Origin of the sequence: Mesorhizobium qingshengii (genome assembly GCF_027563465.1) — a bacterium.
Taxonomy (GTDB): Bacteria; Pseudomonadota; Alphaproteobacteria; order Rhizobiales; family Rhizobiaceae; genus Mesorhizobium; species Mesorhizobium qingshengii_A.
In genome coordinates this window covers 1-56,830 of the sequence record NZ_JAPFQA010000014.1, presented here as the reverse complement: position 1 = coordinate 56,830, position 56,830 = coordinate 1, and the positions used below count along the sequence as shown (strand labels likewise).

Here is a 56,830-nt window from a genome sequence, read left to right as displayed (position 1 = left end):
TGGCCTTCATCAGCACATTCAAAAAGGGCGAACTCTCCGTCGACAAGGGCGCCACGGTGCTGGTGGAGGGCAGCCATAGCGCCCATCTCTACACCGTGCTGTCCGGCTGGGCGTTCCGCTACAAGTTGTTGCGGGACGGTCGCCGCCAGATCCTCAACTACCTCATGCCCGGCGATCTGATAGGCCTGCAAGGCAGTGTGATGGGCGAGATGCAGCATTCCGTCGAAGCCCTGTCGCCAATGCTGCTTTGCGTTTTCGAACGCGAGCATCTCCACGAGCTCTACCGCAATCACCCCGGGCTGGCCTACGACATCACCTGGATCGCATCGCGCGAAGAGCGAATGCTGGACGAGAATCTGCTCAGCATCGGCCGCCGCAGCGCGATCGAGCGCGCCGCCTATCTCATCGCCTTCATAGGCAGCCGGGCCAAGGTCGTGGGACTGAACGGCAAGCAATCCATTCAGCTACCCGTCACCCAGCAACACATTGCCGATACGCTCGGCCTGTCGCTGGTCCACACCAACAAGACGATCCGCAAGCTGATGGATCGCAAGCTGGTCGTCTGGCGTGACGGCGGTTGCGAGGTCATCGACAATGAGGGACTCAAGAGGCTCGCCGGCTGGGATGGGCTGGGCGAGGCGCGCCGGCCGCTGATCTGACGAAGCGCCTTTTTTGCCAATTTACCAAGGGGCGAGCGCATCAGGTGCGCGCGCCCGCGTTTTCGGGTAGTTTGTCCCGGTCTCGGAACCTTGAGACGTGCGGTGCGTTTGAAATCAAGCAATCACAAGGAGTTAAGCAATGGCAGCTACCGCAGGGAAGACCGCAGGCGAAGGCCGGGCGAGTGCGGATCTCGAAGCCGATATCAGGCAGTTGAAGGCCGATATCGACAAGCTCACCAAGCAGTTGGCCAAGACCAGCGAGCACGGCTATGGCACTGCCCGCCGCGCGGCCACCGAAGGGGTCGAGCAATTGCGTGCCCAGGGCGAAGCCGCCTTTGACAGCCTGCGCAGCAACGCCAAGGACATCGAGGCACAGATGATGGCAAGCGTGCGCGAAAAGCCGGTAACGTCACTGGCAATCGCCGCCGGCGTCGGCTTCCTCTTCGCGCTTCTTGCGCGTCGCTAGTGCCGCCGATGGGACTGCTGGTATCCCTGATCTCGGGTTTCGCCTCGGGTGAAACCGCAGCCGCCATGCGCCGCGCGCGCACGGCGGCCGTCATCTATGTGCTGGCCACGCTGGCGGCGCTCTGCGGTCTCGGCTTTCTGGTCGGCGCGGCCTATATCTGGGCGGCGGCCCGCTACGGATCGCTGGCGGCAGCACTTGGCTTCGGCGCCGGCTTTCTGGTCATCGCCGGGCTGATCCTGTTGATCCATCGGTTGATGTCTGGCGCCAGCGCCCGCCGCGAGGCGAGACGACGCAACGCCGACATGAAGATGATCGGCATCACAGCCGCGCTCGCCGTGCTGCCGACGCTGCTCAAGGGAAAAGCCGGTCTCGGCCTCATTCTGGGACCGGCGGCGGCGCTCGTGGCCTACGCCATCTACCGCGAAAACGTGAAACCCGATGATCCGGATGAAGGCGAACGGAGATAAAGCCGTCAGGTCTTTCGCTGGCCGCGATATCTTCCGAAAACCGGTTTCCACTTTTCGGGATGAAGGTCTGTCATTTCGACAGATCTTCCAACGGCATGGATATTTCGGCAAACACGCCTTCCGGCCGGAACTCGTGCGTCACCTCGCTCGAGATGACCTTGGCAAGGCTGCGGCGGATGAGGATCGAGCCGAAGCCGTGTCGCTCGGGTGGGGCGACCTCGGGGCCGCCGCTTTCGCGCCACGTCAGCACAAGGCGCCTGTCACCCTTCCTGCCTTGCGTCTTCCAGTCCAGGTCAACCTTGCCGGACGCCACCGACAGGGAGCCATATTGCAGCGCATTGCTGGCCAGTTCATGCAGGATCAGGCCAAGTCCGACGGCCTGGTCGGGCGATAGCAACAGGTCGGCGCCGGAGATCGTCATGCGGGGCTGCTCGGCGGTGTCGAAAGGCTTCACCTCGATCTGGACCAGTTCGCGGATGCCGATGCCGCGCCACTCGCGGTCGGACAGGAGATTGTGGGCGATGCCGAGGGCCTGAAGCCGGGCGCCGAAGGCCTCGAGGAATTCGCTCGGTTGGCGGGCATGGCGCACGGTCTGCGTCGCCAGCGCCTGGACGGTCGCCAGCGTGTTCTTGACGCGGTGGTTGAGCTCACGCAGCAGCAGCCGTTGCCGCTCGTCGCCAAGCCTGCGCTCGGTGATGTCATAGTTGACGCCGAAGATCAGCGTCGGTTTGCCGTCGCCGTCGCGCTCGATGACACGGCCGCGCGTGGCGAGCCACCGCGGTGGATGAAAGCCCTTCACCCGGTATTCGCCGAAATAGTCGTCGCTGCCGGTCAAGGCATCGCGAAAGCGGGTTTCGGTCTGGTAGACGTCGCGGGGGTCGATGGCGGTGAGGATGTCGCGCGCCCGCAGCCGGTTCGAGCGCGGCAGGTTGAAAAGCTCCGACAGCAAGGTGTCACATTCGATGACGTCGCCGCGGATGTCCCATGCCCAGCTGGCCAGCGACGCCGCATCGAGCGCGATGGCTCGCCGTTTCTCCTCGCGCGCCAGCGCCGCCTCGGCGATGGCGCCGCTGCGGGTCGCATCCTTCAAGGTGAACAGGCTGCCAGCGAGGCCGGCGAGCGCCTTCAACTGGTCCAACTTCGCGCGGGATGGAAAGGCATGCGGCTTGCGGTCGAGCACGCACAGCGTGCCGATCCGGACGCCAGCCACGATCATCGGCGCGCCCGCGTAGAAGCGGACATGATGCTTGCCGGTGACCAGCGGGTTGGCCTTGAAACGTGGATCGATCGTTGCATCCGCCACCACCATCGGCTCGTCGCCAGCGGCGATGGCATGGGCGCAGAAGGAGATGTCGGTCGCGGTTTCAGTCTCGTCCAGGCCGATGCAGGACTTGAACCATTGCCGCTTGATGTCGACGAGCGTGACCAAGGCGATAGGTGCCCGCATCACCGCGGCGGCAAGGCTGCCTATGCGGTCGAAATCCGGGTCGGCCGCCGTGTCCAGCATCCGCAGTCCGTGCAACACGGCCAGCCGGTCCTCGTCCTTTACCGCGCGCGCAATTTCGTCCGGCAAACCCGGCACTGTTTCCGTCCTGCTATTCACCCCAGTCCCCAATGCCCCGTCTGGGTCTTCGCCGCAGCCTCGCCGGCCGCCAGCCCCGCGCCGGCCCGGAACCATCGTAGCGAGGAACCGTTACCCGACCATGCTGTTTTGCCGGACGCGCCGGCTGGCGCGAAACGATCCGAGGGCCAACCATGATCAAGATTATTCCTGAGGACAAAGCCCGCCAGGGAGGTTGGGGCCGACACGGCCTGCGCGTCCTGATCGCAGCATTGCTGCTGGCCTTCGTTGCGTGGGGCGGTGCCGAGATTTATGGCGAGTTGATCAAGAAGGACACGACCCAGCAGGGCAATGCTCCCAGCGACTAGGGTGTCGGCTGCGATGGGTTCGGATCGCATCAGGCAGCCTTTGCCTCGGCAATGCTGGCCGGCACCAGGACATTCAATGCGCTAGGCTGGATCTCGATCGTCGTCTCACGGTCCAGCCTGACCAGTTCACCGTCCATGACGGCGCGGAATTTTCTGATGCCCGAATGGATCTTCAGGACTGTTCGGTCAGCCTGATGGATTTCGACATGCTCGTTGTCGCGCCATTTGCCGCGCGCCACGTTGAACAGGAATTTGACCAGTTCGGCGCGCTGCCGCGCCACCGTGACATAGATGCCAAGCACGCCACCCGCCGGGTTGTCGGCGTAAGGCAAGTGACCTTCGCCGAACAGATTGTTGGTGACGCCGATGCCGGTTATGCGGGCCGTCATCTCGGCTTCGCCGATGCGGAGCGTCACGTTCATCGCCGGCGGGTTGTTGATCGTCGCCCAGGCTGCCTTGGCCGAAGCGCTGATCTTGCCCAGGCGCGAACCGAATTCCATCCCCTGGCGCAGTTGCACCATCCTGGCATGCATGCCGATCGAGAACTGGTGGACGAAGGGCTGGCCGTTGGCCGTGGCCATGTCAACCGCGATGATTTCGCCGTCGGCAAAAGATTTCAGCGCGGCATCGAGGGATTGCGGAATGCCCAGGCCGCGCGCGAACAGGTTCATGGTGCCGGCCGGCAATATGGCAAGCGCCTTCTTCTTGCCCATCAGCCGGGCGGCTGCCGCAGAAATGGTTCCGTCTCCGCCACCGGCGAGCACGACATCGACGGAGCGGCGCGAAGCAGCATTGTCGAGCGCTTCGACCACGTTCTCGCCGGTAACAATATCAATGGCGAGAGAGTGGCCTGCCGTCTCCAGGGTCTGGTGCATCCTGTCGGAGAAAGCGGCAAGGTCGGTGGTGCGCAAGGTGCCGCCGTCCCGGTTCAGCACCGCTGCAAATTTCATGCCCCACTCCGCTTTTGTCAGCCCAATTCGGGCCGGGACACGCCCAGCCGCGGGCTGAAACGCGGCGAAGGAGGAAAAGTTCCGAGGAGCACGCGCAATTCGGCGGCGTGTATTTTGACCGGCGTGCAACCGGCGCGCGTTCCCGTGACGAAACCGGCAGCGTTTTTTGTCGGAACAACAGCATGGTCACGACGTTGTGAACCCGTACAAGATGCCGCGTCCGATCTCCCCAGCGACAGTTCAACCGGGCGCGGCGTGCACGAAATCACGCACGAGGAGAGACTATCATGACCCGCAATCTCTTAGCCACGACAGCACTCATAGCGCTGGTCGCGACCGGGGCCCATGCGCAGAGTGCGACAACCCCGGCGCCCGCGCAGACCCCTGCCGTTCAGGAGCCGGCCGCCGCACCAGTACCGCGCGCCGAAGGCAGCATCGTCACCAACATCATCGGCGAGTCCGTCTACAACGGCACCGGCGATGACGCAGAGAACATCGGCAAGGTCAGCGACGTCGTCTTCGACAAGGATGGGATGGCGAAATCCGTCGTCATCGGCGTCGGCGGCTTTCTGGGTGTGGGAGCGAAGAATGTCGCTTTCGACTATGACAAGTTGCAGTGGGCCGAGAAGAACGGTGACCGCTGGCTGGTCGCCCAGACGACCAAGGATGAGTTGACGGCGCAGCCCGAATTCGACAGCAAGCCATATGGCCCGGCGCCTGCGCCAGCGGCGTCGACCGACGCAACGGCTCCGGCGGCGCCAGCGACAACGGACACCGCACAGAAGCCCGTCGACATGAATGCCGCCACGGCCGAGCCCGTGAAGCGTGCGGATGGCAATCTGGCCACCAACATCATCGGCGAAACCGTCTACAACGGCGCAGGCGATGACGCGCAGAATATCGGCAGCGTCAACGACATCGTGCTGACGAAGGAAGGCAAGGCGCAATCGCTGGTCATAGGGGTCGGCGGCTTCCTTGGCCTCGGCGCCAAGAACGTCGCCTATGATTTTGGCAAAGCTCAATGGGCCGAGAAGAAAGGCGACCGTTGGCTGGTGGCACAGACCACCAAGGAAGAATTGCAGGCGCAGCCGGACTTCAACCGCAAGGCCTATGATCCGGTGCCGACAACGACGGCGTCCAATGAGCCGGCAGCAACCGCACCGGCCGCTGTACCCGCCGACAAGACGGCTGAGGCTCCGGCGACCCCTGATGCCTCGGCTCCCGACCAGACGCGGACGGCGGCGATCGACAAGTCGACCTTGACCGAGATGCCTGTTGGTGAGATTCGCGGCGATGACCTGAAGGGCACGACTGTCTATGGCGCCAATGATGCCAAGGTCGGCGAGATCGGTGATGTCGTACTGACGCCCGACAAGAAGACCGATGCGGTGATCGTCGATGTCGGTGGCTTCCTCGGTATCGGCGAGAAGGAGGTCGCGGTCGGCATCGATAACCTCAAATTCATGACCGACAAGGACGGCAACAAGTACCTCTATACGACCTTCACCAAGGAACAACTGGAGGCTCAGGCCGCCTACGACAAGGGCAGCTATGCGCAGCAGCGCGACCAGCAGCGCTTGATCGTGCGGTAACTGATTTCAGCCGATGAAAAAGCCCACGCCGGCAAAGGCGTGGGCTTTTTCACATGAGGGGATGCGACAGGCCGGCAACAGAGCCGGCAACCCCATGTTCGGTCAGTTCGGCGAGCGCCAGCGACTGGTCGAGATGTTCGGCCCGCCAGGCAAGCAGCCGCTCGGCAAATTCCAGCCGCACGGCGAGATGCGCGGGGTCGGCGGCGAGATTGTTCAGTTCACCTGCGTCTCTTTCCAGATCGAACAGCAGCGGCGGAAGGCCGCCGCCGAAATGCACATACTTGAACTTTTCGGTGCGGACGACGGCGAGATTGCACTGGCGCGATGCGATGCCGAAGTGCCGCTCGGCCTCGCCTTCGGCGACCGAGCGGAAATCGAACTCCCAGTGCGCGGCGTCGCGCCAGCCTTCCGGTTTCTCGCCATCGATGAACGGCCTCAGCGAGTGTCCGTCGAGGTGCGGCGCGGGTTCCTCGCCGAGCAGGTCGAGCAATGTCGGCACTATATCCACCGCTTCGGTGAAGCGATCGATGCTGGCGCCGCCGGCATTGCCCTGGCGCGGGTCGCGGACGATCAGCGGAATGTGGTAGCTGCCGTCGAAATAACCGCCCTTGCCGAGCATGAAATGGTCGCCCATCATCTCGGCATGGTCGGAGGTCAGCACGATGATGGTGTCGTCCCACGCGCCTGCGGCCTTGACCGCCTGCCAGATGCAGCCGAGCTGCGCGTCCATTTCGGAGATCATGCCGTAATAGATCGCGCGGATGCGGCGAAAGTCGTCGTCGCTCCAATCGTGCACCTTGCCCGCGACACCAGGCCGGAATTTCGTCCGCTTCTGCAGGCTGAGGTCATAGGCGAGATAGGGATGGCTCTCCGCCTCTGCCTGCCAACTTGCCGCACGCCGGAAGGCGGGACCGCCGGCTGGATCATAGAGGGTGTTGTATGGCTCCGGCACGATGAAGGGCGGGTGCGGGCTGATGAAGGAAAGATGGGCGAACCATGGCGCATCCCGCTCCTGCTCGCCGAGCCAGCGCGAGAATTCGCCGGTCAGGAAGGCAGCCGGCGTCTCGTCCCTGGAGTAGACTGGCGGTGCATTGCTGACGCTGGCGTCGGCCTTGCCGGCGTCGTCCACAGGGCGATGGATGTCGGGCGATCCGGCGCTGGCATCGATGCCCCGCTGCTTCAGCCAGGACAGCCACTGCTTCTGATGCTCGGGCAGCAACTGGCGCACCGTGAATCCAGGCAGCACGCCTTCATAGCTTTGCAGCCGTGGGTCGCCCGGCGCCAGCAGGCGCGGATCGAGCGACACATCGGTGTAGCCGAACAGGGTCGGATCATAGCCGAGGCTCCGGGCATGCAGCGCGATGTTGCCGTGGCGGGCATCGAGCGGCGTGCCGTTGCGGCAGACGCGATTGTTCATCTGGTAGAGGCCGGTGTAGAGGCAGGCGCGGGCCGGCGAGCAGGGCGCCGCGCCACCATAGTGCCGCTTGAACAGCACACCCTCCGCGGCCAGCGCGTCGGCATTCGGCGTCTTCACAACCGGATGGCCTGCAACCGACAGGCAATCGCCGCGCCATTGGTCGCATGTGATCAGGAGAACATTCGGGCGTCTGCCTTTTCCAGTCACTCGCGATACCCTTATCCCTTGCATGGTCGAACGCCGCTCATGGAACCGAATTCCGGCGTCGGCGCAAGCCTGGACCTGTTATTCGATTGGTGAACAAAATCATGTTTACTGTTCACTTTCCAAGCACAGTCCATTCTGTGTTTGCCGCCTTTGCCGCAAGCTGTCGTGTTCTCATATTGACGTGGACAGCGGCGAGGGCCGCATAAGCACCAAGGGAAGGAGCAAGACAATGCTCGACCAGATCAAGGGCCTGCATCACGTGACCTCGATGGCCAGGGATGCGCGCCAGAACAACGAGTTCTTCACCAGAAAACTCGGCCAGCGCCGGGTCAAGAAGACAGTCAATTTCGACGCGCCCGACGTCTACCACCTCTACTATGGCGACGAGGCCGGCACGCCGGGTTCTGTGATGACGTATTTTCCGTTTCCGAACATCGGCAAGGGCCGTCATGGCGTCGGCGAAGTCGGCACCACGGTCTACTCCGTGCCCGAAGGCACGCTCGCCTATTGGGAAAAGCGTTTCGCCGATGAAGGCGTCACCGGCCTGTCGCGCGGAGAGACGTTCGGCGAGAAGCGTCTGGCCTTTGCCGGTCCCGATGGCGATGGCTTCGCGCTGGTCGAGGGCAAGGCCGATGCCAGGGTGCCGTGGACAAAGGGCGGCATTCCCGCCGACGAGGCGATCCGCGGCTTTCATTCCGTTTCGCTCCGGCTGAAGGACGGCGGCGCCACGGAAGAGCTGCTGAAGTTCATGGGCTACGAGGAGGTCGACAAGTCAGGCAATGTCAGGCGGCTGTCGGTGAAGAACGGCAACGGCGCTGATGTCGTCGACATCGAATCGCTGCCGACCGCGGCCTTCGCCGATCTCGGCGCCGGCTCCGTCCACCATGTCGCCTTCGCCGTCGAGAACCGCGCCAAGCAGCTCGAAGTGCGCAAGGCGTTGATTGACACCGGCTATGGGGTGACGCCGGTGATCGATCGCGATTATTTCTGGGCGATCTATTTCCGCACGCCGGGCGGCGTGCTGTTCGAGGTCGCCACCAACGAGCCGGGTTTCGACCGCGATGAGGATACCACTCATCTCGGCGAGGCGCTGAAACTGCCGACACAGCATCAGCATCTGCGGCCTTACCTCGAACAGCATCTGCAGAAGCTGGAAGGCTGAAGCCATGAGCAAGGACGCTTACATCCACAAGCAGCTGCCTGGTTCGCCGGGCGGTCCGCTGCTCTTCGTCTTCCATGGCACCGGGGCCGACGAGAACCAGCTTCTGTCGCTGGGGCGCGATCTCGCGCCCCAGGCAACCATCATCTCGCCGCGCGGCGATGTTTCCGAACAAGGTGCGGCGCGCTTCTTCCGCCGCACCGGCGAGGGCGTCTACGACATGGACGACCTGGCGCGGGCGACGGACAAGATGGTGGGCTTCGTCAAGGCGCATGTCGAGGCGGCAAAGCCGTCGGCGGTGCTGGGCCTTGGCTATTCCAACGGCGCCAACGTCCTGGCCTCGGTGGTGTTTGCCGCGCCATTGCTGTTCGACGCCACGGCGCTGATGCATCCGCTGATCCCGTTCGAGCCGCAGGTCGAGGGCAGCCTCGCCGGCCGCCATATTCTGGTGACCGCCGGCAAGCGCGATCCGATCTGCCCGCCGAACCTGACCACGCGGCTCGAAGCCTATTTGCGTGCCGATGGCGCCGATGTCACAGTGGAGTGGCATGAAGGCGGGCACGAGGTGCGGCCAAACGAGATCGAAGCGGCACGGCGGCTTTTTGCCGGTGCCACCCAAGGAGTGTAGCGATGCCGGATCAACTGCCCGAGGTCGAACTGGAGGATCGCGGTTCCAAGGGCCGTTACGTCCTGCGCGGGCCTAACGGCGCCGAGGCCGAGATGACCTTCACCAAGATCGGCGAGCACCAGATCATCATCGACCATACCGAAGTCCCGGACGCATTTCGTGGCCAGGGTGCCGGGCTTCGGCTCGTCACCCGCGCCGTCGAGGATGCACGTGCGGCGGGCAAGAAGATCATCCCGCTCTGCCCGTTCGCCAACGCCCAGTTCCGACGTCACCCGGAATGGGCCGACGTGCTGAAGCAATAGGGATCGGCCGGAATTTGTCCGGCAGGAAACAGCGCGACAAGCGACTGTCATCCCACCGCATGGCTTTGTCATTTGCGCGGCTCGCGCATCTTGCCTAAGTAGGTATGATAGATCGCAGCGCCGACAAACGAACCGAATGATCCCCCATGACCGAATCCGACCTCGTTCCCGTCTTCGACGGCCACAACGATACGTTGCTCAGAATCTACCAGTCGAAGGACACGGACGCCGAAAAGCTATTCATTGAGGGGAAATCGGGCGGCCATATCGACCTGCCGCGCGCCAAGGCCGGGGGCTTTGCCGGCGGCATGTTCGCCATCTTTCCGCCGCCTGTCGAGAAAACCAGGCGCAGTGCCGTGCCCTTGGCGCCGAGCGATACCGAGCCATTGCCGCCCGAGGTTCCGCGCGCCGATGCGCTCAACTCGACGATCGCGATGGCCTCCATCCTGTTCAGGCTGGAACGGGCCGGAGCGTTGACCGTCTGCCGCAGCGCCGGCGATGTGCGCGACGCGATGGCGCAAGGGTCGATCGCGGCGGTGTTCCACATCGAAGGGGTCGAGGCGATCGATCCCGAGCTCACAATGCTCGACGTGCTGCATGCCGCCGGCCTGCGCTCGCTCGGCATCGTCTGGAGCCGGCCGAACGCTTTCGGCCACGGCGTGCCGTTCCGCTTTCCGTCCTCGCCCGACACCGGACCCGGCCTGACCGATGCCGGCAAGGCACTGGTCAAGGCCTGCAACCAGCTCAAGATCATGATCGACCTCTCGCATCTCAACGAAAAGGGCTTTCGCGATGTCGCCGCCCTCAGCGATGCGCCGCTGGTGGCTACCCATTCGAACGTGCATGCGATCTGCGGTCATTCGCGCAATCTCACCGACTGGCAGCTCGGCGCGATCCGCGAGACTGGGGGCATGGTCGGGCTGAACTTCGCCACCGGTTTCCTGCGCGAGGACGGCCGCATGAATGCCGACACCAGTCTCGACATCATGGTGCGCCATGTCGATTCTTTGCTGCAGGCGCTGGGTGAAGACGGCGTCGGCCTCGGCTCGGATTTCGACGGTGCCATGATCCCGGCAGTCATCGGCGACGTCGCCGGTCTGCCGAAGCTCATCGATGCATTGGCGGCGCGCGGCTTCGGCCGCGCGCTGATCGAGAAGATCGCCTATCGCAACTGGTTGAGCATGCTGGAAAGAACGATCGGCTAGGGTCGCCGGTCCGGCTTTTTTTGCCCGGACCGATCGGCGGACGTCAAGGCAGTCTTTCTACACACTGCGCTGGTTCGCTGAGTCAATCCCTTGTCGAACCTTGTGGCGCCAAAGCAACACTGGGTTGCATTCCGGTCATTGGCAAGAGTTACCAGTTCACAATCCCATCAAGCGCATCTACGATTTGCAATGGCTGGGGGTTCTGACCATGAAATCGATTCTTTTCGCAACCGCGGTTCTGCTGGCCGCAAGTGGTAGTGCTTTTGCGGCGGACGCAGTGAGCGAACTTCCTGTCGCATCGACCTACAACTGGTCCGGTGCCTATATCGGCCTGACAGCGGGCTACGGCTGGGGCGACAGCAAGTTCAATGACGGTGTTGATTCGAATCCATTCGATATCAAAGGCTTCATTGGCGGTATAACGGTTGGCTACAATTACCAGTTTCATCAGAACTGGGTCGCGGGCGTCGAAGCTGACTTGTCCTATTCCGCTATCAAGGGGAGTTTCGGACCCGGCAACTTGGGGCAGCCTGACGGTAGCAGCTGGAACTGCGGGTCCGGTGCTTGTGTCACCAAGGTCGAATGGTTTTCGACGGTGCGAGGCAGGATCGGCTACGCACTCGACAACGTGCTCGTGTATGGCACTGGCGGTCTGGCTTTTGGCCGAGTCAAGTCGGGCATCGATAACTCTTCCAGCTACCAGGCAAGCAGCACCAACGTAGGATGGTCCGCAGGCGGCGGTGTCGAGTACGCGTTCAATCAGAATTGGACTGCCAAGGCAGAGTATCTGCATGTCGATCTGGGATGGACGGCCGTTTCGAACGGGTTCTTCAAGTCAGATGCCAAGTTTGACGCCGTCCGTATCGGTCTGAACTACAAGTTCTGACCCCTGCCGCTGAGAGGCGGCCCGCTGGCAATGGTTATTCGATGCCCATGCGCTTCAGCCAGTCCCTGCCGACGCCGCGGTCGCGGATGATCGGCAGCGGATTTTCCGAATCGAGCCGCGCGCAGATGCGGTAGACCTCGAGCGTTTCGGCGCTCATCTCGCCGCGCTTGTAAAAGAACATGGCGGCGGCATAGCGCGTGCGGCCAGACCATTTCTCGCCGAGCGGGGTGTTGACCAGCTCCCACTGTTCGCCGGCTTCCCCATCTTCTTGCTGCCCATCTTCCTGCTGCTTGTCGGCTTCGTCGGCCATGGTCAGAAGTCAGCCGGCGGATTGGCGGTGCGGCGGTCGAGCTTGATGAAGGGTCGCGCCACCACCTTGGCCCGCTTCATCAGCTTCTGATATTGCAGCTCGCGCATGGCGTAGATCTCGACCCAGAGGTCCTCTACGATGGTATCACCGAATGGCCGCTCCAGCGAGGCGATGGCGATGTTGCGCTTGGCCATCGGCGACCACATGGCGGCGCTGACCAGGCCGACCTCCCGGCTTTTCTTGTAGTAGACGATGGCGTGTTCGGCTGGGATGTTGCCTTCGATCTCCAGCCCGACCAGCACATGGCGCAGCTTGCGTTTGACGCGAGCCTCGAGGATGGCGCGGCGGCCGTTGAAATGACCTTTCTTCAGATCGATCATGAAACCGAGACCGATTTCGTCGGGCATGCGCGGGCGGTCGGCGCGGATGGCGTGTTCGGCGGTGGTGAAGTCGGCATTGGCGACGATCAGTCCGGCTTCCAGCCGGGCGCGGTTGAGGGCGGTGTAGCCGATGGCGCGGATACCGCGCAGTTCGCCCGCAATCATCAGCCGGTCCCAAAGGCTCAGAGCCTTGTCGGCCGAAACGAACAGTTCATAGCCGAGGTCGCCGGTGAAGCCGGTGCGTGAAATGGTGACGCTGCCCCCGTCATGCGGGAAATCGGCGAGGTCAAAAACTTTGAGCTTCTCGACGCCGGCGAAGCCGGCATCCCGCAGCACGGCGAAGGATGTCGGGCCTTGCAGGGCGAGCCCGGCGACAGCCTCGGTCTCTTCCTCGACGGTGACGTCGAAGCCAATGGCGCTGTCCAGCAGCCACGGCAGGTGCCGTTCCTGCGAACACAGCCGGAAGCGTGTCGGCGAAAGCCGGAACAGTGTGCCGTCGTCGAGGACGAAACCCTCGTCGTCGCACCATGCCGTATAGTGGACGCGGCCGGGTCTGAGCTTGGCGACATCGCGCAGCGTGACGCGGTTGAGCAAGGCCTCGGCGTCCGGCCCCTCGATCCGGTATTTCGTCATAGGCGAAATGTCGAACAGGGCAGCCTGGCTGCGGATGGCGAAATATTCCAGCTCCTCGTCCCACAGCGAATGCGGCGCGTGGTAGCCGGCCCAATTGTACCAGTCCTGGGTTCTGGCCAGCGCGTCGATGCGAGGCTGGAACGGGGTCCCGAGACGCAGCGTGCGGAAATGGGATTGCGCGGCGATGCGTGCCGAAACAACCGTGTTGGCTGTCTTTGAAGCGGGCTTCTTGCTAATTTGCCGGGCCATGGTCACCCTTTCATCGCAATGATGCGCCGCGCGGCGTTGAGGCCGGGTGCGCCTGAAACACCCCCACCCGGATGCGAGCCGGCCCCGGCAAGAAACAACCCTTCGATCGGTGTGTCATAGCCGGACCAACCGGAGACCGGCCGCGAGATGAGCATCTGGTCGGCCTGCAATTCGCCGTGGTGCCAGTGGCCCCCCGGCATGCGGTAACGCGTCTCGATATCGGCCGGCGTCAGCAACTCGGCATGGACAACGCTCTTGCCGATGCCGGGTGCATAGGCTTCGAGCTGCGCCATGACCGCCTTGAGGAATTTCGGCTTGCCGGCGTCCCAGCCCTCTTTCAACGCGTAGGGCGCGTATTGCACCACCGCCGACAGCACGCAGGCCCCGTTGGGCGCGAGCGACGGGTCGGCAAGGCTGGGCAGCGTGATCTCCATCACCGGCTCGAGCGAGAACTCGCCATATTTGCATGGGTTGAAGGCGCGCTCGACGTGATCGGGCGAGGGGGCGATGACCAGCCGGCCCCTGTGGCCGGCGGCATCGACGCCGGTGAATTGCGGTGGTCGGTCGAGCGCCAGATTGAGCTTGGCCGCATCGCCTTTCATGCGGATGTTCTTCACCTTGCGCATTAACCCGGTGTCGATCTCGCGCGGCCCGACAAGGTCGAGGAAGGTCGTCGCCGGATTGATTGCCGAGACGATGGTCCTGGCGTGCAGCACTTCGCCATTGTCGAGCACGACGCCGACGGCGCGGCCTTTCTCGACGATGATCTTTGCCACCGGAGCCGATGCGCGGATCACCGCGCCGGCCCCTTCCGCCGCGGCGCGGATGGCGGCGATCACCGCGCCCATGCCGCCTTGCGGCAAGGCCTGCGCTCCGGCCACACCGGCGGTCTCGCCGGCCAGGCGATAGTAGAGGCCGAGCAGTGAGGTCGGCGAGCGCGGGCCGAGATGACTGCCAAGCGTTGCATCGAAGGCGAGCAGGCCTTTCAGCCTGATATCGCCAAGCTGCTCGTCGAGCAGGTCGGCGACGTTCATCAGCAGCACGCGCAGGAAGTCGCGCATGTCTTCCTTGCCGAGTTTCTTCAGCGCCAGCGCGGTCTGGCCGAGTGAAGCAGACTCAAGCAGCGACATGCCGGCGAGATCGGGCGGGCGGCGGGAGAGGAACGGCTTCAGGGTGCCGGCATAGCGCAGCAATTGCGCGCGCAATTCCTTCCATGCCGATTGCTCGGACGGGCTGGCGCCGGTCAGCACTTCGCCATAGGCGCCATGCAGGACAAGCGGCGGGCCGTCCTTCGACAGCGCAACCGATGGCACGAAGTCGGCGCGGGCGACCCTTAGCCCATGCTTTTCCAGGTCCAGCGTCTTCACCACATCGGGATGCAGCCGGCTGAGCAGATGGGCGATCGCAGAGGTGCGGAAGCCCGGCGCGAATTCCTCGGTGCGCGCGGCGCCGCCGACTTCGCTACCGGCCTCCAGCACCAACACCTTGCGGCCGGCTTTCGCCAGCGTGGCAGCAGTGACGAGACCGTTGTGGCCGCCGCCGATGACGATTGTCTCAAATGACGTCATGGGCCGGGCTCATGTGCGAGGTGGACTTGGCGAGGTCGCGCAGGATATCGGCGGCGGCATTGCGGCCGGGCGCGCCCATGACGCCGCCGCCGGGATGGGTCGAGGAGCCGCATATATAGAGGCCGCCGACCGGTGAGCGGTATTGCGCGTAGCCAGGCACCGGCCGGTTGAACAGAAGCTGGTCGAAGGTCAGTTCGCCCTGGAAGATGTTGCCTTCGGTGAGGCCGACCTCGGCTTCGATCTCGCGCGGGGTGCGTACCTCCATGTGGACGATGCGGTCGCGGAAGCCGGGCGAATAGTCCGCGATCTGCGCAATCACGCTTTCGGCGAAGCCGTCGCGATCGGCATCTGTCCACTCGCGGCCGTTCACCTTTGGCGGCGCGTATTGCACGAAGCAGCTCATGAAGTGTTTGCCAGGCGGAGCCATGGTCGGGTCGAGCGTCGTCGGGATGACCATGTCGAGGAACGGATCGGCCGACCAGCGCCCGGCCTTCCAGTCGTCATAGGCGCGCTCCATGCGCTCCACGGAATCCGTGAAATGCATGTCGCCGCGATAGACCGGCGAATCCTTCGGCAGCGCCGGGAATTCCGGCAGCGAATCGAGCGCGATGTTGACCTTGCCGGACGAGCCGCGGATCTTGAAATTCCTGACCCGGCGCAGGAAGATGTCGGGCAGCTCCTTTTCCTCGACCAGCTTCAGGAAGGTGCGCTTCACGTCGGCATTGGAGACGACGAGCTTGCAGTAGACCTCCTCGCCGCCGGCCAGCACCACACCCCGGGCCTTGCCCCTACCGACCAGCACATGGTCGACCTCGGCACCGGTGCGGATGGTTCCGCCCGACGCCTTGAACGACGCGGCCAGCGCCTTGGTCACCGCGCCCATGCCGCCGCGCGCATAGCCCCAGGCGCCGACCGAGCCATCGACCTCGCCCATGTAGTGGTGCAGCAGCACGTAGGCGGTGCCGGGTGACATCGGCCCGAGCGCGGTGCCGATGATGCCGGACAAAGCGAAGTTCGCCTTGATGACATCGGTCTCGAAATACTCGTCGAGGAATTCCGAGATCGACATGGTCCAGAAGCGCAGCGTCAGCGCCATTTCCTCCGCCGACAGTCCGGCGAATTTCTTGCCCAGATAGAGAAGCTCGCCGAGATCGCGCGGCCGCAAGCTTGTCGGGTCGGGAGCGGTGCGCATCAAGAGAGGCTGGATGAAGCGGCACTGCCGCGTCACGTCGCGGGCGTAGCGGTCATAGGCCTCGGCGTCGCGCTTGGAAAAGCGGGCGAATTCGCGCCGGTGCGCGTCGTGATCACGGTAGTTGGCGAGGTAGTCGCCGTCGCGGGTGAACACCGCGCCGCCTTCATAGGCGATGACCTGCAGGCCGAAGCGCGGCAATTCAAGATCGCGCATGATCTCGGGGCGGAACAACGAACAGACGTAGGAGCAGTTGGAGTAGAGGAAGCCCGGCGCCAATTCCCTGCTGGTGGCGGCACCGCCGACCCAGTCGTTCTTCTCGACGACCAGCACATCGAGCCCGGCGCGCTGCAGATAGCAGGCGTTGACCAGGCCGTTGTGTCCGCCGCCGATGATGATCGCATCCCAAACTTTCATTCTGGCCCGCTCATCCTATCCGCCGCCACTTCATTTTTGCGTGATCTGTCCCCGAATGCTCGGAATTTGGCACGGCGCCCGCTATTCTGTCCAGCTATGTTGAATGAATGTTCAACAAATGATGTTGCGTTTTCCCAGCTATGCGCTACGCTTTGCCGGCATTCGACAATGCGCAATTCGGCGATTGGGGACCGAGGGCCGATGATCGAAACGGCTGCCGAGCCGGAGTATGACGACACCGCCATCCGCTTCCTCGAAGCGCTGTGGGGCGACGGTTATCTGTCGCCGGGCGGGCCGGACGAGGTCGATCGGGTGGTCGAAGGGCTTTCGCTCAAGGGCAAGACGATCCTCGACATTGGCTGTGGCTCCGGCGGCATCACCCTGCATCTGGTCGAACGCCATGGCGCTGCCCACGTTACTGGCTTCGATGTCGAACAGCCTGTAATCGAGACGGCGAGGCAGCGTGCCGCCGCGCGCGGGCTCACGGATCGCACCAGTTTCATCCAGGCGGCGCCCGGGCCTCTGCCTTTCGCCGACCATGCCTTCGATGCCGTCTTCTCCAAGGATGCGCTGCTGCACGTGCCTGACAAGGACGCGCTGTTCGCCGAGATCTTCCGCGTCCTGAAGCCGGGCGGCGTTTTCGCTGCCTCCAACTGGATGATCTCGCATGACGGCGAACCATCGCCTGACATGAAGGCCTATGTCGCCGCCGAAGGCCTGTCCTTCGCCATGGCGTCACCGGCACGCTACGCGCAGGCGATGCGCCGGGCCGGCTTTGCCGATGTCACGGTCAGGGATCGCAATCCGTGGTATCGTGACGTCGCGCGCGGCGAGCTGGAAAAGCTGAAGGGACCGCTCTACCCAACGGTCGCGGCCGCGGTTGGCGCGGCCTATGTCGACAAGAACATACGAACCTGGGAAGCCATGCAGAAGGTGCTTGACAGTGGCGAGCACCGTCCCACTCATCTTCGCGGTCGAAAGCCGGTTGGATAGCTGGCGATGCTGGAGACCATCAGACCCATGAAGACAGCAGAGGCCAGGCAAGCCCGCCTCGAACCGGCGCGGAAAAACGAATCCGAAAAGCGTGGCCGCAAGGCCTCGAAGGAGGTCAGGCAGCTTCAGCTCATCGAGGCGACGATCGATTCGCTGGCCAAGCGTGGCTATTCGGAGACGACGATGGCCGATGTCGCCGACGGCGCGGGTCTGTCGCGCGGCATCGTCAACTTTCATTTCGAGAGCAAGGAAAAGCTACTCATCGCGACCTTGCAGCATATGTATGACGAGTACTCGGCGCATTGGCGCAATGCCCTGCAAAAAGCGGGCGACGATCCCGCCCATCAGCTTCAGGCTCTCGTCGCGGCCGATTTCGACCGGTCGATCTGCAACAAGCGCAAGCTGGCCGCCTGGTGTGCCTTCTGGGGCGAGGCCAAGTCGCGGCCAACCTACCAGGCGCTGAGCAGCGCGCGCGATGCCGTCTATCAGACCATCTTCATCGACCTGTGCGCGACGCTCAGGCAGAGCAGCGGCTACGCCTATGAGCCGCAAGTCATGGCGCTGGCGCTCAGCGCCATGCTGGAGGGATTGTGGCTGCGGCTGATGATGGGCACGGAAGACACCACCCGCGAGACCGCCTTGCAGGCGGCGAACGAATTCCTGGCGGCGGCATTCCCGAGACACTATCCGTCGAAGACCGCCGGCGCGGCGGAACCATAAGAAAATCAGAACAAGACAGAGGATGGAACAGCAATGAAGACCCCAATCCAAAGGATGACATTGACTCGACGCCTGACGCTGACACTGGCTTTGGCGGGAACGTTGGCGGCCTCGGCCGCCGCACTGGCGATCGCCGCCGACAAGGACCTGATCGTGTTCGACTGGTCCGGTTATGAAGATCCCAGCTTCCATCCGAAATATGTCGAGAAGAACGGCGACTCGCCGACCTTCGCCTTCTTCGGCGATGAGGACGAGGCGTTTGAAAAGGTTCGCTCGGGCTTCAAGGCCGATCTTGGCCATCCCTGTTCGCAGAGCGTGGTGAAATGGCGCGAGGCGGGCCTTTTGCAGCCGCTCGACACGTCGAAGATCACTGGCTGGAAAGACCTCAATCCCGGCATCATGGCGATGAAGGATCTCGCCACCACGTCGGACGGCAAGGCGTGGTTCATGCCGTGGGACTGGGGCAACACGCAGCTCACCTACAACTCTGCCAAGATCGACGCCAAGGATGTGCAGTCGCTGAAGGCGTTCGCCGATCCCAAGTTCAAGGGCCGGGTGTCGATCGGCGACAATGTCGACGACGCCTATGCGCTGGCGAGCCTTGCGATCGGCCTCAGGGACTGGACCAAGATGACCGACGACCAGTTCAAGCAGGCGTCCGACTTCCTGCGCCAGGTGCACAAGAACGTGCGCTCCTACTGGACCGATACCACCGACGTCGTGCAGCTGCTGAGCGGCGGTGAGGTCGATCTCGCCTGGGCATGGAATGATGCGACGGTGCAGTCGGTGGCTGCCGGCGTGCCGATCAAGGCCATGAAGGATACCAACGAAGGCATCTCGACCTGGGTCTGCGGCTATGTGCTGTTCAAGGACGCGCCCGGCAACATCGACAAGGCCTATGACTATCTGAACGCCGTCAACGATCCGGAGACCGCCAAGGTGCTGGTCAAGGACTGGGGCTATGGCCAGGCCAACGCCAAGGGCATGGCCGGCGTCGACCAGGCGGTGCTGAAAGAAAAGGGCTATGACGACGTGCAGAAATTCATCGACAAGACGCTGTTCCAGTCGCCGGTGCCTTCCGATCTCAAGCTCAAGATGATCGCCGAATTCGAGAAGATCAAAGCCGGCTATTGAGGCCTGTCTCGGCGGCCAGTTCGGTCGCCGACAAGGCGGGTGGACGGGCTCGCCAAGTGAGCGGAATTCTCCTAACGTCGCAGCAGCTTTTTCGCGATGGGGGAATTTCGCGCCATGAGGTCAGTGCTACGCCGCCTTGCCCTTGCAGCCGTGTGCATGATCGGCGCCGGCGCGGTCCATGCCTTCGCGGAAGGCGGTGGGGATCTCGTGGTGTTCGACTGGTCGGGCTACGAGGATCCGCTGCTGCATCCGGCCTACACTGCCAAATACGGCGCCGAGCCGACCTTCGCTTTCTTCGGCGACGAGGATGAAGCCTTCGAGAAGATGCGGGCCGGGTTCAAGGCCGACATCGCCCACCCCTGTTCGCAAAGCGTGGTCAAGTGGCGCGAGGCTGGCATGCTGCAGCCGCTCGACACCGCCCGGATCGCCGGCTGGAAGGACCTCAATCCCGGCATCATGGCGATGAAGGATCTCGCCACCACCGCCGACGGCAAGGCCTGGTTCATGCCGTTCGACTGGGGCAACACCTCGCTGCTCTACCGCACCGACAAGGTCACGGCTGAACAGGCGCAGTCGCTCAGGATCTTCGCCGATCCGAAATTCAAGGGCCGCGTCACCATCGGCGACAATGTCGACGATGCCTACGCGCTGGCAAGTCTCGTCATCGGGCTGAAGGACTGGACCAAGATGACGGACGCGCAGTTCCAGGAGGCGTCCGCTTTCCTGCGCGATGTGCACAAGAACATCCGCTTCTACTGGACCGATGACACCGACCTCAACCAGGCTTTCATCGGCAATGAGGTCGACCTCGTCTGGGGCTGGAACGAGACCTTCGTCACGCTGAAGGGGCAAGGCATGCCGATCGCCATGAACCGCGACACCAAGGAAGGCATTTCGACCTGGGTGTGCGGCTATGTGCTGATGAAGGATGCGCCGGGCAAGCTCGATGAAGCCTATGATTTCCTCAGCGCGGTCAATGCGCCTGGCGTGTCGGACTACATGGTCAAGACCTTCGGCTACGGCCACGGCAATGGCGCCGGCATGGCTGATATCGACCACAAGGTGCTGGTCGACCGCGGCTTCGACAATCTCGACAAGTTCCTCGACAAGACGCTGTTCCAACAGCCGGTGGCGCCGGACCTCAAGCAGCGGATGGTCGCCGAGTTCGAGAAGATCAAGGCCGGCTATTGAAGCGCGAATTGGAACGGACGGATGTCGTCATCGTCGGCGCCGGCTTCACCGGCCTGTCGGCCGCGCTCGAGCTGAAGGCAGCCGGCATCGATTTCGTCCTGCTCGAAGCGCGCGAGCGTGTCGGCGGGCGCGTCGAGGCGACATCAAACGGCCTTGGCGAGCGCGTCGACAGCGGCGGCCAGTTCCTGTGCGAGGACATGCCGGAGCTGATGGCGCTGCTGCAGGCGCGTGGCAAGACGCTGATCGAGACTTTTGTCGACGGCGAATTCGTTTCCCAGCCAATCCTGTCCGCGAGAGAGGCCGAGCGCACCTATCTCGCCTCGATGGCGATCCGCGACCGCATGAATGCGATCGCACCAGGCGATCCGACCATTGCCGGACTGACCGTCGCCGCGTGGCTCGATCGTCAGAGCGACCCTGAAGCGGCCAAGGCGGCGTTTCGCTCGATGATCGAAGGCCTGTGGTGTCAGGCACTGGAAAAGATGCCGCTCTGGCACCTTATCGACAATGATCGCCGCATCACCAATGAGGTGTCGGAACTGCAGTATTTCGTGCGCGAAACCATGCATTCGCTGGCCGACGATCTGGCCCGCGATCTGGGCGATCGGCTGCGCTTGAGCGCCGCGGTCACGGTGATCGAACACGGGCCGGGAAGGGTTCGTCTCGCCTCCACGGCTGGCGCCATCGAGGCTCGGACGGTGTTGATCGCCGTGCCGCCGATGATGGCGGCGAAACTGGATTTTTCGCCACCGCTGCCGGCGGCCTTGGCAGGGGCGCTCGGCGTCTGGGAAAGCGGCGCCGTGATCAAGGTGCTGGTGCGCTACCCCACGGCCTTCTGGCGCGACCACGGTCTGAGCGGCATGGTGATGTGGCGCGACCTGCCTGGGCTTTTTGCCTGCGATGTCGGCAAGGACGATGGCCATCCGGCGCTGGTGGTCTTCATCGGCGGGCCGCTCGCCTTGCGCTGGCGTCACCTCGGCGATGCCGGACTGCGCGTCGAAGTGACAGCGAGGCTGGTCGAAGCTCTTGGCGCGCAAGCGGCTGGCATCCTCGATTTCAGCTATCGCGACTGGACGCATGACCACTGGAGCGGCGGCGCCTATGGTGATCTCATCGTCGATGCGACGGCGACCGACGCCGAGCGAACGCTCCTGGCCGGCGCGCCGCCAGTCCATTTCGCCAGTTCGGAACTGTCGCCGTCATTTCCAGGCTATGTCGAAGGCGCGATCGTTGCCGGACGCATCGCCGCCCGCAAGATCATGGCGGAGCTTCAAATTCTTGGCGGAGCATGACCGCTGGACAAAACGGTTCCCGTTTGTCCGAGAAAACCGGTTCCCACTTTTTGCTGCGCTGACCTTCGGTTCGGGATCATGCCCTAGTCGGCCATCGCCACCAAGGCCTCGGGATCATAGGCGAGGCGGATCGAGGTGCCGACCGGGATGTCGTCGGCGCCGAAGTCGTTCGTCTCGGTCACCGACAGCGGCTTTTCCAGTCCCGGTATCTCGACGATCAGATGGGTGATCTCGCCGAAATAGTGGCGTTCGACCACCTTGCCGGCGACCTCGAACCTGGCTGTCGCATTGTCCCACAGCACACGCAGGCGTTCGGGCCTGATGCCGAGCGTGGCGGCGCCGCCATTGCGCACAAAGGCCTTGGGCTTGTCGGTCTTGACGCGGCCGAAGCCCAGCGTGTCGACGACCAATGAGGCGCCATTCTCCTCGACGATCTCAGCCTTGACGAAATTCATGCCGCCGAGGAAGTCGGCGACCTGGCGGTTGACCGGCCGCTGGTAGATCTCCTTGGGCGAGGCGACCTGCGCGATCCTGCCGCCGAACATCACGGCGATGCGGTCGGACATGGCCAGCGCCTCATACTGGTCGTGGGTGACAAGAACGAAGGTGATGCCAACCGCCTGCTGCAGGCGGCGCAGTTCGACCTGCATCTGCTCGCGCAGCTTCTTGTCGAGCGCCGACAGCGGTTCATCGAGCAAGAGCACCTTGGGACGCATCACCAGCGCGCGGGCGAGCGCGACGCGCTGTCGCTGGCCGCCTGAAAGCTCGGTGGCAAGGCGCTTGCCGAGCCCGGTCAGCGAGACCTGCGCCAGCGCTTCCTCGACACGGCGCTTCTCTTCGCCGCCCTGCAGCTTCAGCCGCTTCAGTCCGTAGGCGACGTTCTGCTCGACATTGAGATGCGGGAAGATCGCATAGCTCTGGAACACCATGTTGGTCGGCCGGCGATTGGCCGGGATGCCTTCCATGGGTTGTCCGCCGACCGAGATCGAACCGCTGGTCGGGTTGTCGAAGCCGGCGATCATCCGCAGCAGCGTGGTCTTGCCGCAGCCGGATGGGCCGAGCAGGGAGAAGAATTCGCCCTCCTTGATGGTCAGCGAAGCATCATCCAGCGCCTTGAACGCCCCATAGCTGCGGGTGACGTTGCGGATCTCGATCATGGGCCGATCGGATTGGGGCCGATCGGATTGGGGCTGCTCAGGCATAGAGGCCTCCCTCGTTCTGGGTGCGTCTGGCGGCACGTCGACGCAGGATTTCGGCGATTGTCATCAGCAGGAAGGAGGCAACCAGCAACAGCGTGCCCGGCGCCAGCACGCCTGGCAGTTTCGCCGCGAAGCGCAACTGGCCCCAGATGTAGATCGGCAGCGTCGCTTCGGTGCCGGTCAGGAAAAAGGCGATGATGAACTCGTCGAGCGAAATGGTGAAGCAGACGAGCAGGCTGGAGATGATGGCCGGCGCTACCATCGGCAGCGTCACGCGCCGGAAGGTGCCGAAGGCACTCTCGCCGAGATCGGCGGAGGCTTCTTCCAGGCTGCGGTCGAAGCCTTCGAAGCCGGAGGTCAGCACGGTCATCGAATAGGGGATGCAGACCAGCACGTGGCCAAGCACCACAGTGAAGAGCGACAGGCTCAAGCCCAGCTGCAGCATCACCAGCAGCATCGAGATGGCGACGATCACCTCGGGCAGCACCAGCGGCGCCATGATCAGCCCGTTGATGGCGCGACGGCCGGGGTAGCGGTAGCGGGTGATCGAACGGGCGGCGAGGATGCCGAGCACGGTGGAAAGGATCGCGGCCGACACGCCGACGATCAGGCTGTTCCAGGCGGCGTCGAGCAGAGCCGGGGTGCGCGGCAGGTCCTCGTACCAATGCAAGGTGAAGCCGGTGAGCGGGAATTTCGGCGTCGCCGCCGTGTTGATCGAGAAGATCGGCAGGAAGATCACAGGCAGATAGAGGAAGACCACATAGAGGAACGCGTAGGCCGGCAGCCAGCCGCCGGTCAGGAAGCGCCGCACCGCCGTCATCGCGCCAGCCTCTGCAGGGCGCGGATGACCAGCACCGTGGCGCCCGCCATCAGCGTCACGATCACCATGGTGGTGACGGAAAGGGCGGCACCCAGCGGCCAGTTGGAGGCCTTGCCGAACTGCGCCTGGATGGCATTGGCGATCATGACGCCATCCTTGCCGCCGACGAGCTTCGGGGTGACATAGTCGCCGACGGTCGGGATCATGACGATCAGCGCCGCCGAGATGACGCCGGGCGCCGACAACGGCAGGGTCACGCGCAGGAACGAACGCAAGGGGCCGTCGCCAAGGTCCTTGGCCGCCTCGACCAGCGTGCGGTCAACCTTTTCCAGCGAAACGAAGATCGGCAGGATGGCGAAGGCCGCCCAGGCATGGGTGAGCGTGATGATGACGGCGCTCGAATTATAGAGGAGCGCCGTCGACGGCTCATCGATGATGCCAAGGCCCATCAGGCCGGAATTGAGGACGCCGTTGTAGCCGAGGATGACCTTCCACGACATCACGCGCAAGAGATAGCTGGTCCAGAACGGGATGGTGATGAGGAACAGCCACAGGCTCTTGTGGCGGCCGCCATGGAAGGAAATGAAATAGGCGATCGGATAGGCCAGCAGGACGGTGAGCAGACTGACCGTGAGCGAGATGTAGAGCGAACGCCACAACAGATCCCGGTAGATCGGCTCGGTCAGCGCGATGCGGTAGTTCTCCAGTGTGAAGCTGCGGTCGATGGTCAGGTAATGCTGCGTCCAGAAGGAATGGGCGATGACCACCAGGATCGGCAGGACCAGAAGGATGAGCGCGTAGACAAGGGTCGGACTGATCAGGGCAAGACCCTGCACGGGTTCGGACTGCAGAAGGGCATTTCGTCTGGCCCGCGTCATGCGCAACGGGGGCGACCCTTCCGCAGCCGCCGTCATTGCCAGACTCCGGGGGGCAGGGCTCCGGGTGTGATCTCGGTTGCTGGCCTGGACTGTCCCGCCATGCGGCATCCCATTGTGCTGGCGCCGGCTCTTTGTTCCCCTTGCCGGCTTTCTTTCATCATGCGCGCATACGCGGATTGAAATCAAGCGCTATTTCTGCGATATTGACTGAACGGACATTCAAAATTTGATGAAGAAAGCCGGCATTTCCGGCATTTGACGCTGGATTTCGTGCCCGGGAAAAATTCGACGAAATGGTGCGAGGCAATGATGGCGGCTGCTAGGGACATGAAGGCGACGGAAATGGCCCGGGCCGCGGATGACGATGCGGTCGAACTGGCCAGGCGCCATCTCATCCAGCCCTGGCCGTTCGCCGGCTCGGTCGGTGCCGAGGCGCGCGCGCTGATCGGCGAAGGCGATGGCATCTACATCACCGACAGCACCGGCAAGCAGTTGATCGACGGGCCTGCCGGCATGTGGTGCGTCAATGTCGGCCACCGCCGCGAGGAGCTTGCCAAGGTGATGTACGACCAGGCGATGGCGCTGTCCTACAACACGCCCTGGTACACGATGAACGCGCCGTCGGCCGAACTTGCCATGCGCATAGCCGGCCATGCGCCGGGCGATCTCAGCCACGTCTTCTACACCACGGGCGGCTCTTCGGCCGTCGAGACGGCGCTGCGCTTCATGCAGTTCTACAACAATGTGCGTGGCCGGCCGGAAAAGAAGCTGATCCTGAGCCGGGGCGGCGCCTATCACGGCTCGACCTATCTGTCGGCCTCGCTCAACGGCCGTCCGCGCGACCGCGACTGGATGGACGGCGCCGACGAGCTGGTGATCAAGCTGTCCTCGCCGGATCCGTTCCGCCGTCCGCAAGGCATGAGCCTTGCCGCCTTCACCGATTTCCTCGTAGATCAGTTCCGCGATACGGTCGCCCGCGTCGGCGCCGACAGGATCGGCGCTTTCGTTGGCGAGCCGGTGCAGGCATCCGGTGGCGTCGTCGTGCCGCCCGACGGCTATCTCAAGCGCATCCGCGAGATCTGCCGCGACAACGACATCCTCTATGTCTCCGACGAGGTGGTGACGGCTTTCGGACGGCTAGGCCATGTCTTCGCCTCGGGCGACGCGTTTGGCATCGATCCTGACATGATCACCTTCGCCAAGGGCGTCACCTCGGGTTATTTCCCGCTTGGCGGCGTCATCATCTCGGAGCGTCTGCTGGAGGAACTGCGGCGTTCGAACCATCCGGACGCGATGTTCGGCCATGGCCTGACCTACACCAGCCATCCCATCGGCTGCGCCGTGGCGCTGAAAAACCTCGATCTGCTGGAGGAGGGTGTGCTCGCCCACGCGCAAGAGGTAGCGCCCTATTTCCAGGCGCAACTGAAGACCCTGGAAGAGCTGCCGCTGGTCGGCGAGGTGCGGGGCATGGGGCTGATGGGCTGCGTCGAATGCGTTGCGGACCGCGAGAGCAAGGATCCGCTGCAGCTCGACAAGGATGTCGGCAAGCGCATCGATGCGCATTGCCATGAACTCGGCCTGCTGGTTCGGCCGCTGATCAACATGTGCGTGATGTCGCCGCCACTGATCATCACTCGCGAGCAGATCGACGACATGGTCGGCATCTTGCGCGAAGGCATTTCGCGCACGATGGATGATCTCAGGAAAGAAGGGGTGTGGCGGGGATGACGGCGATCTCCTCCACGTGGGGGAGATCGCCGGCGTCGCCTTCGTGCCTACGACCGCGACCTGAGCGCGTCGTTCAAATTCCACATGTCCTTTTCCTCGGGCGCGGTCTCCAGCCCCAGCACCGGCAGCATCTTGCGCAGATGGTCATGATGGGTGCGCACGCCGTATTCGAGATCTGAGAGGTAGAAGCCCTCGAAGGCTTCGGACAGCATGGATTCGTTCGACCACACCGAGAGCTGCACGTCTTCCGACATCGTATCACGATCGATACGGAAGGAGAGGTAGCGGGCGGCGGCCTGCTCGCGACTCTCGCCGCGGTAGCGGTAGATGGCGCCGCGCAGCAGCGTCTCACCCGTCGACAGCGGAAACTCCTGATAGAACTGCACCGATTCCGGCATCACCGAGATGACCGCATTGGGGAAGATGCCGTAGTAGACCCAGGCCTTCTTCAGATAGTCCGGCAGATGCGCCGGCTCCGGCGCGATCCTGACATAGTTCCTGACGCTCCAGCGGCGGCCGGCATGCGGGTTGTAGGTGGCGAAGGAGCGCGACACGCCATTGATGAAGGGCTCGTCGAAATAGGTGGCTCCGTAGAGATCCTGCAAGGCTGGATGCGCCATGGCGACATGGTAGCCTTCATTGTCGACGTCGCGCACCGACTTCCAGTTGACCGGGGTCTTCTGGGTCCAGATACCCCAGGAAGGCACCATGTCGGCGGCCTTGTAATGCGCGAATTCGGGCTCGATCGGCTTCATCAGCTCGGCGACCGACGGCTGCGGGCCACCATTGCGGAAGCGGATGAAGATGAAGCCCATCCAGACTTCGAGATCGAGCGGCATCAGACCGAACTCGGTCTTGTCGAGATCGGGGAAGGAGCGCGGGCGCGCGGCACCGCGCAGCGTGCCGTCGAGATTGTAGACCCAGCCGTGGAAAGGGCAGACCAGGGCGTTCTTGCAATTGCCCTGGCTGTCGGCGACGACGCGGCTGCCGCGATGGCGGCACATATTGTTGAAGCCGCGCACCACGCCGTCCTTGCCGCGCACGATCAATGCCCGCTCCCCGACCACGTCCATGGTCAGATAGTCGCCGGCATTCGGCAGGTCGGAAACGTGGCCGACGATTTGCCAGTGATTGCGAAAGACGTGCTCTTTCTCAAGCTCGAGAAGGGCGTCGGAGTGATAACTCCAGCCCGGCAGGCCTCGCCTGTCCCAATCATTGGGGATCGCCACGTCACGGAGGTGCGGGTTCATGGGCGGGTCTTCTTTTTATTGAATGACTGTTCAATAAGATCATATTTTTCATTGAAATGCAATGGTTTGTGGAAATATGAAGCGCGCATGCGTCGTCATTGGAACCACCCTGAAACCGGCACGGCCGGAGAAAACGCCGGGAATTCCGGGCCTTAACATGGGTTGTGGAGCGAGCTTTCCGCGTCGGGATCAACGCTTGATGCGGGGAAAATCTCACCGGTTTCCCAGCAAAAAAATAATGCCTCGCTGGCCGGAGTGTGAGGTCGCTCATAGTTCGATTGGTTGAGTTTCGGCTTTGTTGCCTGACATCGATAGCTCAGCAACATCCTGATCGCGCACATGAAACAGCTTCGCAAACGAACCAATGCATCCGAAAATGACCGATTTTGCCCGGATATGCCCGCATTCATTGTTTCGGGACTGTTACACGGGCAACCCTCACGTATCATTCGCCCGTTACCAAGTGCGGATAAATTCGTTTTATAGAAAAAAGAAAATCAACGAAGGGAACGACGATGCATGCGAAAGTCCAGAGTACCAGCGCCGAGCGCCGCCTCCAGGCTCCGGAGCGCGCTGACCGCCGCCCGAAACTGGCGCTGCGCCAGCGCGCCAGCGACCACCCCATGGCGATGTTCATGGCGCTGGCTGCTTGCGCCTTCGCCGGCATGGCGTTCACCCCGACGGTCGGGCCAGCCTTCGCTTCCTTGAATCCGCCAGCCAACATCGTCGAAGGCGCACCGACAACGACGAAGACCGCGCGCCTGCCGGTGCCGGCGATCGATTTCGCCTGCAAGGGGCAGTCCTGGGGCGCCGAGAGCGTGGATTGCCTGCGCGCCATCGCCGAGCAGTCCGGGACGCACAAGGCTCGCGCCATCCGCATGATCGCCAACGCCGCGCCGCTGACCAACACGCCGAACATTTTCTGATTTTCGTCGAAGCATGATCCCGAAATTCGGTTCCCTCTTCGGGGGCCATGCTCTGACCTCCCCGAGCGCTTCCTCCAGCGCTCCCTTCGGCTCCCGCCGCATGTCGGCCGGGAGCCTTTTTTCTATCCTTTGGATGCTGCCTGTTCGGCAATGGCGGACAGCACGCTGCGCACATCCAGCGTGCTGAACGGCTTTTCCAGGATCTGCGGCCGCTGCTGCGCCGGCAGGGCCTCGATTTCGGCTTTCGCGCCGATCAGGTCGCCGGTGACCAGCACGAAACGCCGGGCCAATCCAGGCCTTTCGGCAAGCAGCTCCCGATAGATTGCAATGCCGCTGATGCCGGGCATGCGCAGGTCCGAAAAGACGATGTCCGGCGGCATATGACCGTCCAGGGTGGCGGTTCCCGATTCCCAGACGGGCGCGACCCGCGACTTGATGCCCATCAATTCGAGAATGTCGGAGAGCGAGCCGGCGACATCCGGCTCGTCATCGATGATCAAGGCATGGCGCAAGCCGCTCGAGCGCGGCTGGCTCTCGCCGGCAATGGCGACGCCAGCCGAAATGGCCGGCAGTTGGACGACGAAACGCGCCCCTCTCGGCAGCACTTCCTCGAACCAGACATTGCCATTGTGCCGCTCGATGATCGATTTCGAGATCGACAGGCCGATGCCGGTGCCGACGCCGACCGGCTTGGTGGTGAAATAGGATTCGAAGATGCGGGCTCGGATCGCTTCCGGCACGCCGGGCCCATTGTCCTCGACCGAGAAGCCGGGGTTGCCCCGGTCGCTGCGGAACGTGCGCACCTTGATCAGCCGGTCGCCGGCAACGCCGGCCAGCGCATGCTGACTGTTGATGAGGAAGTTGGCCGCCACCTGCGTCACATGATCGGCGTCGGCCATGGCCAGCAGCGGGCCGGCGGCGAAATCCGTGTCGATGATGATGCCGCTTGATCGTGCGCCATAGGCGGTCACCTCGAGTGCGGCGCGGATCACCTGGTTGAGGTCGGTCTCGGCTTGTGCCGCTGGATGAAGGCGAACCATCGAGAGGAAGCTCTTGACGATGCGGCCGCAGCGCTCGGCGGCGGCGCGCACCTTTTCGGCGCGGACCTTGGTCTGCGGATCGGCGGCGAATTCGTGCAGCAATGTCGATTGGGCCACCACCACGGCCAGCGGGTTGTTGAGCTCGTGCGAGACGCCGGCGAGCAACGAACCCATCGCCGCCATCTTCTCGTTCTGGTGCAGCTTCTCGCGCTGCCGGTTGATTTCCTCCTCGGCGCGCAGCTTGTCGCGCAGGTCGCGGATGGAGCCGAAGATCAGGCGACGGTCGGCGACCCGCATCTCGGTCGCCGTCAGCTCGATCGGGAACACCTCTCCGGCCGCGTTCTGGGTCACTGTCTCGAGCCGCTGGCCGACCATCGGCGCGCCGCGGCCGGACATGTATTCGGCCCCCGATGAATAGCCCTTGCGATAGTATTCCGGCACGACAGTGTCGAGCAGGTCCTTGCCGAGGATGTCGCTGCGCAGGAAACCGAACATCTTTTCGGCGGCCGGATTGAACTCGATGATCGAACCGGTCTCGTCGATGACGATGATGGCATCGAGCGAGGCCTGCAGCATCGTGCGGCGAATGACCTCGCTGGCATGGGCGTCGGAGGGCGATCGTTCGATGGCATCGCCAATGGCCAGGGCGATGATGTGCAGCGTCGCCTCTTCCTCGTCGGTCCACTCACGCTCGTTGATGCAATCATTGACCGCCAGAGTGCCCCACAGATGGCCATGCGCGAAGACGGAGACCGACAGGAACGATTTGATGTTCTGCTTTTCGAAATCGGTTCTCAGAAAGCCCTCGAGGTTGCGCGTATGGCCGGCGAAGACCTTGCCCTGCCGTTCGTCCTCGGCCAGCCGCTCCAGCAGCGGATCCGAATTGACGATCGACTGCATGATGACGGTCGGCGACGCCAGTTCACCGCCAAAGAGAGGGTCGATCCAGTAGGCGGCGACCGACTGGGCAAAGCCCTGGCCGGGCAATTCGCGCAAGCGGAACAGGATGCCGCGCTGGCAATCGATGGCCCGGCAGAGCGTTTCCAGAATGCCTTCCATCTCGCGCTGCCAGTCGCCGGCCTCGCGCAACCGGCGAACGACACGCACGGCCGCCATCGCCGCGCCCTGCCGGGCGCCGTGCATGTCCGTGCGTGCTGCGTCAGCGGTCATGGTGAGCAGTCATGGTCAGCCGTCATCGAGATCCACCTTAGCAAATTTTGGAATTTGGTGGGTCTGGATTTGAAATTCCCGGCGCGGGGACCGCCAAGGTCTGCCGAACGCCAAACCTTCACCAGGCCGTTGCGCGGCTCAGTTGCCGTCGCCGGCCGGCAACGAGAAGATATAGCCTTCACCGCGCACTGTGCGCAGGAATTTCGGGTTGGCCGGGTCGGTCTCGATCTTCTTCCTCAGGCGCATGATGCGAATGTCGACCGCGCGGGACGATTCGGGATCCTCGGTGAAGCCGATCGCCTCGGAGATCGCAGCCCGCGTCAGCAGCCGGTTGGCGCGGGTCAGAAAAACCTCCAGCACGTCGAATTCGCTCTTGGCCATGTCGATCACCGCCCCGTTGGCGCCGGTGACCAGCCTGCCGTCGAGATCGGCCTGGAAGGGACCGAAAGCAACGGAACGGCGGTCCGTCCTGGCCTTCTTGTCCTGCAACTCCGCCGGCTGCGGGACGCGGCGCAGCACACTGCGGACCCTCGCCAGCACCTCGCGCAATTCGTATGGCTTGACGATGTAGTCGTCGGCACCGAGTTCCAGCCCGACGATGCGGTCGAGCGCGGTGCCGGCTGCGGTCGCGTAGATGATGCCGATCGGCAGCCGCGAGCGCAGCCAGCGGCCGAGCGAGAGGCCGTCCTCGCCCGGCATGGCGATGTCGAGAATGGCAAGATGGAACGACTGCGTTTCGAGCAGCGTCCGTGCCGCGGCAGCGCTTTCAGCGGTGACCGTGTCAAAGCCGGCGGCGCCAAGATATTCGGCGACCGCGTCCCTCAGGTCGGGCTCGTCCTCGACGATGACAATTCTTGCCCGCACGATGCCCTCGCTCCCACTTTCAGTGGAAAGTAGATTGGGTATAAACATGATGTCCAGCACTCATATCTGGTTGCAAGGGAACGGTTGGAAAACATGGCCGCACGATCCGTCATCGCGCTTGTTTCCGTAGCCGAAGTGATCGCGACCGAACTCGCCGACCATCTCGAGCGGCGTGGCCACGATGTGCGTCAGGCGCGGCAGCCGTGGGAGGCCGAATCGCTGCTCTCGGGGAAAGGCATCGAGGTCGTCGTCGTTGGCGACAGCCTCAGCCAGGCGGAAGGGCGTGATCTGCTGCGGCGCCATGGCGGCGAGGACGGGCCGGATTTCATCCTGATCTGCCGGCCGGCCGATCTTGTCGACAAGGTGCTGGCACTCGAACTGGGTGCGGCAGACGTCGTCGAAAGCCCGCTCAATGTCAGGGAACTCGCCGCCCGTGTCGGCGGCCTGCTGGCGCGGCGCGGCAGGCCCGCCCAGGAATTGATTGTGCTGGAAAATGCGACCGTCGATCTGAGGTCGGCCATGGTCATGCATCGCTCCGGCACGGAGGAGCAGCTTTCGCCGGGTCAGGTGGCGCTGCTCAGGCTGTTCCTGGCCAGTCCGCGCAAGGTGCTGACGCGTGACGACATCATCGCCGCGGCGCCAGCCGAAAACGCCGACGCCTTCGACCGCTCGATCGATTCGCGCATCGTGCGGCTGCGCCGCAAGCTCGATACCGAGACCATCATCACCATCCGCGGCGCCGGTTACCGGTTCGATCCGCCGCGGCAATTCGACGACTGACGGCCGGGCGCTCGCGCTATTTCCCTGGCTGAGCATCGGATTTTCCACTTGGCCCGATGCCGCCGAAGCTTAGCGCACCACGAGAAGCGATGGCCCCATGGGCATGCCGTTGCCCATGGTGAGTTCGCTGGCATGGGCGCGGTCCCTGAGGAGCACGGTGGCGAGGCCGGCAAAGCCGAGCAGGCCCTGAGCGTAAAGCAGTGCGGAAAGCACCGAAGCTGCGAATTTCGTTTTCATTGTAGCAATTCCCCAAAAAATGAATGTGTTGCAGGTCGCTTCAGGAAGCCTCCGAAGTGCCCGCGCCGCCGGTGGAGCCCCCCATCGCGGCGCGGGCACTCGGTCCTCTCGGCAGCAAGTAGCCGGAGGGGCCGCGCATTCTCATCAGCCGAAGGCCGACCCGCCAGAGGGCCTTGAGCCGGGTGATGCGCAGGCTGGAAACAATCCAGACCGTGGCGAAAGACAGGGCGGCGTGCAGGGTTGAAACTTCGCTCGAGGTCATCGCCGCGAGCTTGCCAGCCGGACTGCCGGCGATGGTGCCGACGCCGCCAATGGCTACTGCCGCGATGCTGATCCTGAGAAACCAGGACTGCGTGTTCGATTTCGTTCCCATGGTCGTTGCCGTCTGCTTTCGTTACGTCAACTCTGACGGCGCGCTGTTTCCGGATCATGCCGCCTGAAGCCGCGCTTTGTTGCAGTTTGGTTTCGAAACTGACGGTGTTTCTTTCGTATGCAGGAAAATCGCACTTTCGTTTACGGGCAAATCACTGTGTTCCTGGCCCTGGTCTCGTCAACGGATGGTCTCGGCCTCCCTTTCAATGCCGCGAACGGTTCCGTTTGTTAACCAGGGGAAACATATTCGAAACACAAACGAGCATTTGCGAAATATGCCCGAAACATGACGCAGGGATAAGCGGTGATCGATTGGAGCCGGCCAGGCCCGGCAGAGAGAGGGACATCATGCACACCGCCATTTCCGCCAAGCTCATCCACATCACCGCCGCCGCCCTGACGGGGGCTGCACTTCTGTTCGGCGCCGGCTCAGGCGCTGCCCACGCCGCCAACAAGATCGTGGCGCGCGTTTCGCTGTCACAGCAGATCATGGAAGTCTCGGTCGATGGCCGGCCGACCTTCGCGTGGAAGGTTTCCACTGGCGACAAGGCGCATGTGACGCCGACCGGCTCGTTCAAGCCGACGCGCATGCACGAGATGTGGTATTCGAAGAAGTACGACAACGCGCCGATGCCGCACTCGGTCTTCTTCAGCGGCGGCTATGCGGTGCATGCCACCTACGCGATCAAGCGTCTCGGCCAGCCGGCCTCGCATGGCTGCGTGCGGCTGCATCCCGACAACGCCGCCGATTTCTATCAGCTTGTCGAAACGTTCGGGCCGACCAACACCAGCATTGTCATCGTCAAGTAGCAGACTGCGAAGGCCGGCCTGCCGCCGCGCGCCTCTCATGGCTCCCGCCGGAAAGTGTCCCGAGGTATTGAGCGCGGCTCAAACCGGCGGTATCGAGCCCAGCCAAAAAAAGAGGCCGGAATTTTCCGGCCTCTTTTTGTTTGTCGTCTGTCCTTGTGCAATTCCGGACGGAAAACCCGCCACACACTTTTCCCGGGATTGCCCTAGTTCGGCAGTGCCGGCATCAGCTTGGGATCCGGCTTCTCAGCTAGATGAGGCAGGTCCTTGCTGGCGATGAACGTGTAGAACATGGGCACGACAAAGAGCGTGAAGATGGTGCCGACCAGGATGCCGGTGAAGATGACCAGGCCCATCGAATAGCGGGCCGCGGCTCCCGCGCCACTGGAAACGATCAGCGGCACCACACCAAGCGCCATCGCCGCCGTCGTCATCAGGATCGGCCGCAGGCGCACCTTGGCCGAGGCGATGATGGCGTCGCGCCGCCGCATGCCATGGATTTCGCGCTGCTGGTTGGCGAACTCGACCAGCAGAATGCCGTGCTTGGTGATCAGGCCGATCAGCGTGATCAGGCCGACCTGCGTGTAGATATTGAGCGTGCCCAGACCCAGATTGAGCGGCACGATCGCACCGAAGATGGACAGCGGCACCGCCATCATGATGATCAGCGGGTCGCGGAAGCTCTCGAACTGCGCCGCCAGCACCAGATAGATGACGAGAACGGCGGCGGCAAAGGCGATCAGGATGGTGTTGCCCTGTTCCTTCTCCTGCCTGGACTGGCCCGAGTAGTCGATGAAGAAGGTGTCGGGCAGGCTCTCCTTGGCGATGTCCTCGAGGGCTTTCAATCCATCGCCGGTGGTGACGCCGGGCAACGGCAACGCGGAAATCGTCGCCGAATTCAGCTGGTTGAACTGCTCGATCGCGGCCGGCGACGCATTGGTCGAAATCTTCACCACCGCCGACAGCGGCACCATCTCGCCCGTCACGCTGCGCACGAAGTACTGGCCCAGCTTTTCGGGATTGTCGCGGAACTCCTGCGGCACCTGCGGGATGATGTCGTAGCTGTTGGAGTCGCGGTCGAACTGCGCCACTTCGGCGCCGCCGACCAGCAACGTTAGCGTCCGCCCGATATCGGCGATCGGCAGGTTCAGCGCCGCGGCGCGGTCACGGTCGATGGTTACCGTCACCTGCGGCGCGTCATAGGCCATTGAATTCTGCACGACGATGAAGCGGCCGGAGGCCTGCGCCTTGTTCTTGATCTGCTCGGCCGCCTCGTAGACCTCGGAAGCGTCGCCGGTCGAACGCACCACCATAGCGATGGGCAGGCCGCCACCGGAGCCCGGCAGCGTCGGCGGCGCGAAGACGAAGGCCTGGACACCCGCCACCTTGGCGAGGCGCCCGGTAATGTCGGCCTGCAGTTCCTTCGAATTGCGCTTGCGTTCCGCCCAGTCCTTGAAGGCAAAGCCAACGAAGGCGCTGTTTGTCTGACCACCGAAGGCGACGGCCGAGAACTGCGCCCGCGTCTCCGGAATGTCCTTCACCAGGCCGAGAATCTGGTTGACGTACGTCTCGGTGTAATCGGACGTCGCATAGCGCGGCGCTGTCACGATCGACAGCAGAAAGCCTTGGTCCTCTTCCGGCGCCAGTTCGGTCGAGGTCTTCGTGAACATGAAGCCGGTGACGCCGACAAGCGCAAGCACGATGATCAGGGTCAACGGACGATAGTTCAGCGAGCCGGTGACGGCTCGCTCATAGACATGCTCGACCCGTGCGAAGGTGCCGTCGACAATGCGCTGGAAACGGCCAGGCGTGCCGGCCTTCAGGAGGCGTGCGGACATCATCGGGGTGATGGTGATGGCGATGACACCCGACAGCACCACCGAGCCGGCGAGCGTGACCGCGAATTCACGGAACAGGGCGCCGGTCAGGCCGCCGGTGAAGGCCAGCGGCGCGAACACGGCCGCCAGCGTCATCGTCATGGCGACGATGGCCGACGCGATTTCGCGCATGCCGCTGAATGCCGCCTGCATCGGCGACATGTGGTCTTCCTCCATGTGGCGATGGATGTTCTCCACCACCACGATGGCGTCGTCGACGACGAGGCCGATCGCCAGCACCATGGCCAGCAGGGACAGAAGGTTGATCGAATAACCCACCGCAAACAAAAGGAAGCAGACGCCGATCAGCGACAGCGGGATGGTGATGATCGGCATCATCACCGACCGGAAAGAGCCAAGGAACAGCAGGATGACGACGACGACGATGGCAACCGCTTCGGCGATGGTCTTGAACACTTCGTCGATCGAGGCGCTGATCTGCCCGGTCGCATCGTAGACGACCTCGATCGTCATGCCTTTCGGCAGCGTCTCCTGAATTTGCGGCACGAGCCTGGTGAGCGCCGCCGCCGTGGTCAGCGGATTTGCTGCCGGGGTCGGGAAGATGGCGAGGAAGGTACCGGGCTTGCCGTTGAAGCTGACCCTGGTATCGGTGTTGGCGGCGGCGAGTTCGACGCGCGCCACGTCGCGCAAGCGCACCACATTGCCGTCGGTCGAGCGCAGCGGCAGCTCGGCGAACGCCTCCGGCGTCTGCAGCGTCGAGCGGACGGTGACCGAGGAGACGACATACTCGTTCTGGGTGTTGCCGGGCGCTGACAGGAAGTTGGAATTGTTGATCGCCGTCAGCACGTCCGATGCCGTCACGCCGCGCGCGGCAAGCTTGACCGGATCGATCCAGACACGCATCGAGTATTCCTGCGCGCCGAAGATCTGCACGTCGGCGACGCCTTCGACCGTCGACATGCGTGGCCTGATGACGCGTTCGATATACTCGGTCAGCTGCTCCTTCGTCATGTTCGGATTCTGCATCGAGATGTACATCATCGCGAACTGCTGGCCGGTGCCCTTGACGATGACCGGGTCCTTGGCGGCATCCGGCAAGGTGCCGCGCACGCCCTGGACCTTGGACAGCACTTCGGTGAGCGCGACGTCCGGGTTGGAGCCGAGCTTCATCTGCACCGTCACGGTGCTGGAGGACGGCCGGCTCGACGAGGTGACGTAGTCGATGTTCTCGGTCGAGGCGACGGCGCGCGCGATCGGGGCGGAAATGAAGCCCTGGATCAGGTCGGCGCTGGCACCCGGATAGGCCGTCGTGATGGTGATCGCCGTTTCGTCAACCTTCGGATACTGCCGGATCGACAGGTTGAAGATGCCCTGGAAGCCCAGGAGCAGGATCATGCAGGCAAGGACCGTGGAAAGGACAGGCCGGCGAATGAAGAGATCGGAAAAGCTCATTGCTGACCGGCCTGCTTGTTCGCCGATTTGGTCGGGTCGATGGTGTTGTCGACGGCGACGGACATGCCATTGAAGAGACGGTTCTGTCCGGCGGTGACGACTTCGTCGCCTGCCTTCAGTCCCTCGATGATCTCGACCATGCCTTCATTGCGGCGGCCAGGCTTGACGAACACCTGCGACAGCACCAGGACAGGCTTCTCACCTTCCGCCGCCGGCTTGTCCGCATCGGCGGCCGCCTTGTCGGCGGGCTTGGCCGCGTCGGCGGCAGGCTTCACGGCATCGGCCGCCGGTTTCATGGCGTCTGCTGGCTTGGTGTCCGCCGACTTGCCGGCCGCCGGCGCGGCGGGCTTTTCTTCCGGCTGGGCTGTCTGCGCAGGCGCATTGGCTGGCTTTGCCGGCTGCACCACGAATATATAGTCGCCATAGAGGCTCGTGGTCAGCGCCGTCTGCGGCAGCGTCAGCACGTTCTGCTCTTCGGGCAGTTCGACACGCACCTGCACGAACTGGCCAGGGGTCAGCTTGCCGTCGGGATTGGCGACTTCCGCCCTGATATTCACCAGCCGGCTGGTCGCGTCGATTTTCGGGTCGATGCCGCGAATGGCGCCGGCAAACGGCATATCCCCACCACCGAGGCCCAGTCGAACCGTCTGGCCGATCTCGAGCAGCGGCAGCTGTTGTTCGGGGACCGAGAAATCGACCCGCATCGTGTCGAGATCCTGCAGCGTCACCACGGCGGTGCCGGGCGCCAGATACTGGCCGATGTCGATCTTCGGAATGCCCACCGTGCCGCCGAAAGGCGCCGTCAACTGCTTCTGCTCGAGCACCGCCTGCAGCTTGGTGACCTGGGACGCCGAGGCCGAGGCCGCCGCACGCGCGGTGTCCAGCGTGCTGTCGGAACCGACGCCACGCTTGGTCAGTTCGATGGCGCGGGCCAGCGATGTCTGATCGAGCGCGGCCTGCGCCTTCTGCGCGTCGAGATCGGCGCGCTCGACGGCGTCGTCAAGCTGCAGCAGGATCGCGTTGGCCGCCACCTTCTGGTTGGCATGGAAAAGGATGTCCTTGACGATGCCGGTGGTCTCAACCGTCAGGTCGACACCGCGCACCGCCTTGACCGTACCGATCGCCTCGACGCCCGGCGTCCAGCTCGACGGCTTGGCGATCGTCGTCGACACGGTCGCCGCCGGCGGTTTCATCGAGGCGAAATACTGCTTGATGCCGTTGTCGCGCAGGAAGTTGAAGCCGACAATGCCGCCGACCACGACAATGAGCACGGCCAGGACCAGAACGATGAGAAAGATACGGAGTATGCGCTTAAACAAGGAAGTCCCCTCGGTCGAAATCCGGCGCCAGGCGCGGACATCGGGACACATATCGACTGCGGGTCCCGATTTCAAATGACGGCGGTCTTACTGTACCGTCTGGACGGTCTTGTCAATTGGGCCTAAGCTTGCGATGGGAGGCGCCATGAGAGCCCGAAGATCGAATTCGCGCGAGAAAATTCTTGCCGCGGCGGCCGATGTTGCCCGGGAGTCCGGGCCCGGCAGCCTGTCGCTGGATGCGGTCGCCAGCCGCGCTGGCGTATCGAAAGGCGGCCTCCTCTACAATTTCCCGACCAAGGCCAAACTGATGCAGGGGTTGGTCGAGGAGTATCTGCGCGAGTTCGAGCAGGCGCTCGAATCCGCCCGCACCAACGACAGGGGCGAAAACCCGCTCGCTGTCTATATCAGGCTGTCGGCCAATGACTGCGAGGAAACGCAACCGTCCGCATCCTGGATCTTTTCGGCGATCGCCGAGGATCCCGATTTCATGACACCGATAAAGACATTCAAGCGGCAGCTGTTCGAGCGGCTGAAGGGAGAGACGCCGGACCTCAAGTCGCTGCTGGTCTGCTATCTCGCCATAGAGGGGTTGCGCAGCATGAACCTCTTCGATTCGGATGTCCTGTCGAAAGACGAGCGCCGGTTGCTCGTATCGTCCTTGCTGGAAATCGCCGGCTCGATGTCGCCGCTGCTTCCCTGAAGCGCTCCTGACGGCCACTCAGCCGGCAGGTTCTCCCTGTTGCTGGAGCATGATCTTCTCCAAAACCGGATTTCACTTTCCGGGATCACTCTCAAAAGCCCTGCCCGTGTCAGGGTCGAAGAGCCGCAGCGCGTCCTCGCTGAAGGCGAAGCTGCATGCCTGACCTTTCGAGACACGCGAGCCCGGCGGCAAGCAGGCCGTCAGAAGCTGCGTGCCGATCCGCGCGCTCGTGACCAGTTCGGGGCCGGTCAGTTCGACGACTTCTATTTCCACGGGCAGTGACGGTCCGGCCGTGTCCGCCGCGACCCGAAGCGCTTCGGGCCTTATGCCGACCACGACCCGCGCGCCATCCCGCACCACGTTGCGGAAACGGGCAGGCAAGGGCAGCTCCGTGTCGGAGCCATCGATCGCCAGCATGGCGGCCTGAACCGTCGCCTGCAGCATGTTCATCGACGGCGCGCCGACGAAACCGGCGACGTAGAGGGTTGCCGGATGGTTGTAGATCTCCTCGGGCGTACCGAGCTGCTCGATCCTGCCGTCGCGCATCACTGCGATCCGCGTCGCCAGCGTCATCGCCTCGATCTGGTCGTGGGTGACGTAGACAACGGTTGTCTGCAGCATCTGGTGCAGCCGCTTCAACTCGGTGCGCATTTCCAGGCGCAGCTTGGCGTCGAGGTTGGATAGCGGCTCGTCGAACAGGAACACCTGCGGCTTGCGCACCAGCGCCCTGCCGATGGCAACGCGCTGGCGCTGGCCACCGGAAAGCTGGCTTGGCTTGCGGTCGAGCAGGTTCTCGATCTGCAGAAGTCTTGCCGCCTCGCGCACCGCCGTGTCGCGCTCGTCGGCCGCAACCCCGCGCATCTCCAGCCCGAAGCCGATGTTGCGGCGGACGGTCAGGTTCGGATAGAGCGCATAGGACTGGAAGACCATGGCGATATCGCGGTTCTTGGGATGAACGCCAAGGATCGAGCGGCCGCCAATCCGCACATCGCCGCTCGTCGCCTCGGCCAGCCCGGCGATGATGTTGAGAAGCGTCGATTTTCCGCAACCCGACGAGCCGAGCAGCACCAGGAATTCGCCGCTCTGCAGCGCGATGTCGATGCCTTTCAGCGTTTCGACACTGCCGTAGCTCTTGCGGATGTCGCGGATTTCAAGCGCGCTCATGCACGGATTCCCTAAAATGCATCGGCCCGCCATAATTGCGGGGCAGGGTGGAGATCGCGCGCGAGGCCACATGCGTCGCGGCGGAGAGGCAGGCGGGCAGCGGCTGTTCCTGCGCCAGCGCGGCCAGGAAGGCGGCGTTGAAGACATCGCCGGCGCCGATCGTGTCGACAACCCTGACGTCGGGCGCGACGGCTTCGACAAGCGCCCCATCCGGGCTGATGGCGATGGCGCCCAGCGGCCCGCGCTTGACGACGAAGGTCGCGCCTTGCCTCATGCTGGAGCGGATCGCGCGCGCGGCCTCCACCGGGCTCGGCGTGCCCGCCAGGGTGACGGTCTCGACCTCGTTGAAAAGCGCCAGCTCGCAACGCGAAAGCCATGCGCGCGTCGCCGAGCAGTTGGCTTCGGTCCAGCCGTCGATGGGCCAACCGGTGTCGAGCGCCACGGCGATGCCGTGGCCGTCCGCCCAGTCGAAGAAAGCGTCGTAGTCGCGGGTCAGATCGTCGGTCAGGAAGGAGCCGCACAGCAGTGCGTAACCACCCGACAAGTGTTCGCCATCGAGAACCGCGAGCACGTCGGCGAGGCTGAACCGCGGCAAGTGGCCGCGCGTGGTGAAGAAAGTCCGTTCGCCATCCGGATGGGTCATGCCGACCGACAGCGTCGTGCCTTCGGGGCGCACCGCCCATTTCTCGGCACGGCGGCCGAACGCCTCGCGAAGCCAACGGCCGAACTGGTCGTCGCCGACATTGGCGGCAATGGCGAAATCGACGCCCAGCGCTTGCCAGGCCAAAGCGCTGTTTCCCGCCTGGCCGCCGACCCGCAATTCGTCATGGTCGACGACGGTCTCCGTTCCCGCTTTCGGCCATGGCGCGACCGGGCCGACGATAAGGTCGACATTGACATTGCCGATCACTGCAAGCGGACGCATCACTCGCTCCTGGTGATCTTGGTGGAGCGGACAGGCGTGCCGGCATTGTCGATGCGGGCATCGGCGAAGGCGATCATCAGGCGCTGTGCGACCGGCAGCATGGCGAAGATGGCGGCGAGGCCCGAGGCTGGTTCGAACGAAAGCGTGACGGCGCCCGCGACCGGCACTTCGCCTGACGAATCGAAGATGACGAGCGGCGCGCCAGCCTCCACCACGGAGATAGCCATGGCCGTCACCAGCTCCGACGTCGGGTCGTAACCGCGAAACAGGATGACGCCGATGTGCGGGCCGAGCATCTCCATCGGCCCATGCCGCAACTGGCCACCCTCGAGGGAAAAGCAGGGCAGGCGCGACAGCTCGGTAAGGCCAAGCGCCAGCGCTTCGGCGACGCCCTGCAGGCGGCGGCCCGAGGTGACGATGCTCGCCACCTTGTCCAGCGCCGCGAGCGCCTGTGTGATGTCGTTGTCCTGGGGATGATCCAGTGCGGCAAGCGCGGCATTTGGGTCCTCGCCGAGTGCGGCCAGGATGGCCAGATGCAGGGCGAACGTCACGGTGAGGCTGCGGGTCGCGGCGAAGGCCAGTTCGGTGCCGCCGGCGCCGACCAGGCACGGCGCGGTGCGGGCGAGGAAAGAGCCGCCTTCCAGCGTCAGGCCAAAAACGTCGGCAGCGCTGCTGTCGGCCTCGGAAAACCATCTGACAACCTCGGCGCTTTCGCCCGACTGCGAGGTGACGAGCACCGTCCTGTCCTTGAGCGGCAGCGGCTGGCCGAGCTGTTCGGAGAGCGGCAGCGCCAGCGCATCGATGCCGAGCGCACGATAGAGCGGCTCGACGGCGCGCCCGACGGCATGCGAACCACCCATGCCCAGCAGGAGCAGACGCCCGCTCCGCTTGATCGAGGCGGCGACCTTTGCCGCCACTGCCGTGTTGTGTTCGAACGAGGCGATCGCATCCGCATGCTGGCGCGCCATTTCGCGGTCGATGGCCATGAGTCCGGCGGGCCGGTTTCTTGCAGTCGTCATCATCATCCTTTCACGCCGCCGCTGGTCAGGCCCGAGATCAGCGCGCGCTGCATGACCAGACCGATCAGCACTGGTGGCAAGGCGGCCAGCACACCGGCTGTCGCGATCAATCCGTAGTCGGAAACACGACCGCCAGCCAAATCGGCGATGGCGACGGTCAAGGTCTTGGCGCGCTGGTCCGAGGTGAACAGCAGCGCATAGAAGAACTCGTCCCAGGCAAGCAGCACGGCAAACAGCGCCGATGTCGCCATCACGGGCGCGGCCAGCGGCAGAGTGATGATGCGCAAGGTCTGGAACAGGCCGGCGCCGTCGATCATCGCCGCCGCCTCGATCTCGCGCGGGATGGAATCGAAGCCGGATTTCATCAGCCAGGTGGTGAAGGGCGCCAATATGGTGAGGTAGACCAGCGCCAGGCCGAAGACATTGTTGAGCAGGCCGAGATGCGACAGGCCCATATAGAGCGGCACGGCCAGCGCCACCGGCGGCAGCATGTAGGTGGCGATGACCATCGACAGCGACCAGCCGATCGCGGGCGTGCGCGACACGGCCCAACCGGCGGGGATCGCCAGGGCAAGAGCCGCCAGCGTCGCCATGCCGGCGATCTCGAGGCTGTTGCGCAGCGACGAGGTGAAGGCGGCGCCGGCGCTGTTTTCGGCTGTCGACAGCAATTGCTGGTAGCGGGAGAAGTCGGCGCTTTGCGGCCACCAGCGCAGCGGCTTGGCGGCAAGATCGGCGGCCGGCGATATGCTCATGATGAACAGCCAGGCAATGGGCGCCAGGATGATTGCGGCGAGCAGAAGCGCGCAGGCATGGACGAAGATGGTGAAGGCGGGGCTCTTGCGTTCCATCAGGCGGCACTCCCGGCGCTCTTCCTGACCAGTGCGGCATAGGCCACGGCCAGCACGGTCACGAGCAAGGTTACGATCAGCGCCAGCGACGCCCCGGAGCCGGCGCGCTGGAAGGAGAAGGCCTCCTGGTAGACGAGGATCGACAGCGTGCGCGTGCTGTTTGCCGGGCCGCCGCGGGTCATCACCCAGATGATGTCAAAGACCTTGAAGGCCTCGATGGTGCGCAGCACCAGCGCCACCATCAGCGGGCCGGCGAGATAGGGCAAAATGACGAAACGGAAGCGGTTGAAAGGCCCGGCGCCATCGACCAGCGAGGCGGCGGTGATGTCACGCGGCACCGCCTGCAGGGCGGCCAGCGCGATCAGCGCCACAAGCGGAAAATTCTTCCAGCAGTCGGCGACGATCAGCGCCGCCAGCGCCGTGCCCGGCTCTCCGAGCCAGGAGCGGTAGGCGTCGATGAGATGTAGTTGCGTGAGCGCGGCGTTCAGCGCGCCATATTCAGGATTGTAGATCAGCCGCCACAGCGTGGCATTGACCACCGTCGGCAGCGCCCAGGGCAGGATCATCAAGGCCCGCAGGATGGCGCGGCCATGAAACTGCTGATTGAGGAGCAAGGCCGCAAGGACACCGATGACCATTTCGGCGGCAACCGAAATGACCGCGAACAGCGTCGTGGTGACCAGCGTGCGCGAAAAATTCGAGCTGGACAGCATGTTCGCATAGTTGTCGAAGCCGACGAAATTGCCGCCGGTGCCAACCAGCTTGGCGTCGGTGAAGGAAAGCCCGACCGTATCGACCAGCGGCCAGCCGATGACGGCGACCATGACCACGAGCAGCGGCAGCATCAGCAGCCATGCACGGGTCGTCATCCAGGTGCTCGACATCGGAGCAGCCTCTCCCTAGCTCATCTTGGTTTCAGACATAGCACGGGCGGCACTAGGCCGCCCGCAACTGGAGAAAAGTGCTCAGAGACCGCTGTTCTTGGCGGCCGTGTTCAGGGCATCCTCAGGCGAAGACTGGCCGAGAAGCGATTCCTGGATCGCCTGCTGCAGCGCGGTCGACAGCTCCTGGTATTTCGGCGTGGTCGGACGCGGGTACATGGCGGCCAGGCCAAGCTTGGCGGCGGCGATCAGCTCTTCCTGGCCCTTGGTGACCGCCGGGTCGTCATAGGAGGAGGCCCAGATCGGCAGCGAGAGCTTGGCATACTGGTTCTGCGTCGCCTGCGAGGTCATGAAGGTGATGTACTTCCAGGCTTCGTCCGGATGCTTCGAGACCGCGGTGACGCCGAGGCCCATCGAGCCGTTGACGGCCGACACCTCGCTGGTGCCAGTAACGCCCGGCGCCGGCACAACGCCGACCTTGCCCGCCACCTTACTGTCCTTCGGGTCGTTGGCCATGTTGTACATGTAGGTCCAGTTCAGCGCGAAGGCGGCGTCACCGTTTTCGAAGACCTTGCGCACGTCCTCTTCAAGGAATTCCTTGGAATTGGGATTGGTGAGGCCCGACTTGTAGCTGTCGACCATGTACTTCAGTGCCGCAAGGCCGCCGCCATTCTGGAAATCCGGCTTGCCGTCCTTGAGGAAGTCGCCGCCATAGGCGCTGACCAGCGTGGTGTAGTCGCAGATAGCGGCTTCGGCCTGCGACCAACTCCAGGCGATCGGAGTCTTCAGCAGGCCCTTGTCCTGGATGATCTTGGCCTGTTTGCCGAGTTCTTCCCAGGTCTTCGGCGGCGTCTTGATGCCGGCCTTTTCCAGGATCTCCTTGTTGTAGAAGAGATACTTGGTGTCGAGGATCCAGGGCATGCCGTAGGATTTGCCGTCGTACTGGACGGTGGTCCAGGCGCCGGGCAGCACGCCCTTCTTCATGTCGTCGGTGATCTTCGACGACACGTCGACCAGCACCTTGTTGGTCGCGTATTCGGCCGGCCAGATGACGTCGAACAGCACGACGTCGTAGCCGCCGCCCGACCCCTGCGCGAGCACGGTCTTGTCGTGCAACCCTTCATAGGGAACGAATTCGAGATTGACCTTGACGTCCGGGTTGGCCTTGGTGAAGGCATCGGTCATGGCGCGGACATCGGCCTCGCTGTAGGCGGCCTGCGCCATGAACAGCGCATTGAGCGTTGTCTCGGCGAAAGCGTGGGGAACGAGCAATCCCCCCGCGAAGACCGCGCCGACCAGTGTTTTCGTGATTGTCCTAAGCATCTTTTTCTCCCATTTCCGGTGTTGTCGGGCCGGCGCCGCGGGCGTTTCGCATCGCCTTCCCGGATCCATGTCGCGTGACCTGATGGTTATCCGGCTGACCAGTGGCTACAGGGCTGAGGCCCTGGCCATCTTGTTTTGGGGCGTCGGTTCACATTAAGTCAATCCGCTTGACTTAATTAGTCGATCAATATTCTAATGGAGTCAAGAGGGGAAAAACCGGTGGACGATATCAGCCCGATCCGCGCCAAAAGCGGCACCAACCAGGAAGGCACCAGCGCGCACAATCGCCGTGTCATGATCGAGGCGCTGCGTCTCAATGGCGCCCTTTCGCGTGCCGACCTGGCGCGGGCGACGCAGCTCACCAAGCAGGCCGTCTCCAACATCATCGAGGATCTCGAAAGCGATGGTCTGGTCGTGGCTCTCGATGCGGTGCGCAAGGGCAGGGGCCAGCCGTCGACCCCCTACAGGCTGGTGCCCGAAGGCGCCTTCGCCATCGGCCTGCAGATCGACCGCTACCTGACGCGGGCTGTCGCCGTCGACCTGGTCGGCAGCGTGCTGGCGCGCGCCGAGGCCAACCTGCCGTTCGATGAGCCATCAAGGGGCGTCGAGGTCATCCTCGGCCTGATCGGCGGCGTCAGGCGTGAGCTGGCGGGCATCTCCTCGCAGTCGGAAGAACGGCTCGTCGGTCTCGGCGTCGCCATGCCCGGTCCTTTCGGACTGAAGAATTCGGATGACAAATGGATGATGCCGGCCTGGCAGAAGTTTCCGCTGCTGGAGACGCTGGCCGCCGGGACAGGGTTGAATGTCGGCCTGCAGAACGACGCCGCCGCCTGCGCTACGGCGGAACGCATCGTCGGCGCGGCGCACGGCGTCGATCACGCTGTCTGCCTCTATGTCGGCTATGGCATCGGCACCGGACTGATCCTCAATGGCGAGCTCTACAGCGGCGGCCACGGCAATGCCGGTGAAATCGGCATGGCCTTGCTGGCGCCTGCCGGGTCCGGCTCGACGCCGCTCGAGCATCGCGCGTCGCTGGCCTCGCTCTACCAGCATCTCGACCTCAACCCGGCCGATGACGATATCTACCAACAGATGAACGCCCTGGTCGTTGCCGAGGATCCCAAGATGATGGCCTGGATCGATGGGGCGGCGCATGATCTGCGCTGGAGCGTGCACCTCATCGAGACGATGTTCGATCCGCAGACCGTCATCCTCACCAGCGGGGCGCCGGAAACGCTGGCGCGTCGCCTGGTCGAGGCGATGCATCCGCTGCTGCCGTCGATCGCCGACCGGCCCGGACGGACCCTGCCGCGCCTGCAGCTCGGCACCACCGATCCCTGGTCGATCGCGCTGGGCGCCGCGGCGGCACCAATCAGCCGCGCCTTCGATCCGCTGTTTTCGGCGATACTGAAGACGCGATCCCGTGGCGCCTGAAGGCCACCGGCTCTCCGCTTTTCTGTCCCGACACCGCGTCAGGCGTCGTCACACAGGGTTCATTGTGCAGACATAGCGTTCGTCCCGGTTCTTTGCTGCGATGCAATAGGAGTGGGACATGGTGGACATAGTTTCTAGTGAGGCGGGCATTCCGAGACCGGAGCATCCGCTGGATCATTCGGGTGGCGCCAAATGGTTCCTGCCGGCCTTTGGCGTGCTGGTGGTGGTCGGCATCGTCTATGTCGGCTACGCGCTCAGCCAGGATCTGGCCGAAGCCAAGACCGTGCCATGGATCCTGCTCGGCATCGCCTTGCTGATCGCGCTCGGCTTCGAATTCGTCAATGGCTTCCATGACACCGCCAATGCGGTGGCGACCGTCATCTACACGCGCTCCCTGCCGGCCGAATTCGCCGTCATGTGGTCGGGCGTCTTCAACTTCCTCGGCGTCCTCACCTCGAGCGGCGCGGTCGCCTTCGGCATCCTGTCACTGCTGCCGGTCGAGCTTATCCTTCAGGTGGGCTCCTCCTCCGGTTTCGCCATGGTGTTCGCGCTGCTGGTCGCGGCGATCCTGTGGAATCTCGGCACCTGGTTTCTTGGCCTGCCTGCCTCGAGTTCGCACACGATGGTGGGCTCGATCATCGGCGTCGGTCTTGCCAATCAGTTCATGGCACCTGCCGGCAGCGCCACCAGCGGCGTCGACTGGTCGCAAGCGACCAATGTTGGCGTGACCTTGCTGGTGTCGCCGATCATCGGTTTCTTCGCCGCCGCGATCCTGCTCTATGCGATGAAGCTGCTGGTGCGTAATCCGGCGCTCTATGAGGCGCCGAAAGGCAACACGCCGCCGCCCTGGTGGATCCGCGGCCTGCTTATCTTCACCTGCACCGGCGTCAGCTTCGCACATGGCTCCAACGATGGGCAGAAGGGCATGGGCCTGATCATGCTGATCCTGATCGGCGTCGTGCCGACGGCCTTTGCGCTGAACCGCACGCCCGACATCAATTATCTCGAGGCCTACAAGTCGGCTTCGGTCGGCGTCGAGCAGGCGCTGGGCAAATATGTGAAGCCCGGCATCACCGTCACCGACGCCAAGGCTGCCGTCCAGGATGCCGTGCGCACCCGGACCTGGAACGACCAGACGACGGTCGCGCTGCAGACCTACATCCACAACACGACGGCTTCGCTGCAGCCCTACGCGTCCGTCGAAAAGGTGCCGACCGACCTCGTCAGCAACGCCCGCAACGACATCTACCTGATCGGCGAGGCGTTGAAGCTGATCGACAAGAAGCAGCTGCTGCCGATGCAGGCCGCCGACCTCAAGGCGGTGACCGACTACCACAAGGCCGTCGACAACGCGACGAAGTTCATCCCGCTATGGGTGAAGGTTGCCGTCGCCCTGGCCCTTGGGCTCGGCACAATGGTCGGCTGGAAGCGCATTGTCGTGACAGTCGGCGAGAAGATCGGCAAGAGCCATCTGACCTATGGCCAGGGTGCCGCCGCCGAACTCGTGGCGATGGTGACCATCGGCATGGCCGACCGGCTTGGCCTGCCGGTGTCGACAACCCATGTGCTGTCGTCGGGCGTCGCCGGAACGATGGCCGCCAACGGCTCGGGCCTGCAATGGTCGACGGTGCGCAACCTTCTGCTTGCCTGGGTGCTGACGCTGCCGTGCTCGATCACGCTCGCCTTCGTCTTGTTCATCGTCTTCCGCCAGGTGTTCTGAGCGGCAGTCACGAATTGATATGAGAACGGCGCCGGTTTCGGCGCCGTTTTCGTTTGAGACTGCTTGGGCTTGCTCGGGATCGTGGTCGCCGAATGCCATTCAAGCCAACGCCTCCAGGCGCGGTTCCAAGCGCCTGGAGGTATTGGTTGGTGCGAGCCGGCGGATTTGCCGATACCCTTCGTCCGGCGAAGGCGTCGGCGAGGATCTCAGGTCGGATCTTCGCGGTGCAGATCGTGAATGGCGACGCCCTCGACATTGGTCGGCAGGGTCAGCCACTGGCGATGGCGCAAGGTGCGCTGCGTATCCTCAAGGCCCATCTCCCAGTGCTCGCGCATCGAGGTGCCGGAGAATTCGTAGTCCTTGGCGTGTCCTTCGTAGCCCTTATGCTGGTAGATCAGGTGCACGATGTTGACCACGCCGGCATTCGAATAGTCCTCGATCAGCTCTTTCTCGCCATCCTTCAGCAGTTCGGCAGGGACGCGCTTCAACGCATCGAGCAGCTTCATCTTCAACGCATGGATGCGCTGGAAATTGTCGGTGTTCTGGCGGGTGCGGCTCGAATACATGATGTCCTTGTGCCGCGACAGCACATCGGCCATGCCGCGCGGCAAGGTGCCGCGCGCACTGAACAGGTCGACCTGGAACACCAGCGACGAGCAGTCCTCTTCCTGGTCGAGAAGATATTGCAGCGGCGTGTTGGAGACGATGCCGCCATCCCAGTAGTATTCGCCCTCGATGCGGATCGACGGGAAGGCCGGTGGCAGCGCACCGCTGGCCATGATGTGTTCCGGCTCTATGCGAACCTTCTCGGTGTCGAAATAGACGAAGTTGCCGGTCCTGACATTGACCGCGCCGACGCTCAGCCGCTTCTTGCCGTCGTTGAGGATATCGAAATCGATCAGGCTCTCCAGCGTCTGCTTCAGTTCGGCCGTGTCGTAGAAGCTGGTTGCGCCCTCGGCGCCGGGCTGCTCGAACCAGGGGTTGGGGTTACGCGGCTTGAAGAAGCCGGGCTGGCCCATGGTCATCGTCATCCATGAACTGGTGCGGTTGCGGATGTCGCGATAGATGTCGCCCTCGGGCGTATAGGTCCAGATCTTGCGGCCCGAGATCGTCTGCCAGAATTGCTCGAGACGCTGCAGCCGGCGGCTCGATTCATTGCCGGCAATGATCGCCGCGTTGATGGCGCCGATCGAGACGCCGGACAGCCATGTCGGCTCGCAGCCGGCGTCGGCCAGCGCCTGATAGACCCCAGCCTGATAGGCGCCGAGCGCGCCGCCGCCCTGGAACACCAGCGCTATGCGGTCATACTGCGCCGAGATTTCCTCGATGGTGGCGGCAGCAGCCTTCTTGCGGTTGCGTTCGAGCACGGCTTGGTCTCCGACTTTTGTTTGGGCTCTGAGTGGTCAGGCGCGGTCGGCGAGATAGTCGTGAACCACCTCGCCCAGGCCAAGTGTCAGATCGGCGGTGAAGTGGACGGCCGACACAATGTCGAGCACCGGCAGCCGCGCCACGTCGGCCATGACGTGAGGCCGCAGATCAAGTGCCGCGGGAGCGGTCCAGGCTTCCTTCAGCGTGACGTCGGTAAGGTGATAGCGCACCAGTTCGCAGATGCGCGGCGTGCCGTCGACATGCGGGATGATCTTGATCAGGAAATTGGGCGCGGCGAGCGCGGCGAGGACCTGATCATGATCAGCGACCTTGTGCTTGTAGCCCATCGTGCCGGTGGCGCACAGGACGCTGCCATAGTGCAGCGTGCCGACGATCACTTCGCCTTCGTGGACGATCTTGGGGTTGGCCAGTTTCTTCGGAAAGCCCCACAGTTCGCGGCCGCCGGCGATCGGCGCATCATCGTCGAGATACATGGAATGGACGTAGGCGCCATGCTGGCCGTTGTAGCGCACGGGGATGACCTGGCCGGTTTCGGTATAGTCGCCGAAGCCGGTCGAGTCGGGCATGCGGATGAACTCGTACTTGACCAGCGGCTCGTCGATCTCCAGCGGCTCCGGCACGACCGCCTCGAGCGCCTCGCGCGTCGTGCGATAGGTGATGATGACGTATTCGCGGTTGAAGAAACGATACGGCCCGGGCGGGAAGGACGGATTGGTCAGCGGCATCGCATGGGCGCGCTTCACGACATCGGCGATCTGCAAGGCGGTAGCCCCATCCGGTTCAGGAATGACTGCGCGAATGCGCTTCGATTTATGTTGCACGGCACCATGACAGTGCCGTGTCAGCCTTCCGACCATCCCCTCCCACGGGCCTGTTGACGCCGTCGCAACCCTGTAATCGGACCGACATATGGCTGTGGCAGTGTCATGCTGCGGCGCACAAAGCCGCCTCGTTCGTCCCTCCCTCCTCTCGCGAGATCACCATGGCTTTCCTGTCTTCAAAGAACGCACTCGTCACCGGCTCGACCAGCGGCATCGGCCTGGCGATCGCCCGCGCCTTTGCCGCCGAAGGCGCCAACGTCACGATCAACGGTCTTGGAGATGCGGCCGCAATAGAGCAGGAGCGGGCCGGCATCGAGAAGGACTTCGGCGTCAAATGCCGCTACTCCGATGCCAATATGATGGACGGCGCGGCGGTGAGCGTCATGGTGCACGAGGCCGAGGCCGCGTTCGGCAGTCTCGACATCCTGGTCAACAATGCCGGCATCCAGCATGTCGCGCCGATCGAGGAGTTTCCCGACGACAAGTGGGAGGCCATCATCCGCATCAACTTGCTGGCGACGTTCTACGCCATCAAGGCGGCGCTGCCCGGCATGAAGGCGCGCAAATGGGGCCGCATCATCAACACCGCCTCGGCCCATGCGCTGGTCGCCTCGCCGTTCAAATCCGCCTATGTGTCGGCCAAGCACGGCATTTCGGGCCTGACCAAGACGGTGGCTCTCGAGGCAGCGCTTGACGGCGTCACCGTCAATGCGATCGCGCCGGGCTACGTCTGGACGCCGCTGGTCGAAAAACAGATTCCCGACACGATGAAGGCGCGCGGCATGACCGAAGAACAGGTCAAGCATGACGTGCTGCTGGCGGCCCAGCCGACGAAGGAGTTCGTCACCGTCGACGAGCTTGCGGCGCTGGCGCTGTTCCTGTGTTCGGATGCGGCCAGGCAGATCACCGGCACGACCTTGCCGATGGATGGCGGCTGGACCGCACAGTAGAGGGTAGTTCCCAGGCGTTCGATCCGCTGGCAGGTGCCGCAGGCGCCAGCAGCAGAGCACTCCGGTCCGGTCCATGAAAGTCATCCAGATATCCGATCCGCATCTGATGGCCCCTGGCGGCCTTCTGCACGGTTCTGATCCGTTGGCACGGTTGGAAGCCTGCCTTGCCGATATCGGCAAGAACCATGCTGACGCCGAACTGGTGGTGATTTCCGGTGACCTGACCAATGACGGCGAGCGCGCCGCCTATGCGGCACTTAGGGAAAAGCTGGCAAGGTTCGTTCCGCCTTGCCGGCTGATGCTCGGCAACCATGACGACCGGGCGCTGTTTCTCGAGATGTTCCCGGGAGCCGCTACCGGGAACGGGTTCGTCCAGAGCGTCGTCGATTGTCGCGAGGGCCGCCTGATCCTGCTCGACACGCTGGACAGCGGACATGTCGAGGGCAGGCTTTGCGCGGCGCGCCTGGAATGGCTCGATGAGCGACTGCAAGAGGCGGGCAATCGGCCGGCCTTCCTCTTCATGCACCATCCGCCGTTCAGGATTCACATCCCCGAACTCGATCGTGTCAGGCTCGCCGATGCCGATGCCTTGCACGCGATTCTGCTGCGCCACGGCAATGTCCGTCATATCTTCGCAGGACATGTCCATCGGTTGATTGCCGGCAGCTGGCGCGGCATAGCCGTCAGCACGCTGCGCAGCACCAACCACCAGACCGCGCTCGATTTCTCGGGGAGCTGGAGCCTGGGTCACGAGCCGCCCGCCTATGCCGTGATCTTCATCGACGCGGATGGCGTGGTCGTGCATTTCCACGATTTCCCAATCGCCGCCGCCCCTACGCACTGACAGTCTGGCGAACAAGCTCCGGCTGCCCTTGCCAGGAATGGCGGCATTCAAACACGCCTGACTTCATGTCTGGGCCGCGCGCTTTCCCAGCGAACCGTTGGGCTGCGCGAGATCGGACTCTCCCAGCCACTTTTTCGCCCCCGGACCGGGCTGCCGGAAAGTGCCCTAAACGCATGCAAATTGGACATTAGTCTTGACAGAAATACATATGTTCAATACCCGTCAAGCAATTGAACAGCCTGCAATGTGGGAGGAATAAGCGGTATGGCTTCCAATGTTTCGTTGACGGGCCTTGCCCGTGATCTCGATGATCGCGCCAAGTCGGGCAAGCCCATCCGCATCGGCCTGATCGGCTCCGGCGAGATGGGGACCGATATCGTCACCCGCGTCGCCCATATGTCCGGCATCGAGATCGGCGCCATTTCCGAGCTGAACCTGCCCGCCGCCAGCAGGGCGGTGGATATCGCCTTCCAGGAAACGGGTCATGCGCGCGAGGTGTCGAACGCTTCGGCGATGACGGCGGCGATGGAGGCCGGCAAGGTTGCGGTCACCAACGACGCCAATCTGGTCATCAACAATGATCTGATCGACGTCGTCATCGACGCGACCGGCGTTCCCGCCGTCGGCGCCGAGATCGGCTTGCGCGCCATGGAGCATGGCAAGCATCTGGTGATGATGAATGTCGAGGCCGACGTCACCATCGGCGCCTATCTGAAGAGCGAGGCCGACCGGCTTGGCGTCACCTATTCGCTGGGTGCGGGCGACGAGCCGTCCTCCTGCATGGAACTGATCGAGTTCGTCTCGGCGATGGGCCATCCGATCGTCGCCGCCGGCAAGGGGAAGAACAATCCGCTCAACATCGATGCCACGCCGCCCGACTATGAAGAGGAAGCGAAGCGGCGGCATATGAATGTGCGCATGCTGGTCGAATTCGTCGACGGCTCCAAGACCATGGTCGAGATGGCGGCGATCGCCAACGCCACCGGGCTGGTTCCCGACAAGGCCGGCATGCACGGCCCAGCGGCGACGCTTGGCGAATTGTCCAAGGTCCTGGTGCCGCGGAAGGATGGCGGCGTGCTGTCGCGGGTCGGCGTCGTCGATTACTCGATCGGCAAGGGTGTGGCGCCCGGCGTGTTCGTCGTCGCCGACATGTCGCATCCGCGTATCTCGGAGCGCATGGAAGATCTGAAGATGGGCAAGGGCCCGTACTTCACCTTCCACCGTCCCTATCACCTGACCTCGCTCGAAGTGCCGCTGACCTGCGCCCGCGTCGTGCTCTACGGCAAGGCGGACATGGTGCCGCTGGCGAAGCCCGTGGCCGAAGTCTGCGCGGTGGCCAAGAAGGACATGAAGCCCGGCGAGAAGCTCGACGCGATCGGCGAATATTGCTACCGCGCCTGGATCATGACGGCGCCGGAGGCGCGTGCCGCCAAGGCCATTCCCTGCGGCCTGCTGCAAGGCGGCTCGGTGACCGCGCCGATCAAGAAAGGCGAGCTCATCACCTATGCGAACGCCGCCCCCGCGGCGGGCTCCAAGATCGCCGAACTGCGCGCCCGCCAGGACAAACTCGTCTACGGCACCGTGGGAGCGTGATCATGGCCGGAGCCAGCAAAGCCGTCGCGGACAGCCGCGCCAACCTGCCCTTCGTCTATCGCCAGTACAGCGCCGAGCAGCTCAAGCAGGTGCTGCACAAGATGTACCTCATCCGCCGCTTCGAAGAGGGCGCGGAGGAGTGCTACACGCGCGGCCTGATCCACGGCACCATGCATCTGTCGATCGGCCAGGAAGCCAGCGCGATGGGCATCTGCATGCCGCTTGCCGAGGATGACCAGATCACCTCGACGCATCGCGGCCATGGCCACTGCATCGCCAAGGGCGCCGAGGTCAAGCGCATGTTCGCCGAGTTCTTCGGCAAGACCACCGGCTACTGCAAGGGTCGCGGCGGATCGATGCACATCGCCGATGTCGCCAAGGGCAATCTCGGCGCCAATGGCATCGTTGCCGGCGGCATCCCGATCGCCGTTGGCGCGGGGCTGTCCTCCAAGATGATGAAGACCGGCAAGGTCGTGGTCTCCTTCTTCGGCGACGGCGCCAACAATGAAGGCGCCTTCCATGAGGCGCTGAACATGGCCGCCATCTGGAAGCTGCCGGTGATCTTCGTCTGCGAGAACAACGGCTACGGCATGTCGACATCGACGGCCCGCTCGACCGCCGTCAAGAACATAGCTGACCGCGCCGCCGCCTATTCGATGCCCGGCGTCATCGTCAACGGCAACATCTTCTCCGAAGTCGCCCAGGCATCGCACCAGGCTGTCGCCCGAGCCCGCGCGGGCGAGGGGCCGACGCTGATCGAATCCAAGACCTATCGCCATCGCGGCCATTCCAAGAGCGACCGCAATCGCTATCGCACCAAGGAGGAGATCGAGGACTGGATGTCGAACCGCGATCCGATCACCCTGTTCGAAAGCGAGCTGCGCGAATTCGGCTTCATCGATGACAAGGGCATCGAGGCCATCCGCAGCGCGGTGGCGCAAGAGATCGCCGACGGCATCGAGTTCGCCAAGGCGAGCCCGTCTCCGGATATCCGCACCATTCAGAATTATGTTTACACGGAGCAGGCTTGATGGACGCGATGGTGCGTGAACTGAGCTACGCCCAGGCGATCCAGGAGGCCATGGCGATCGCCATGGACATGGATGAACGCGTCTTCCTTATGGGCGAGGATATCGGCGTCTATGGCGGCGCCTTCCAGGTAACCGGCGACCTGGTCGAGCGTTACGGCACCGAGCGGGTGATCGACACGCCGATTTCGGAATTGGGCGGCGCCGGCGTCGCGGTGGGTGCCGCCGTCACCGGCATGCGGCCGATCTTCGAGTTCCAGTTCTCCGATTTCGCCACGCTCGCCATGGAGCAGATCGTCAACCAGGCGGCGAAGATGCGCTTCATGCTGGGCGGCGAGGTTTCGGTTCCCCTGGTGATGCGGTTTCCCGCCGGCTCCGGCACCGGTGCGGCGGCCCAGCACAGCCAGAGCCTCGAGGCATGGCTCGGCCATGTGCCCGGGCTCAAGGTCATCCAGCCGGCGACGCCCCATGATGCCAAGGGCATGCTGCTGGCGGCGGTCGCCGATCCCGATCCGGTGATGATCTTCGAGCACAAGCTGCTCTACAAGATGAAGGGCCCGGTGCCGGAAGGCTACTACACGGTGCCGATCGGCAAGGCCGACATCCGTCGCGAGGGCCGGGATCTCACCATCGTCGCCACCTCGATCATGGTGCACAAGGCGCTCGAAGCCGCTGCGGCTCTCGAGGCCGAAGGCATCGACATCGAAGTCGTTGATCTCAGGACCATCCGGCCGATGGACAAGCAGACCGTCATCGACAGCGTCAAGAAGACGTCGCGACTGATGTGCGTCTACGAAGCGGTCAAGACGCTGGGCATCGGCGCCGAGGTCAGCGCCATGATTGCCGAGAGCGAAGCGTTCGATTACCTCGACGCGCCGATCGTGCGGCTGGGCGGCGCCGAAACGCCGATCCCCTACAATCCCGAACTGGAAAAGGCTGTTGTGCCGCAGGTCCCCGACATCATTGCCGCCGCGCGCGACCTCGCGAAAGGGGTTCGCTGAGCGATGCCGACCGAAGTCATTCTTCCCAAGGTCGACATGGACATGGCGACCGGACAGATCTCGCGCTGGTTTGCCGAGGAAGGCGCCAGGGTCAAGAAGGGCGATGTGCTGTTCGAGATCGAGACCGACAAGGCGGCGATGGAGATCGATGCGCCGGCAAGTGGGGTCCTGCGTAACGTCACCGGCAAGGAGGGGATAGACATCCCGGTCGGCGCGCCGGTTGCGTGGATTTATGCCGATGGCGAGGCCTACGGGGCCAAGCAAGATGCGGCGCCGGTGAAGGTCGAAGCTCCCACCTCCCTCTCTGATGGGGGAGGTCGCGCCACAGGCGCGGGTGGGGGTGAACCCACCGCCGCGACCCCCACCCCGGTCGGAAGGCCGGCCGACCCTCCCCACAAGGGGGAGGGTGAAGGTCGTGCCCGTGCAACACCGTTGGCTCGCCGTCTGGCGCGAGAGGCAGGGCTGAGCCTCTCGGCCCTAGCAGGCACCGGCCCGCATGGCCGCGTGGTGAAGGCCGATGTCGACGCGGCGATTGCCGGCGGCGGTGCCAGGCCTGCCGCGAAGGCC

General features: G+C 63.6%; 53 protein-coding genes (1 of these 53 cut by a window edge). 28 read left to right on the top strand and 25 right to left on the bottom strand.

Going from position 1 to position 56,830, the window contains the following annotated elements:
- The 3 genes from OOJ09_RS24495 to OOJ09_RS24485 form a co-directional block, all read left to right on the top strand.
- Positions 1-659, top strand: the 3' portion of a protein-coding gene (locus OOJ09_RS24495) for a Crp/Fnr family transcriptional regulator (RefSeq protein WP_269907670.1). The gene continues 103 nt to the left of window position 1, outside the view; the window shows 659 of its 762 coding nt (coding positions 104-762); its start codon lies off the left edge, out of view; the stop codon is at positions 657-659.
- Between the two features lie 139 nt (positions 660-798).
- The gene (locus OOJ09_RS24490) at positions 799-1,125 is read left to right on the top strand and encodes a DUF883 family protein (RefSeq protein WP_269907669.1); all 327 of its coding nucleotides are present in this window, start codon (positions 799-801) and stop codon (positions 1,123-1,125) included.
- An 8-nt stretch (positions 1,126-1,133) separates the two neighbouring features.
- On the top strand, positions 1,134-1,592 hold the full coding sequence (locus OOJ09_RS24485) for a hypothetical protein (RefSeq protein ID WP_269907668.1): 459 nt from the start codon (positions 1,134-1,136) through the stop codon (positions 1,590-1,592).
- Between the two features lie 70 nt (positions 1,593-1,662).
- On the opposite strand, the gene OOJ09_RS24480 is transcribed toward OOJ09_RS24485, so the two are convergent.
- A complete protein-coding gene (locus OOJ09_RS24480) occupies positions 1,663-3,174 on the bottom strand; it encodes a sensor histidine kinase (protein WP_420107541.1) in 1,512 nt (503 codons plus the stop codon).
- Positions 3,175-3,347: 173 nt separating this feature from the next.
- On the opposite strand from OOJ09_RS24480, the gene OOJ09_RS24475 reads away from it, so the two are divergent.
- A complete protein-coding gene (locus tag OOJ09_RS24475; RefSeq protein WP_269907666.1) occupies positions 3,348-3,521 on the top strand; it encodes a hypothetical protein in 174 nt (57 codons plus the stop codon).
- A 29-nt stretch (positions 3,522-3,550) separates the two neighbouring features.
- On the opposite strand, the gene OOJ09_RS24470 is transcribed toward OOJ09_RS24475, so the two are convergent.
- The gene (locus OOJ09_RS24470) at positions 3,551-4,471 is read right to left on the bottom strand and encodes a diacylglycerol/lipid kinase family protein (protein ID WP_269907665.1); all 921 of its coding nucleotides are present in this window, start codon (positions 4,469-4,471) and stop codon (positions 3,551-3,553) included.
- A 287-nt stretch (positions 4,472-4,758) separates the two neighbouring features.
- Between OOJ09_RS24470 and OOJ09_RS24465 the strand changes: the two genes are divergently transcribed.
- Positions 4,759-6,063: a PRC-barrel domain-containing protein gene (locus OOJ09_RS24465; protein ID WP_269907664.1), complete on the top strand. Its 1,305-nt coding sequence runs from the start codon at positions 4,759-4,761 to the stop codon at positions 6,061-6,063.
- Positions 6,064-6,112: 49 nt separating this feature from the next.
- Here OOJ09_RS24465 and OOJ09_RS24460 read toward each other — a convergent pair whose 3' ends face one another.
- The gene (locus OOJ09_RS24460; protein WP_269907663.1) at positions 6,113-7,687 is read right to left on the bottom strand and encodes an alkaline phosphatase family protein; all 1,575 of its coding nucleotides are present in this window, start codon (positions 7,685-7,687) and stop codon (positions 6,113-6,115) included.
- 229 nt (positions 7,688-7,916) lie between these two features.
- On the opposite strand from OOJ09_RS24460, the gene OOJ09_RS24455 reads away from it, so the two are divergent.
- The 5 genes from OOJ09_RS24455 to OOJ09_RS24435 all read left to right on the top strand — a co-directional run bounded on the left by OOJ09_RS24455 (position 7,917) and on the right by OOJ09_RS24435 (position 11,867).
- On the top strand, positions 7,917-8,849 hold the full coding sequence (locus OOJ09_RS24455; protein ID WP_269907662.1) for a VOC family protein: 933 nt from the start codon (positions 7,917-7,919) through the stop codon (positions 8,847-8,849).
- A gap of 4 nt (positions 8,850-8,853) precedes the next feature.
- A complete protein-coding gene (locus OOJ09_RS24450) occupies positions 8,854-9,474 on the top strand; it encodes an alpha/beta hydrolase (protein ID WP_269907661.1) in 621 nt (206 codons plus the stop codon).
- A 2-nt stretch (positions 9,475-9,476) separates the two neighbouring features.
- Positions 9,477-9,776, top strand: coding sequence for a GNAT family N-acetyltransferase (locus OOJ09_RS24445; protein ID WP_256752599.1), 300 nt, complete (start codon positions 9,477-9,479; stop codon positions 9,774-9,776).
- Positions 9,777-9,922: 146 nt separating this feature from the next.
- On the top strand, positions 9,923-10,981 hold the full coding sequence (locus tag OOJ09_RS24440) for a dipeptidase (RefSeq protein WP_269907660.1): 1,059 nt from the start codon (positions 9,923-9,925) through the stop codon (positions 10,979-10,981).
- A gap of 208 nt (positions 10,982-11,189) precedes the next feature.
- Complete coding sequence (locus tag OOJ09_RS24435; protein WP_269907659.1) at positions 11,190-11,867, top strand: outer membrane protein; 678 nt, start codon at positions 11,190-11,192, stop codon at positions 11,865-11,867.
- Positions 11,868-11,901: 34 nt separating this feature from the next.
- On the opposite strand, the gene OOJ09_RS24430 is transcribed toward OOJ09_RS24435, so the two are convergent.
- The 4 genes from OOJ09_RS24430 to OOJ09_RS24415 are packed head-to-tail and all read right to left on the bottom strand — an operon-like array spanning position 11,902 to position 16,613.
- Complete coding sequence (locus tag OOJ09_RS24430) at positions 11,902-12,177, bottom strand: hypothetical protein (protein ID WP_269907658.1); 276 nt, start codon at positions 12,175-12,177, stop codon at positions 11,902-11,904.
- Positions 12,178-12,179: 2 nt separating this feature from the next.
- Positions 12,180-13,439, bottom strand: a complete 1,260-nt coding sequence (locus OOJ09_RS24425) for an aminomethyltransferase family protein (protein ID WP_269907657.1) — start codon at positions 13,437-13,439, stop codon at positions 12,180-12,182.
- Positions 13,440-13,441: 2 nt separating this feature from the next.
- Positions 13,442-15,007 carry a phytoene desaturase family protein gene (locus tag OOJ09_RS24420; RefSeq protein ID WP_269907656.1) on the bottom strand — a complete coding sequence of 522 codons (1,566 nt, stop codon included), beginning with the start codon at positions 15,005-15,007 and terminating at the stop codon, positions 13,442-13,444.
- Entirely contained in the window at positions 14,994-16,613 is a 1,620-nt protein-coding gene (locus tag OOJ09_RS24415; protein WP_269907655.1) for a phytoene desaturase family protein, read from the bottom strand. The genes OOJ09_RS24420 and OOJ09_RS24415 overlap by 14 nt, the downstream gene beginning before the upstream one ends.
- A gap of 201 nt (positions 16,614-16,814) precedes the next feature.
- On the opposite strand from OOJ09_RS24415, the gene OOJ09_RS24410 reads away from it, so the two are divergent.
- The 5 genes from OOJ09_RS24410 to OOJ09_RS24390 all read left to right on the top strand — a co-directional run bounded on the left by OOJ09_RS24410 (position 16,815) and on the right by OOJ09_RS24390 (position 21,943).
- A complete protein-coding gene (locus OOJ09_RS24410; RefSeq protein WP_269907654.1) occupies positions 16,815-17,606 on the top strand; it encodes a class I SAM-dependent methyltransferase in 792 nt (263 codons plus the stop codon).
- Between the two features lie 6 nt (positions 17,607-17,612).
- Positions 17,613-18,326 carry a transcriptional regulator BetI gene (gene betI / locus OOJ09_RS24405; protein WP_420107540.1) on the top strand — a complete coding sequence of 238 codons (714 nt, stop codon included), beginning with the start codon at positions 17,613-17,615 and terminating at the stop codon, positions 18,324-18,326.
- A 33-nt stretch (positions 18,327-18,359) separates the two neighbouring features.
- On the top strand, positions 18,360-19,460 hold the full coding sequence (locus OOJ09_RS24400; protein ID WP_269907652.1) for an ABC transporter substrate-binding protein: 1,101 nt from the start codon (positions 18,360-18,362) through the stop codon (positions 19,458-19,460).
- A gap of 114 nt (positions 19,461-19,574) precedes the next feature.
- Positions 19,575-20,651, top strand: a complete 1,077-nt coding sequence (locus tag OOJ09_RS24395; protein WP_269907651.1) for an extracellular solute-binding protein — start codon at positions 19,575-19,577, stop codon at positions 20,649-20,651.
- Positions 20,648-21,943, top strand: a complete 1,296-nt coding sequence (locus OOJ09_RS24390; protein ID WP_333474482.1) for a flavin monoamine oxidase family protein — start codon at positions 20,648-20,650, stop codon at positions 21,941-21,943. Before OOJ09_RS24395 ends, OOJ09_RS24390 begins: the two co-directional genes overlap by 4 nt.
- Positions 21,944-22,026: 83 nt before the next feature.
- Here the strand turns inward: OOJ09_RS24390 and OOJ09_RS24385 are convergent, their stop codons facing one another.
- From OOJ09_RS24385 to OOJ09_RS24375, 3 genes are read right to left on the bottom strand one after another with little or no spacing between them, the layout of a single operon-like run.
- Entirely contained in the window at positions 22,027-23,100 is a 1,074-nt protein-coding gene (locus tag OOJ09_RS24385; protein ID WP_269907650.1) for an ABC transporter ATP-binding protein, read from the bottom strand.
- Positions 23,101-23,137: 37 nt separating this feature from the next.
- On the bottom strand, positions 23,138-23,962 hold the full coding sequence (locus OOJ09_RS24380) for an ABC transporter permease (protein ID WP_269907649.1): 825 nt from the start codon (positions 23,960-23,962) through the stop codon (positions 23,138-23,140).
- Positions 23,959-24,876, bottom strand: coding sequence for an ABC transporter permease (locus OOJ09_RS24375; RefSeq protein WP_269907648.1), 918 nt, complete (start codon positions 24,874-24,876; stop codon positions 23,959-23,961). Before OOJ09_RS24375 ends, OOJ09_RS24380 begins: the two co-directional genes overlap by 4 nt.
- A gap of 273 nt (positions 24,877-25,149) precedes the next feature.
- Here OOJ09_RS24375 and OOJ09_RS24370 point away from each other — a divergent pair, with 273 nt between their 5' ends.
- Positions 25,150-26,568 carry an aminotransferase gene (locus OOJ09_RS24370; RefSeq protein ID WP_269907647.1) on the top strand — a complete coding sequence of 473 codons (1,419 nt, stop codon included), beginning with the start codon at positions 25,150-25,152 and terminating at the stop codon, positions 26,566-26,568.
- Positions 26,569-26,615: 47 nt separating this feature from the next.
- Here the strand turns inward: OOJ09_RS24370 and OOJ09_RS24365 are convergent, their stop codons facing one another.
- A complete protein-coding gene (locus OOJ09_RS24365) occupies positions 26,616-27,818 on the bottom strand; it encodes an aromatic ring-hydroxylating oxygenase subunit alpha (protein WP_269907646.1) in 1,203 nt (400 codons plus the stop codon).
- Positions 27,819-28,333: 515 nt separating this feature from the next.
- On the opposite strand from OOJ09_RS24365, the gene OOJ09_RS24360 reads away from it, so the two are divergent.
- Positions 28,334-28,744, top strand: a complete 411-nt coding sequence (locus OOJ09_RS24360; RefSeq protein WP_269907645.1) for a hypothetical protein — start codon at positions 28,334-28,336, stop codon at positions 28,742-28,744.
- A gap of 122 nt (positions 28,745-28,866) precedes the next feature.
- Here OOJ09_RS24360 and OOJ09_RS24355 read toward each other — a convergent pair whose 3' ends face one another.
- Both OOJ09_RS24355 and OOJ09_RS24350 read right to left on the bottom strand, forming a co-directional pair.
- Positions 28,867-30,954 carry a PAS domain S-box protein gene (locus OOJ09_RS24355; protein ID WP_269907644.1) on the bottom strand — a complete coding sequence of 696 codons (2,088 nt, stop codon included), beginning with the start codon at positions 30,952-30,954 and terminating at the stop codon, positions 28,867-28,869.
- Between the two features lie 138 nt (positions 30,955-31,092).
- Entirely contained in the window at positions 31,093-31,866 is a 774-nt protein-coding gene (locus tag OOJ09_RS24350) for a response regulator (protein ID WP_269907643.1), read from the bottom strand.
- A 45-nt stretch (positions 31,867-31,911) separates the two neighbouring features.
- Between OOJ09_RS24350 and OOJ09_RS24345 the strand changes: the two genes are divergently transcribed.
- A complete protein-coding gene (locus OOJ09_RS24345) occupies positions 31,912-32,598 on the top strand; it encodes a response regulator transcription factor (protein ID WP_269907642.1) in 687 nt (228 codons plus the stop codon).
- A 69-nt stretch (positions 32,599-32,667) separates the two neighbouring features.
- Here OOJ09_RS24345 and OOJ09_RS24340 read toward each other — a convergent pair whose 3' ends face one another.
- On the bottom strand, positions 32,668-32,835 hold the full coding sequence (locus OOJ09_RS24340; RefSeq protein WP_269907641.1) for a hypothetical protein: 168 nt from the start codon (positions 32,833-32,835) through the stop codon (positions 32,668-32,670).
- 40 nt (positions 32,836-32,875) lie between these two features.
- Positions 32,876-33,208: a hypothetical protein gene (locus tag OOJ09_RS24335; RefSeq protein WP_269907640.1), complete on the bottom strand. Its 333-nt coding sequence runs from the start codon at positions 33,206-33,208 to the stop codon at positions 32,876-32,878.
- A 347-nt stretch (positions 33,209-33,555) separates the two neighbouring features.
- Here OOJ09_RS24335 and OOJ09_RS24330 point away from each other — a divergent pair, with 347 nt between their 5' ends.
- A complete protein-coding gene (locus OOJ09_RS24330) occupies positions 33,556-34,017 on the top strand; it encodes a L,D-transpeptidase (protein ID WP_269907639.1) in 462 nt (153 codons plus the stop codon).
- Between the two features lie 203 nt (positions 34,018-34,220).
- On the opposite strand, the gene OOJ09_RS24325 is transcribed toward OOJ09_RS24330, so the two are convergent.
- Positions 34,221-37,304 (bottom strand): efflux RND transporter permease subunit, encoded by a 3,084-nt coding sequence (locus OOJ09_RS24325; protein WP_269907638.1) that lies wholly within the window; start codon positions 37,302-37,304, stop codon positions 34,221-34,223.
- Entirely contained in the window at positions 37,301-38,623 is a 1,323-nt protein-coding gene (locus OOJ09_RS24320; RefSeq protein WP_269907637.1) for an efflux RND transporter periplasmic adaptor subunit, read from the bottom strand. Before OOJ09_RS24320 ends, OOJ09_RS24325 begins: the two co-directional genes overlap by 4 nt.
- A 145-nt stretch (positions 38,624-38,768) precedes the next feature.
- Here OOJ09_RS24320 and OOJ09_RS24315 point away from each other — a divergent pair, with 145 nt between their 5' ends.
- Positions 38,769-39,323 (top strand): TetR/AcrR family transcriptional regulator, encoded by a 555-nt coding sequence (locus tag OOJ09_RS24315; RefSeq protein ID WP_269907636.1) that lies wholly within the window; start codon positions 38,769-38,771, stop codon positions 39,321-39,323.
- Positions 39,324-39,395: 72 nt separating this feature from the next.
- Here OOJ09_RS24315 and OOJ09_RS24310 read toward each other — a convergent pair whose 3' ends face one another.
- The 6 genes from OOJ09_RS24310 to OOJ09_RS24285 all read right to left on the bottom strand — a co-directional run bounded on the left by OOJ09_RS24310 (position 39,396) and on the right by OOJ09_RS24285 (position 45,483).
- Positions 39,396-40,487, bottom strand: coding sequence for an ABC transporter ATP-binding protein (locus OOJ09_RS24310; RefSeq protein WP_269907635.1), 1,092 nt, complete (start codon positions 40,485-40,487; stop codon positions 39,396-39,398).
- A complete protein-coding gene (locus OOJ09_RS24305; RefSeq protein WP_269907634.1) occupies positions 40,474-41,412 on the bottom strand; it encodes a PfkB family carbohydrate kinase in 939 nt (312 codons plus the stop codon). The genes OOJ09_RS24310 and OOJ09_RS24305 overlap by 14 nt, the downstream gene beginning before the upstream one ends.
- Positions 41,412-42,437: an SIS domain-containing protein gene (locus OOJ09_RS24300; protein WP_269907633.1), complete on the bottom strand. Its 1,026-nt coding sequence runs from the start codon at positions 42,435-42,437 to the stop codon at positions 41,412-41,414. Before OOJ09_RS24300 ends, OOJ09_RS24305 begins: the two co-directional genes overlap by 1 nt.
- A complete protein-coding gene (locus OOJ09_RS24295) occupies positions 42,434-43,279 on the bottom strand; it encodes a carbohydrate ABC transporter permease (RefSeq protein ID WP_269907632.1) in 846 nt (281 codons plus the stop codon). The genes OOJ09_RS24300 and OOJ09_RS24295 overlap by 4 nt, the downstream gene beginning before the upstream one ends.
- The gene (locus OOJ09_RS24290; RefSeq protein WP_269907631.1) at positions 43,279-44,163 is read right to left on the bottom strand and encodes a carbohydrate ABC transporter permease; all 885 of its coding nucleotides are present in this window, start codon (positions 44,161-44,163) and stop codon (positions 43,279-43,281) included. Before OOJ09_RS24290 ends, OOJ09_RS24295 begins: the two co-directional genes overlap by 1 nt.
- An 81-nt stretch (positions 44,164-44,244) precedes the next feature.
- Entirely contained in the window at positions 44,245-45,483 is a 1,239-nt protein-coding gene (locus OOJ09_RS24285; RefSeq protein WP_269907630.1) for an extracellular solute-binding protein, read from the bottom strand.
- Between the two features lie 219 nt (positions 45,484-45,702).
- On the opposite strand from OOJ09_RS24285, the gene OOJ09_RS24280 reads away from it, so the two are divergent.
- Together OOJ09_RS24280 and OOJ09_RS24275 are read left to right on the top strand one after the other, a co-directional pair.
- Positions 45,703-46,917: an ROK family transcriptional regulator gene (locus tag OOJ09_RS24280; RefSeq protein ID WP_269907629.1), complete on the top strand. Its 1,215-nt coding sequence runs from the start codon at positions 45,703-45,705 to the stop codon at positions 46,915-46,917.
- A gap of 118 nt (positions 46,918-47,035) precedes the next feature.
- The gene (locus OOJ09_RS24275; protein ID WP_269907628.1) at positions 47,036-48,637 is read left to right on the top strand and encodes an inorganic phosphate transporter; all 1,602 of its coding nucleotides are present in this window, start codon (positions 47,036-47,038) and stop codon (positions 48,635-48,637) included.
- Between the two features lie 206 nt (positions 48,638-48,843).
- Here OOJ09_RS24275 and OOJ09_RS24270 read toward each other — a convergent pair whose 3' ends face one another.
- Both OOJ09_RS24270 and OOJ09_RS24265 read right to left on the bottom strand, forming a co-directional pair.
- Entirely contained in the window at positions 48,844-50,004 is a 1,161-nt protein-coding gene (locus OOJ09_RS24270; RefSeq protein WP_269907627.1) for a patatin-like phospholipase family protein, read from the bottom strand.
- 36 nt (positions 50,005-50,040) lie between these two features.
- Complete coding sequence (locus OOJ09_RS24265) at positions 50,041-50,787, bottom strand: acetoacetate decarboxylase (protein WP_269907626.1); 747 nt, start codon at positions 50,785-50,787, stop codon at positions 50,041-50,043.
- A gap of 221 nt (positions 50,788-51,008) precedes the next feature.
- Here OOJ09_RS24265 and OOJ09_RS24260 point away from each other — a divergent pair, with 221 nt between their 5' ends.
- From OOJ09_RS24260 to OOJ09_RS24235, 6 genes are all read left to right on the top strand, one after another.
- Entirely contained in the window at positions 51,009-51,797 is a 789-nt protein-coding gene (locus OOJ09_RS24260; protein ID WP_269907625.1) for a 3-hydroxybutyrate dehydrogenase, read from the top strand.
- A 73-nt stretch (positions 51,798-51,870) separates the two neighbouring features.
- On the top strand, positions 51,871-52,641 hold the full coding sequence (locus OOJ09_RS24255; protein ID WP_269907624.1) for a phosphodiesterase: 771 nt from the start codon (positions 51,871-51,873) through the stop codon (positions 52,639-52,641).
- A gap of 264 nt (positions 52,642-52,905) precedes the next feature.
- Positions 52,906-54,234 (top strand): NAD(P)H-dependent oxidoreductase, encoded by a 1,329-nt coding sequence (locus OOJ09_RS24250; RefSeq protein ID WP_269907623.1) that lies wholly within the window; start codon positions 52,906-52,908, stop codon positions 54,232-54,234.
- A 2-nt stretch (positions 54,235-54,236) separates the two neighbouring features.
- Positions 54,237-55,265 (top strand): thiamine pyrophosphate-dependent dehydrogenase E1 component subunit alpha, encoded by a 1,029-nt coding sequence (locus tag OOJ09_RS24245; protein ID WP_269907622.1) that lies wholly within the window; start codon positions 54,237-54,239, stop codon positions 55,263-55,265.
- Complete coding sequence (locus OOJ09_RS24240) at positions 55,265-56,263, top strand: alpha-ketoacid dehydrogenase subunit beta (protein WP_269907621.1); 999 nt, start codon at positions 55,265-55,267, stop codon at positions 56,261-56,263. Before OOJ09_RS24245 ends, OOJ09_RS24240 begins: the two co-directional genes overlap by 1 nt.
- Positions 56,264-56,266: 3 nt before the next feature.
- Positions 56,267-56,830 (top strand): E3 binding domain-containing protein (locus tag OOJ09_RS24235; protein ID WP_269907620.1); only part of this gene is annotated, 564 nt, incomplete at its 3' end.

Coding starts and splice junctions, on each gene's coding strand:
- OOJ09_RS24490 (WP_269907669.1), top strand. CDS start 799: ATGGCAGCTACCGCAGGGAAGACCGCAGGCGAAGGCCGGGCGAGTGCG.
- OOJ09_RS24485 (WP_269907668.1), top strand. CDS start 1,134: ATGGGACTGCTGGTATCCCTGATCTCGGGTTTCGCCTCGGGTGAAACC.
- OOJ09_RS24475 (WP_269907666.1), top strand. CDS start 3,348: ATGATCAAGATTATTCCTGAGGACAAAGCCCGCCAGGGAGGTTGGGGC.
- OOJ09_RS24470 (WP_269907665.1), bottom strand. CDS start 4,471: ATGAAATTTGCAGCGGTGCTGAACCGGGACGGCGGCACCTTGCGCACC.
- OOJ09_RS24465 (WP_269907664.1), top strand. CDS start 4,759: ATGACCCGCAATCTCTTAGCCACGACAGCACTCATAGCGCTGGTCGCG.
- OOJ09_RS24455 (WP_269907662.1), top strand. CDS start 7,917: ATGCTCGACCAGATCAAGGGCCTGCATCACGTGACCTCGATGGCCAGG.
- OOJ09_RS24450 (WP_269907661.1), top strand. CDS start 8,854: ATGAGCAAGGACGCTTACATCCACAAGCAGCTGCCTGGTTCGCCGGGC.
- OOJ09_RS24445 (WP_256752599.1), top strand. CDS start 9,477: ATGCCGGATCAACTGCCCGAGGTCGAACTGGAGGATCGCGGTTCCAAG.
- OOJ09_RS24440 (WP_269907660.1), top strand. CDS start 9,923: ATGACCGAATCCGACCTCGTTCCCGTCTTCGACGGCCACAACGATACG.
- OOJ09_RS24435 (WP_269907659.1), top strand. CDS start 11,190: ATGAAATCGATTCTTTTCGCAACCGCGGTTCTGCTGGCCGCAAGTGGT.
- OOJ09_RS24430 (WP_269907658.1), bottom strand. CDS start 12,177: ATGGCCGACGAAGCCGACAAGCAGCAGGAAGATGGGCAGCAAGAAGAT.
- OOJ09_RS24425 (WP_269907657.1), bottom strand. CDS start 13,439: ATGGCCCGGCAAATTAGCAAGAAGCCCGCTTCAAAGACAGCCAACACG.
- OOJ09_RS24420 (WP_269907656.1), bottom strand. CDS start 15,007: ATGACGTCATTTGAGACAATCGTCATCGGCGGCGGCCACAACGGTCTC.
- OOJ09_RS24415 (WP_269907655.1), bottom strand. CDS start 16,613: ATGAAAGTTTGGGATGCGATCATCATCGGCGGCGGACACAACGGCCTG.
- OOJ09_RS24410 (WP_269907654.1), top strand. CDS start 16,815: ATGATCGAAACGGCTGCCGAGCCGGAGTATGACGACACCGCCATCCGC.
- betI (WP_420107540.1), top strand. CDS start 17,613: ATGCTGGAGACCATCAGACCCATGAAGACAGCAGAGGCCAGGCAAGCC.
- OOJ09_RS24400 (WP_269907652.1), top strand. CDS start 18,360: ATGAAGACCCCAATCCAAAGGATGACATTGACTCGACGCCTGACGCTG.
- OOJ09_RS24395 (WP_269907651.1), top strand. CDS start 19,575: ATGAGGTCAGTGCTACGCCGCCTTGCCCTTGCAGCCGTGTGCATGATC.
- OOJ09_RS24385 (WP_269907650.1), bottom strand. CDS start 23,100: ATGATCGAGATCCGCAACGTCACCCGCAGCTATGGGGCGTTCAAGGCG.
- OOJ09_RS24380 (WP_269907649.1), bottom strand. CDS start 23,962: ATGACGGCGGTGCGGCGCTTCCTGACCGGCGGCTGGCTGCCGGCCTAC.
- OOJ09_RS24375 (WP_269907648.1), bottom strand. CDS start 24,876: ATGACGGCGGCTGCGGAAGGGTCGCCCCCGTTGCGCATGACGCGGGCC.
- OOJ09_RS24370 (WP_269907647.1), top strand. CDS start 25,150: ATGGCGGCTGCTAGGGACATGAAGGCGACGGAAATGGCCCGGGCCGCG.
- OOJ09_RS24365 (WP_269907646.1), bottom strand. CDS start 27,818: ATGAACCCGCACCTCCGTGACGTGGCGATCCCCAATGATTGGGACAGG.
- OOJ09_RS24360 (WP_269907645.1), top strand. CDS start 28,334: ATGCATGCGAAAGTCCAGAGTACCAGCGCCGAGCGCCGCCTCCAGGCT.
- OOJ09_RS24355 (WP_269907644.1), bottom strand. CDS start 30,954: ATGACCGCTGACGCAGCACGCACGGACATGCACGGCGCCCGGCAGGGC.
- OOJ09_RS24350 (WP_269907643.1), bottom strand. CDS start 31,866: ATGTTTATACCCAATCTACTTTCCACTGAAAGTGGGAGCGAGGGCATC.
- OOJ09_RS24345 (WP_269907642.1), top strand. CDS start 31,912: ATGGCCGCACGATCCGTCATCGCGCTTGTTTCCGTAGCCGAAGTGATC.
- OOJ09_RS24340 (WP_269907641.1), bottom strand. CDS start 32,835: ATGAAAACGAAATTCGCAGCTTCGGTGCTTTCCGCACTGCTTTACGCT.
- OOJ09_RS24335 (WP_269907640.1), bottom strand. CDS start 33,208: ATGGGAACGAAATCGAACACGCAGTCCTGGTTTCTCAGGATCAGCATC.
- OOJ09_RS24330 (WP_269907639.1), top strand. CDS start 33,556: ATGCACACCGCCATTTCCGCCAAGCTCATCCACATCACCGCCGCCGCC.
- OOJ09_RS24325 (WP_269907638.1), bottom strand. CDS start 37,304: ATGAGCTTTTCCGATCTCTTCATTCGCCGGCCTGTCCTTTCCACGGTC.
- OOJ09_RS24315 (WP_269907636.1), top strand. CDS start 38,769: ATGAGAGCCCGAAGATCGAATTCGCGCGAGAAAATTCTTGCCGCGGCG.
- OOJ09_RS24310 (WP_269907635.1), bottom strand. CDS start 40,487: ATGAGCGCGCTTGAAATCCGCGACATCCGCAAGAGCTACGGCAGTGTC.
- OOJ09_RS24305 (WP_269907634.1), bottom strand. CDS start 41,412: ATGCGTCCGCTTGCAGTGATCGGCAATGTCAATGTCGACCTTATCGTC.
- OOJ09_RS24300 (WP_269907633.1), bottom strand. CDS start 42,437: ATGATGATGACGACTGCAAGAAACCGGCCCGCCGGACTCATGGCCATC.
- OOJ09_RS24295 (WP_269907632.1), bottom strand. CDS start 43,279: ATGGAACGCAAGAGCCCCGCCTTCACCATCTTCGTCCATGCCTGCGCG.
- OOJ09_RS24290 (WP_269907631.1), bottom strand. CDS start 44,163: ATGTCGAGCACCTGGATGACGACCCGTGCATGGCTGCTGATGCTGCCG.
- OOJ09_RS24285 (WP_269907630.1), bottom strand. CDS start 45,483: ATGCTTAGGACAATCACGAAAACACTGGTCGGCGCGGTCTTCGCGGGG.
- OOJ09_RS24275 (WP_269907628.1), top strand. CDS start 47,036: ATGGTGGACATAGTTTCTAGTGAGGCGGGCATTCCGAGACCGGAGCAT.
- OOJ09_RS24260 (WP_269907625.1), top strand. CDS start 51,009: ATGGCTTTCCTGTCTTCAAAGAACGCACTCGTCACCGGCTCGACCAGC.
- OOJ09_RS24255 (WP_269907624.1), top strand. CDS start 51,871: ATGAAAGTCATCCAGATATCCGATCCGCATCTGATGGCCCCTGGCGGC.
- OOJ09_RS24250 (WP_269907623.1), top strand. CDS start 52,906: ATGGCTTCCAATGTTTCGTTGACGGGCCTTGCCCGTGATCTCGATGAT.
- OOJ09_RS24245 (WP_269907622.1), top strand. CDS start 54,237: ATGGCCGGAGCCAGCAAAGCCGTCGCGGACAGCCGCGCCAACCTGCCC.
- OOJ09_RS24240 (WP_269907621.1), top strand. CDS start 55,265: ATGGACGCGATGGTGCGTGAACTGAGCTACGCCCAGGCGATCCAGGAG.